This is a genomic window from Streptomyces sp. NPDC008092 (assembly GCF_042957285.1).
Lineage (GTDB): Bacteria > Actinomycetota > Actinomycetes > Streptomycetales > Streptomycetaceae > Streptomyces.
Genome location: NZ_JBIBHY010000002.1, coordinates 572136 through 629806, shown reverse-complemented (window position 1 = coordinate 629806; position 57671 = coordinate 572136). Strand labels below are relative to the sequence as shown.

Sequence of the window (57671 nt, the reverse complement as noted above, 5' to 3'; positions counted from 1 at the left end):
GTCCCCACCGGGTGCGGGCCGCCGGGCTCGGGCAGGGTCAGCCGGACCGGCCCTGCCGGGTGCGGCGCGGCCGACGCGGTGCGCGCGGACACGGCGGACAGGGTGGTGGCGGCGACGGCCGACAGCAGGGCGGTACGGCGGGTGAGCAAGACGGGCCTCCTCGGCTCCGCAGGCTGCGCGGTCCGCGCGGACTGCGCGGACTGCGCGTGTTCTGCGGCTCCCGCCAGCTTCGCGGAGGGGCCGGGCCGTCACCATCCGGCAGGCCTGCTCTCACCCCGGGGGGTTAGCCCTACGCCCGGCCCTGCCACCGGTAGGTGGCGTAGGAGCCCGCCGGTACGGTCGTCACGAAGCTCTGGCCGCCGACGGTGACCCGGACCTTGCTGTCGGTGCCGTTGCCGTTGCCGTTGCCGAGGACGGTGACGTAGCCGCCGTCGCGGGTGCGGTAGACCACGTTGCTGATGCCGTGTTCGGTGGCGCTGGACTCCAGGCGGACGTCGCCGGGCGAGAGGTACTTCGCGAACTGGCCGAGCCCGTACAGCTCGTCGCGGACCGAGAACTTCCGCGTCTCCGTGTCGACGGTCACCAGCCGGTCCTTCCACTTGGTGGTGGCCGCGACCTGGTCCCAGTCGATGTTGTTGTCCCGGGCCGGCGTCCAGTGCAGGGTGCCGCCGTCCTGGTCGGTGGTCTGGGCCCACAGGATGTAGGAACCGGCGTCCAGGCGGAAGTCGTCGAGGACGGTCGAGGGCGAGAGGTCGCTGGTCTCCGTGAGCTGGACGGGCTTGCCGAACTCCTCGAACGCGTCGCGCATGACGGTCGGGTCGCCCCAGTAGGGGTGGAAGGCGATGGCGTCGGCCGCCTTGCGGACCTGGGCGCCGGTCACCGAGCCGTCGGGGGCGTCCTGGAAGATGCGGTAGTAGTTCTTGGTCGCCGTGCTGTTGGGGTCGTGCCAGTCCCAGAAGTTGAAGTCGTGCACGTAGAGCTGGGTGTCCAGGCGGGCGGCGCGCATCTCGCGCTTGATGGCGAGGGCCAGCTTCTGCTGCTGGGCGACGCTGATGTCCATGGCCGGGTAGACGACGTCCATGCCGGGCTCGTTGAGCAGGGTGAGCGCGTCGACCCGGATGCCGTGCCTGGCGTACGCCTGGACGAACTTGACGTAGTACCGGGCGAACACCTCGATGCAGTCGTCCCGCAACTTGCCGACCTGGTAGTAGTCCGTGCTGCTCCCGGGCTTGAGGGCGACCTCGCCGAGGAAGCGGTTGTTCGTCTTCATCCAGGCCGGTGCGCTCCATGCCGACGCGAAGAACGTGGCGTGCGGGTTGTAGTGCTGGATGAGCTTGACGGTGTCGATGATGTGCAGGTCGATGTCCCGCTGCACGGAGAAGTGCTTCAGACCGAAGTCCTCGGTGACGCCCGCCGGCAGGTCGTCCTCGGACCAGAACGGCAGGTGCTCGATGAGGTCGGGGCTGCCGATGGTCAGCCGGAACCGGTCGAGTCCCGCGCCGTGCTCCGGGTCGACGAGGAGCCGGACGGCCCTGGCGCGTTCGGCGGGGGTGAGCTTCCACAGGTTCGAGACGCTGGTCTCGTCCAGGGAGAAGCCGATGCCCGTGTACCGTTGCCGCAGCGCGCTCGGGTCGGCGACCACCGTGGCGTCGACGGAGCCGCCGGGGTCCGCGCCCGTCCTGACGACCGGGAGGGGCTGCCAGGCCCGGGTGCCGCCGGTGGAATAGGTGCCGGTGACGGCCTGGCCGTGCCCGGCGCTCCCGCCGGCGGGCCCGGACTGGGCGGCCGGGCCCGCCCCCATGAGCGGCAGGGTCATGACAGTGACGGCCGCGACGGCGGTGATCGTACGTCTCACAGCAACTCCTGGACTCTGTGGGGGTGTCGGGGGTGGTGCCGTGCCGAACCGAGATCCAAGCAATATCCGTGATGTTAAGTCAAGGTGTGAAGAAAGGGTTTCGCGAGGAGCGGTGCCGGCGCCCGGCAGGCTGCCGGGCGCCGACGGGCCGTCAGCTCAGGACCGGCGCCGGCACGGGCCGGGTGAGGTGCCGGGCGAAGAACCGGGCCGCGCTGTCGGCCTCGAACCTGGGGTGTTCCTTGTGCCTGCCCGCGTTGGCGTGCAGGGTCTTCTCCGTGGAGGCGAAGGCGTCGAACAGGGCGAGACCGGCCTCGCGCGGGATGTGCTCGTCGTCCCACTGGAGATGGAACTGGACGGGGACGGTGATCCGCCGTGCCGGCGCGGCCAGGGCGTCGGGCCAGTGCATGCCGAGGACCGCGGCGGTGATCCTCGGATCGGCGGCCGTCAGCGGCACCCCGATCGCGGTGCCCATGTTGAGGCCGTAGTAGCCCACCGGTCCGCCGGCGCCGATCTCGGGAAGCTCCTGGAGGGCGTCCAGGGTCGCCTGCCACTCGGGCACGGCGCGCTCGGCGAGGTGGGCGTTGTAGCGGACGACGATCGGGCCTTCCGGCTCGCCCGCCTCCCGTGCCCGGTAGAGCGCGGCGATCTCCTGCTCGTCGTAGGCCGTGCGCGGGCGGTCGCCGTGACCGGGCGCGTCGATGCAGGCGACGTGGAACCCGCAGCCGTACACGATCCGGTGCGCGCGGCCCGGCATCGCCGGCCACTTCTTGTGGGTGCCGCCGCCGTGGCCCATCAGGACCAGGGGCGCGGGCCCGGAGGCGGCAGCGGAGGCGGAGCCGGGCGCGGGGGACCAGAGCACGCCGGGGATCCCGCCCATGGTGAAGTCGCGTTCGACGACGCCGTCCGACGACGTCTCGGCGGTGAACTGCACAGAATGCATGGGGTGTTGCCTTTCGGGAGTGCCTTGTTGTCGAGGCGCTCCCGGCGACACCTACGTCGATCGCCCGACCGTGACGGAGCGAGGGAGCACCCACGCGGAAACAGCGTTCACGGGTCTCACCTCCTCGTCCGACGTCACGGTGCGACGGACGCTACGCACCGAGGGCGCACGCGTCCAGCGCTTTTCCCGCACCGCCCTTCTGTTCCTCCGCTCACCGGTTCGTCCAAGGGCCGCCGATCTTTGTCCATGGACGGAGCGTCCGTCGGCGGCGAGGGTCGGCGCATGGGTGAATCCGCGGTCGGGGAACGGCACTTGCCGGTGCGGGGACGGATGCCGGGCGGGCTTGTCGCGCTGGCGCTGGGCGGGTTCGGCATCGGGCTGACCGAGTTCCTGATCGCCGGGCTGCTGCCCCAGGTGGCGGCGGGCTTCTCGGTGTCGGAGGCGGCCGCGGGCCGGCTGGTCTCCGGGTACGCGCTGAGTGTCGCCGTCGGCGCGATCGCGCTCACCGCGGCGACGGCACGGCTGCCTCGCAAGCGGGTCCTGGTCGGCCTGGTGGTGCTGTTCGTCGTCGGCAACCTGCTGTCCGCGGTCGCGCCCACGTACGGCGTGCTGCTGCTCGGGCGGATCGTCGCCGCGCTCTGCCACGGCTCGTTCTTCGGCGTCGGCTCCCTCGTCGCCCGGAGCCTGGTCGCGCCGGAGCGGAAGTCCCGCGCGGTGGCCGTCATGTTCGCCGGGCTGACGTTCGCGAACGTGCTGGGTGTGCCGTTCGGCGCGCTGGTCGGCGAACGCTGGGGATGGCGGGCGGCGTTCTGGGCCGTCACCGCGATCGGAGTGCTCGCGCTGGCCGGGATCGCCGCCCTCGTGCCGGCCGTGGCGGGTGCGGTGCCGGGGGACGCGACGGGCGGCGGGCTGCGGGCGCAGCTGCGCGCGTTCCGCTCCGGGCAGGTGTGGCTCACGCTCGCCGCCACCGCACTCGGCTACGGCGGGATGTTCGGGGCGTTCAGCTACATCGCCTACACCTTCACCGAGGTCGGCGGGTTCTCCCCGGCCGCCGTCGCCTGGCTGCTGATGGTGTACGGCGTCGGCCTGGTCGTCGGGAACGTGGTCGGCGGGCGCGCGGCGGACCGGGACCGGGACCGCGCGCTGGTGCTCGCGCTGCTCGGGCTGACCTGCACCCTGGCCGTGTTCGGCCTGCTGGCCGGCAGTGCCCCCGCGTCGGTGCTGCTGGTGTTCCTGATGGGGGTGACCGGGTTCGCCGCCGTACCCGGCATGATCACCCGGGTGACCGATGCGGCCGGGGGCGCCGCGCTGGCCGCGAGTGCCAACGTGTCCGCGTCCAACGTCGGCAACGCCCTCGGCGCCTGGCTCGGCGGCCTGGCCATCAGCGCGGGCCTCGGCTACACGGCGCCGCTGTACACCGGCGCCGCGCTCACCCTGGCGGCGCTGGTCGTCATGGTCGTCGCCGCGCGCCGGGCGGCGTCGTCGGCCGCCGGACGGAGCGGTTGAGGGACCGGTCAGGCGCCCAGGCGGTTGATGTCCTTGCTGTACAGCACCCGGCTCTCGGTCACGCCCGGGCGGGTCACCGCCAGCATGGCGCGGCCCAGGTGTTCGGTGGTCGTGGTGTGGGCGGGGACGAGGCGGTGCAGGAGGGGGTAGAGCCACGAGGTGAGGGCGTACATGACGCGGTAGGAGCGGGTCCGGGAGACCGCTCCGTGCCGGGGCTGGATGTAGCCCGGGCGGAACATGTACGCGTTCATCGGCAGGGCGAGCAGGGCGTTCTCGGTGCGGCCCTTGACGCGTGCCCACATGGTGCGGCCCTGTTCGGTGCTGTCGGTGCCCTCGCCGGAGACGTAGGTGAAGGTCGGGCCGGGACTGGCGGCGAGCACCGCGTGGGCGGCGGCGAGCGTGAAGTCGTGGGTCACGCGGGTGTATTCGGCCTCGCTCAGGCCCGCGGCGGAGACGCCGAGGCAGTAGAAGCAGGCGTCCAGGCCGGTCAGCCGGTCGGCGACGGCGGACAGGTCGGTGAAGTCGTCGTGGGCGACCTCGGTCAGCTTGGGGTGGGTGATGCCGAGCGGGCGGCGGCCCACCACCAGGACGCTGCCGACCGTGGGGTCCAGGAGGCAGGCGCGCAGGACGCCCTGTCCGACCATGCCGGACGCACCGAACACGACGACGTTCACGAGGATCTCCGTTGCTGGGAGGCGGCGTCCGGCGCGGGGCCGGACGTCCACCAGGCGGGGGCGCAGGCCACGGCCGCGTCGACCAGGTCGTCCTTGGTGACGGACGGGTCGTCGAGCCAGGTCCTGATGGCGCCGGCGAACCCGTGGGCCATGAACTGGGCGATGACCTTGCGGTCGGCGCCGGGCAGGCCGGGCTGCTCGCGGCGGGCCAGGAAGGCCAGGGTGTACTCGCCGAAGTGCCGTACGAGTGCCTCGTAGACACCGCTGTCCGCGGGGTCGGCGAGGGAGTTGCGGTAGACGTCCAGGAACCGTTCGACGTGGTCGGCGACCTCCGCCGTGGCGAGGCGGAGCAGTTCCCGGTCGGAGTGTCCGCCCTGGGCCCGCAGCTCCTCCTCCCGGCGGTGGCCGCGTTCCAGGTCGTCGTGGAGTACCTGGATGAGCGGGTCCAGCGGGGTGCTGTAGCGGTTGTAGAAGGTCGCCCGGGTGACGCCGGCCCGGTCCGCGAGCTCGGCGACGGTGATCCGGGAGACGGGACGCGCCGAGGCCAGCTCCACGACGGCCTGCTCGAAGGCGCGGACCGTGCGGGTGACGCGCGGATCGATCCGGTCGTTCAAGCGCTGCCCTCCTGGTTCCGCCCTCATGCGCGCGGCCGTTGCGCGGCCCCTCCGGCACTGCTTCTGTACAACTGGGCCATAACTTTTATTCATCTGTCAAATAGGTGGGTGCAACAGGGACTGGCGGAACCAGGGCGTCAGTCCGGCAGATGGCGGGTGAACCAGTCGCGGGCCAGGTGTGCGACGCGTTCCAGGGTGCCGGGCTCCTCGAACAGGTGGGTCGCGCCGGGGACGACTTCGAGCCGGGTCTCGCCGGGGATCCGCCGTGCCGCCGCCCGGTTGAGCCGCAGGACCTCCCGGTCGCGGCCGCCGACGATCAGGAGCGTCGGCGGGCGGACGGACGCCAGCGCGGCCGCGGCCAGATCCGGCCGGCCGCCCCGGCTGACGACCGCGCGGACCGTCTCCGGACGCGCGGACGCGGCGACGAGCGCGGCCGCCGCGCCCGTGCTGGCGCCGAACAGCCCGCACCCCAGGCCCGCGACGGGCTCGTACTCCAGGAGCCGGTCGGCGAGGTCGGTCAGGCGCGCGGCGAGCAGGCCGATGTCGAAGCGCAGCGCCCCTGTGACCGCGTCGGTCCGCTCCTCCTCCTGGGTGAGCAGGTCGGCGAGCACGGTGCCGATCCCGGCCGCCTGGAGTTCGCCGGCGACGAAGCGGTTCCGGGGACTGTGCCGGCTGCTGCCACTGCCGTGCGCGAACAGCACGAACCCCCTGGCCGCCTCGGGGACGGCCACGTCGGCGTCGAGCCGCACCCCCGCGGCGGGCAGCCGCACGCTCTCCATGACCGCGTTCACGATGCCTCCTCACCGTCGGCGTTTCACGTCGCCGCGGATCCGAAACCTGCCCGGGTGACTCGCCCGGACCGGGGCCGGCACCCCGCCGGAGGGAAGCGCCGGCCGGGGCCGGTACCCCGCGGCGACGGCCGCGGCCAGGAGCGCACCGGCGGCGCGGCGGCGGGCGCTCTCCACGGCGGCGGCCGGAAGCCGGGAGCGGGTCGCGCCGGGTCCTGGCGTTTCCTGGAGATTTCCGGCCGCTGTGAGTGCCGGAAACGATGGTCACGACTTGGGTCCGAGCGCTTGTGTGCTTGTGCGGTGCAGTGGACCATGGCCGGATCGCGCCCCTCCTCCGAGCACGCTGGAGCTCCCGGTGACCGCTGCCCCACTCGCACCCGAGCCGGTCGACGCGCCGGCCGCCGCCCAGGCGGAACGGCAGAAGCTGCGCAAGCACTTCGGCCGCTTCGACATCCTGTTCTTCCTGCTGTGCACGATCGTCGGGGTGGACACGATCGGTGCCGTGGCCTCGTCCGGTGCCGAGGCGTTCACCTGGCTGATCGTGCTGGCCGTGGTGTTCTTCGTGCCCTCCGCGCTGCTGATCGCCGAACTCGGGGCCGCCTTCCCCGACGAGGGCGGGCCCTACATCTGGACCAGCCGGGCCTTCGGCCGGCTCGCCGGTGCCGTCAACAACTTCCTGTACTGGATCACCAACCCGGTGTGGCTGGGCGGGACCCTCGCCGTCTCCGCCGTCACGGCGTACACGACCTTCTTCAACGACGGGAAGGACCTGAGCACCGCCGCCTTCTACGTCTTCACCCTCGTCTTCGTCTGGGTGGGCGTGCTCGCCGCGATCCTCTCCTTCGACGTCGGCAAGTGGATCCCGACCATCGGCGCCTGGAGCCGGTTCGTGCTGCTCGGCCTGTTCACGGTCACGGTCGTGGTGTACGGGATCCAGCATGGTCTGCACGGTTTCGGCATCGGCGATTTCTCGCCGACCTACGCGGGGTTCGTCGGCCTGGTGCCCGTCCTGATGTTCAACTACGTCGGCTTCGAGCTGCCCAACACGGCCGGCGACGAGATGACGAACGCGCAGAAGGACGTCCCCTACGGCATCTTCCGCAGCGCCGTCATCTCGGTCCTGCTGTACGCACTGCCGATCCTCGGCATCCTGCTCGTCCTGCCGGTCAAGGCGATCACCGGCCTCGGCGGCTTCGTCGACGCGATCCGCCAGGTCTTCACGGTGTACGGCGGCCATGTCGCCGCCGACGGCACGCCCACGCTCAGCGGGTTCGGCACCGTGCTCGGCGACCTGGCCGCGATCATGTTCATCCTCACGGTGCTGTCATCCGGCGTCACGTGGATCATGGGCTCGGACCGCGCCCTGGCCGTCTCCGGCTACGACGGCGCCGCGCCCCGCTTCCTCGGCGTGATCTCCAGCCGGTTCGGCACCCCGGTCCGGGTGAACATCCTCAGCGGCCTGGTCTCCACCGGCGTCCTGATCCTGGCCCACCAGCTGACCAACGGCAGCGCGGCGAAGCTCTTCGGGGCGGTCCTCGGCCTGGCCGTGTCGACCACCCTCGTCAGCTACCTGGGCATCTTCCCGGCGCTGCCGTTCCTGCGCCGCAAGTACCCGGACACGCCCCGCCCGTACCGGGCTCCCCTCCCCTGGGTCATCAGCGGGGTCCTCACCCTGCTGATCCTCTTCGCCAGCGTGCAGCTGGTCGCGCCCGGGGCCGGCGACCACTGGTTCGGCGCCGACTACGCGCCGGACGGCTGGACCCACGCCGAGCGCGGGAAGTACCTGCTGACGGAGCTGATCCCGCTCGTCGGGTTCATGCTCCTCGGTGTCCTGTTCTGGGCCCTGGGCCGGCCGACCCGGACGGCCGCCCGAGACAAGCACGGCACAAATGCTTGAACTCTAAACATGTTGCTCCTACGGTTGCGCCCATGCCCCTCTTTCGCGAACTTCTGATCGGCGGCAAGGACGTCCCCGCCCTGTCCGGCCGTACCACCGAGGACATCGCCCCCTACACGGGCGAGGTCTACGCCACGGTCGCCGCGGCCGGGCCCGAGGACGTGACCCGGGCCGTGGACGCCGCCGACGCGGCCTTCGAGGCCTGGGCCGCGCTCGCCCCCTTCGCCCGGCGCGCGATCTTCCTCAAGGCCGCCGACCTGCTGGAATCCCGTGCGGAGCACGTCGCCGACCTCATGGCCCAGGAGGTCGGCGGCACCCGGCCGTGGGCCGGCTTCAACGTGGGTCTCGCCGCGAACATCCTGCGCGAGGCCGGGGCCGCGATCACCGCCCCGCGGGGTGAGGTGCTGAGCGCCCAGGAGGAGGGGACGCTCGGGCTCGCGGTACGGGAGCCGCTCGGGGTGGTGGCGGCGTTCGCGCCGTGGAACGCCCCGGTCATCCTGGGCGTCCGGGCGGTCGCGGCGCCGCTGGCCGCCGGCAACACGGTCGTCGTCAAGCCCAGCGAGGACGCGCCGATCGCCTGCGGGCTGCTGGTGGCGGACGTGCTCCGCGAGGCCGGCCTGCCCGACGGGGTGCTGAACGTGGTCACCAACGCCCGCGAGGACGCGGCCCTGATCGCGGAGGCGCTGATCGCCGACCCGCGGGTGCGGGCGGTGAACTTCACCGGCTCCACCGGCGTCGGCCGGATCATCGGCACCCACGCGGCACGGCATCTCAAGCCGGCGGTGCTGGAACTGGGCGGCAAGAACGCGGTCCTCGTCCTCGCGGACGCCGACGTGGACTACGCCGTGGACGCCGTCACCTTCAGCATGTTCATGAACTCCGGGCAGATCTGCATGTCCGGCGACCGCATCCTCGTCCACGAGTCCCTCGCCGAGGAGTTCACCCGCAAGCTCGGCGCCAAGGTCGCCGCCCTCCCGGCCGGCGACCCGGGCGACCCGCACACGGTGGTGGGCCCGCTGGTCACCGCCTCCGCGGCGGAGCGCGTGGCCGGGCTGGTGGCGGACGCCGTCGGCAAGGGCGCCACCGTGCTCACCGGAGGCGGCCGGCCGGAGGGCGCGGTGCACCCGGCGACCGTACTCGCCGACGTCCCCAAGGACGCCGAGCTGTACTACGCGGAGGCCTTCGGACCGCTCGGCGTCGTCGAGACGTTCGCTGACGACGCCGCCGCGATCGCCCTCGCCAACGACACGGACAACGGCCTGACCTGCGGCATCATCACCGAGAACGCGACGCACGGGCTGGCGGTCGCGCGCCGGATCCGGACCGGGATCGTGCACATCAACGACCAGTCCGTGGCCGACGAGCCGCATGCCCCCTTCGGCGGGGTCAAGGCGTCCGGGTACGGCCGGTTCGGCGGCCGGTGGGGCATCGAGGCGTTCTCCAACACCCGCTGGGTGACCCTCGCGACCCAGCAGGCGCACTACCCGTTCTGAGCGCGGCACCCGCCGTCGGCCCCCGCACCGACCGACGGGGGCCGACGGCGGACCGAGGTCACAGCGGGGCGGTCCAGCTCGCGTCCGAGCGGGTCAGGCCGAAGGCGTGCAGCGTGCAGCCGACGAGGAGCACGGTGGCGAGCAGCAGCGGCAGGGCCGGGTCGCCGTAGCGGACGGCGAAGGCGCCGACGAGGGCTCCGGCGAACATCGCCAGCACCGACAGGGCGCGGCGGCCCGTCCTGCCTCCGTGGCCGCCGGCGGCCCTGCTGTCGGCGGCGATGCCGGTGACGGTCATGGTCAGGACGGTCGTGGTCAGGTCCGGCACGGCGAGTGCGCGGGCCGTCGCGTTCTGGATGCCCATGGCGAGGCCGAGCAGTGCGATCAGCGGGTAGCGGGCCCCGGCCGCCTGCAGCGGGGCGTGGAACCGGGCGACGGCGTAGGCCGCCAGGATCAGCACCGTCTCCAGGACGAGGGCCAGGTGCAGGACGCGGCCGCGGTGGGCCCGGCAGCGGTGGGCGATCCGGCCGCCCAGCAGCGCGCCCGCCGCGAAGGCTGCCAGCGCGGCCAGCGAGGCGGCCAGGGAGAAGCCGGCGGCGCCCGCGATCGCGAAGCCGGAGAAGACGATGTTGCCGGTCATGTTGGCGACGAAGACACGGCCGAGCACCAGGTAGCTGAAGGAGTCCACGAGGCCGGTGACCACGGTGAGGGCGAGCAGCGCCGGGGGCAGGGGGCCGTGGCGGTCGGCCGGATCGGGCAGCACGGTGGCGCGTGCGTCTCGTACCACGGGCCGGACCGCGTCCATGATCGACATGGTGGTCCCTTCGGGTCGGGAGCGGGGACACACCTGGTGGGGTGCGTCCCCTTCAGCGTCCGGCCGCTCCGGTCATGCTGTCCAACATATGGATCCGGACGCAGCGATCGCTCATGCCGATCGTCCGCTCACGTGCCGGTCGAGCACGTCGAGAAAGGCCGTGCCGGCCGGCGACAGGCGGGTGCCGTCGTAGACCACGCAGATGTGGTGCACGGCCTCCTCGTCCACGAGGCGCAGCATCCGGGCGCCGCGGGGCAGTTCGCCGTCGGTGTCGAATCCCAGCAGGGAGCCGGGGCCCACGACGGAGGAGCGGGGGACGACGGTGACGCCCACCCCGCGTACGGCGAGCCGGATCATGTCGTGGACCTGGCCGACCTCGAAGTCGTGGCCCGCCTCGACGCCGGCCCGGGCGAACGCCGCCTCGACCTGCCGGCGCAGGCCGCTGCCGCGGGAGAACTGGATCAGCGGGTGGCTGTCCGGCAGGTCGGCGAGGTCGATGGCCTCCCGGTCGGCGAGGGCGTGCTCGCGGGGTACGACGGCGACCAGCGGGGCGCTGCCGAGCGCCCGGTGGTCCAGGCCCTCCGGCACCTCCCGGGCCCCGAGCCCGACCACCGCGAGGTCGAGGGTGCCGGCGAGGACCTCGGCGGCCATCCGGGAGCTGGGCGCGTTGGACACCCGCAGGTCGATGCCGGGGTGGCGGGCCCGGTACTCGGCCGCCACCTCGACCATGTCGACGGAGACCGCCATCGTCTGTACGAGGCCCAGCCGGAGCCGGCCCCGGCGCAGCCCGGCCAGCGCATCGAGGGCCGCCCGGGCGTTGTCGACGTCCGCCAGGATCCGCCGGGCCTGCGGTTCCAGCAGCTCGCCGGCGGCGGTCAGCCGTACCGACCGGCTCGTGCGGTGGAACAGCGGGGTACCGACGTCCTTCTCCAGCCGGGCGATCTGCTGGCTCAGCGCGGACTGCGCCACGTAGCAGCGGGCGGCGGCCCGGGTGAAGTTGCGGGTCTCCGCGACCGCCAGGAAGTACTTCAGATGCCGCAGCTCCATGGCATCAATCTCTCCTGCCGATGGATCGCCGTCAATCAAGGTTCCTGACAGATCCGCGGTCGGGGAGCGAACCACCGCGACCGGGGCCCGGGGGCTGCCCGTTCGGGCAGGGGGCGAGCCGGGAGGGCGTCCCTGCTTGCGGGGGCGCGGCCCCGGCGCGCAAGAAAGCCGCGTAGGAAAGCCAGGCAGGCGGGGACCGGGGCGGCCGGCCCGGCAACCACCTCTCGCGGAGCGGCGACATGGCAGGCACCACGAAGCACGACGGCGGCGACAGTGGCGTCAGCGTCGGCAGTGGCGGTGGCGGTCGCTTCCCAGCTCCCGGTTCGGCCTGGGCGCCGCTGGCACTGCCGGTGTTCCGGGCGCTGTGGATCGCGCAGTTCGTGTCGAACATCGGCACCTGGATGCAGACGGTCGGCGCGCAGTGGCTGCTGCTCGGCCACGGGGCGACCCTGGTCACGCTCGTGCAGACCGCGTCCAGCCTGCCCGTCGTCCTGCTGGCGCTGCCGTCGGGGGTGCTCGCCGACCGGTTCGACCGGCGCGGGCTGCTCGTCGTCGCCCAGGTCGCCATGTGCGCGGTGGCCGCGGTCCTCGCCGTACTGGCCTTCGCCGGCGCGCTCGCCCCGGGCGCGCTGCTCGCGCTGACGTTCCTGCTGGGCTGCGGCACCGCCCTGATGAGCCCGGCCTGGCAGGCGATCCAGCCCGAACTCGTCGGCCGCGCCCAGCTCGGCCAGGCCTCCGCGCTGGGCGCGGTCAACATGAACCTGGCCCGTGCCATCGGACCGGCCGTCGGCGGTGTGCTGGTCGCGGCCGCCGGCGCGGGGTGGACGTTCGCCTTCAACGCGGTGTCCTACCCTGGGCGGAGCACCTGGCCCAGCACCACACCCGCCAGACGGTGACCGACCGGCGCTTCGAGGAGCAGGCCCGGTCCTTCCTGCTGCCGGGCACCGCGCCCGAGGCCACGCACGCCTTCGACGCCGCCGCCGTCGCGGGCGGGGGCCCCAGACCGCCCGCGCCGCCTCCGCCGGCTGCGGACGCCTCCCCCGTGTCCGGAGCCGGGCAGGACGGGTAGCCGAAGATCGTTGCGCGTACGCTCGTGCACATGGTCCAGCATCGAATGGTCGACGTGAACGGGATCCGGCTGCACATCGCCGAGGAGGGTTCCGGCCCCCTGGTCGTACTGCTGCACGGCTTCCCGGAGTCCTGGCACTCCTGGCAGCACCAGTTCGGACCGCTGGCCGCGGCCGGCTTCCACGTGGTCGCTCCCGACCAGCGCGGGTACGGCAGCAGTGATCATCCCGCGGACGTCGACGCGTACAGCATCTTCCACCTGGTCGGCGATGTCGTCGGGCTGATCCGGGAGTTGGGCGAGGAGCGGGCGTTCGTGGTCGGGCACGACTGGGGCGCGCCGGTCGCCTGGCACACCGCGCTGTTCCGCCCCGACGTGGTGCGCGGGGTGGCCGGGCTGAGCGTGCCGCCGCCGTTCCGCGGGGCGCAGCCGCCGCTCGGGACGATGGACCGGAGGTTCGGCGGCCGCTTCTACTGGAACTACTTCAACCGCCCGGGTGTCGCCGACGCCGAGTTCGCCCGCGACCCGCGCACCACCCTGCGGAAGTTCTTCACCATGGCGTCCGGGGAGGGCGCCGGCACCGGCGAGATCCGGCAGCCGCTGGTCGACCCCGAGCGCGGCTGGCTCGCGGACATGCCGGATCCGGAGGTCCTGCCGCCGTGGTTCACCGAGGCGGACCTGGACGCCCTCACCGAGAGCTTCTCCCACGGCTTCACCGGCGCCCTCAACTGGTACCGCAACCTCGACCGCAACTGGGAACTGACCGCCCCCTGGCAGGGCGCCGTCGTCACCCCGCCCGCGCTGTACGTCTACGGCGACCGTGACCTGGTCCCGGCGTTCCCCGGCACACCCGAACTCATCGAGCGCCTCCCCACCCTGATGCCCGGCCTGGTGCGCGAGCCGGTCAGGCTGGCGGGCTGCGGGCACTGGACCCAGCAGGAGCGGCCGGACGAGGTGAACGCGGCCCTGCTGGAGTTCCTGAAGTCCCTTTCCTGAGCCTGTCCTTTCACGGCTTCCTGGGCCCAAGTGGCCCGGGCGGCCTCACATCCGGGATCTCAGCACGTCGACCTCGCAGCCCGGCGCGAAGGGGTCGAAGCCGTGCTCGCTCAGCCAGCGAACCACCAGCAGGCTGCGCAACGACCACCACGCGCGGATCACGCCGAGGTCGACGTCGCCGCCATAGCCGGCGATGACGTCGTCGAGGTGCTCCTCGTGTCCGAGCGTGAAGGTGGCAAGGTCGTACAGGGCATCGCCCCGGCCCGCCTCGGACCAGTCGATGATGCCGGTGACCTCGTCGCCGTCGACGAAGACGTGCGCGATCTGCAGGTCGCCGTGCGTGAACGCCGCAGTCCACGGCCGCAGCGCGGCCTCGGCGACCTGGCGGTTGCGGGTGACCAGGTCGGCGGGCAGGACACCGTTCGTCACGAGCACCTCGCACTCGCCGTCGAGTTCCGCCGTCAGCGCGTCGATGCTCCGCCCGGCCCGGCCCGGCCGGGCCGGCAGCGGCGCGTCGTGCAGTTTCCGGATGGCGGCACCCGCCGCGGCCCACGCCGTCGGTGACCCGGTCGACGGCCCGCCGAGGCGCCCGAGCGTCGTCCCCGGGAGTGCGGCGAGCGCGAGCACGGGCGCCCTGCGCCACAGGATCTCCGGGGTCGGGACGGGTGCGAGGGACATCGCCTCGACCTCGGCGTCCATGCGCGCCTGATCGACGTCCACCTTCAGGAACACGTCACCGACGCGCAGGGTCGCCCGCTCGGAATGGGCGACGACGACTTCGACCTCATCCATGGGCGACCAGTATTCCGGGGAGGACCGACGACGTCGCCGGGATTATCCCGAGCGCGGCGGCGCCTGGGTGACGGACCTTCGTGTCCTCACCGTCGGGAGGCGGTGCCGAGCACTGCGCGTGCGACGTCCTCCAGTGGTCCGAGCAGCGGGTTGGGGTCGTCGGCGCGCGTGACGAGTACGACCTCGCAGGGATCGATGTCGGTGACCGGCACCAGGGTGATGTCCTCGCGCACGGCGGCACGTCGGTCGCCGGCGGGGAAGATCGCGACGCAGTGGCCGGTGGCGACGAGTTCCAGCTTGTCCTCGTAGCTGTCGTCGGCCGCGGGCGGGGCCGGTGCCGGGCGGTCGCCGACCGGCTTGGGCGTGCTCCAGAGGACCGGAGTGCTGACGCAGGCCACCAGTTCCTCGGTCGACAGGGCCCGCAGGCTGACGGCTTTCTCCTTCGCCAGACGATGTCCGGCCGACGTGACGAGAACCCGCGGTTCCTCATGGAGTTCGGTCACCCGGAGGCCGTCCGTGGGGAAGGACAGCGGCCGGTACGCGACGAGGGCGTCCACCCGCCCCTCGGCGAGGGCGCGTGTGTCCCGCCAGTCGAGGTGCCGGGTGCGGACCTGGCCGTCCGGGTGCCGGCGGCGCAGTTCCTGCACGCAGGCGGTGATGACCAGGCCTTCGGCGTAGCCGATGGTGAGGGTGCGGGGCTGGGCGGCTGCCCTGGCCGTGCGAGCGGCTTGCTCGGCCTCCTGGAGCAGTGTCCGGGCCCTGGGCAGGAATGCCCGACCGGCGTCGGTGAGGCTGCTGCCCTGCGGCGAACGGTCGAGGAGCCGGACACCGAGCTGAGCCTCCAGCCGCTGGATCTGACGGCTCAGCGACGGTTGCGCCAGGTGCAGCCTGGTGGCGGCCCGGCCGAAGTTGCCGTACTCCGCCACGACCGTGAAATAGCGCACGAGCCGAAGATCGACGTCCATTCGCCCAGGGTACGTCGCGTGTCGGCATACGCCTGGCGCATGACGGCATACGGAACAGGTCTTGGACAGGGAGTGCGGCTGGATATTTGGGTTGGGGGCATGACCACTTACGAAGGCAAGAAGATCGTGATCACGGGTGGAAGCAGCGGTATCGGCCTGGCTGCGGCCCGGCTGTTCGCGGACGGCGGGGCGCGCGTCCTGATCACCGGCCGCAGCCGGTCCACCCTGGACGCCGCGCTGGAGCAGTTGGGAGACCAGGCGGTCGCCGTCCGCAGCGACGCCGCGGACCTGAAGGACGTCGAGGCGCTGGCCGGCACGGTCAGGGAGCGCTTCGGCGCGGTGGACGCGCTGTTCGTCAACGCCGGTGTCACCGCGTCCGCGCCGTTCGACTCGACGACGGAGGAGATGTACGACGCGGTGTTCGGCATCAACACCAAGGGCCCGTACTTCACGGTGCAGGCGTTGGCGCCGCTGCTGCGCGAGGGAAGCGGCGTCGTCCTCACCACCTCGGTGGTGAACGTCCTGGGCCTCGACGCGCTCAGTGTCTACTCGGCGAGCAAGGCGGCCCTGCGGTCGATGACGCGCACCCTGGCCCGCGAGCTGCTGCCACGCAAGGTGCGCGTCAACGCCGTGAGCCCCGGCCCGATCGACTCCGGCATCCTGGACCGCTCCCTGCCCGCCGACGTCGTCGAGACGATGAAGGACACCTACCGCAGCACCATCCCCATGCAGCGGCTGGGGAGGTCCGAGGAAGTGGCTGCCGCGGTGGCGTACTTGGCGTTCGGCGCGACCTTCTCGACGGGGACGGAGTTCCCTGTCGACGGCGGAGCTTCGCAACTCTAGGTGCTCTGCGACGGCCCGTTCGCACCGTAGAGGCACGCGAAGCCCGGCCGGCCCCGTTCGAGCAGTACGGCCGACCGGGCGGTCCGGCTCCGGACCGGGTTCCTCTACGATCACCGGGTGAGCGCGTGGAGCAAGACCCTGACCGCGGCAGGCATCACGGACCCGGAACTGCGCCGGGACTACAGCGTCCAGCGCCGGCTGGTGCGGCGGTACCGGCGCAGTGCCTATCTGGCCTGCCGGGTGCTGCTGCCGGCCGCCGTGCTGCCCCATGTGGTGGCGGCGACGGCCGTGATGCATCACGGGGACACCCTCCTGGACTCCGGCCCGAAGCCGGAGCGGGCGGCAGCCTGGGCCGCCTGGGAGGAGCGGGTGCGCAACGCGCTGGAGACCGGGACCAGTGACGATCCGCTGATCCGCACCCTGCTGCACACCATCGCCTCGTTCCCGCGGCACCGGGAGGTCGTGGAGTCGTATCTGCCCACCGCCGCGGCCGAGTTGGCGTTCGACGGCTTCACGACGGAGGCCGACTACCAGGCCTACGTGGACGCCTACTCCCTGCCCGCCTTCCTGCCGATCGCCGCACTGCTGGGGCCCGAGAACGACCCGGAAGGGCGGTTCCGGGCCGGTTGCCGCACGCTGATCGACGGCAGCCAGCGGCTGGACTTCGTCAACGACCTGGCCGAGGACCTGCGGGAGGGCCATCCGGGGATCCCGGCGGAGACGCTGAAGCACTTCTCGGTCACGGTGGCGGACCTCGAAGCGGGCCGGGCCTCCGACGGGCTGCGCTCCCTGGTGGAGCACGAGGTCGAGCGGGCCCGGACCGATCTGCGGTCGGGGCGGGCGGTGCTGGACCTGATGCCGCCCGCCCACCGGCCGATGGTGAGTGCCCTCGTCGAGATCGAGCTGATGACCGCCGAGGCGGTACTGGCCCGGGGTACCGGGGTGCTGCGGGGTTCGGCGTCGCCGTCCACGGCGGGCACCCTCAAGCTGTTGCTCGGTGCCCGCCGGGCGGCGGTGCGCGCTCAGCGGTAGCAGGTGGTGACGGCTCAGCGGTAGCAGGTGGTGACGCCCGGGCGCCAGGGGCAGGCGATCCCGGCGAAGCCGCCGTTGGCCACGACGTCGACGCTCAACTCGTCACCGCCGCTCACCACTTGACGATCCTGGACGAGACCGTCGGCCCCGTCCCGGATGGTCTCGACCAGCCAGCGGCCCCGGCCGATGGCCAGCGGCACGGTGGCGGTGCGGGCGGCACCGGCGTACACCCCGCCGAGGAACCAGCGGTTCCCGCTGCGCCGGGCGAGCACGGCCTCCTGTCCGGGGCTGCCGGCCAGCAGCCGGGTGTCGTCCCAGGCGGCGGGCTCCTGGTCCATGAAGTCCCGGGCGAGGGGCCGTTGGTCGTACGACTCGGGGGTGCCCGCGAACATCTGGAGCCCCGACTCGTAGACGACGGTGAGCCCGGCCTCGGCCGCGTCGGAGTTGGGGCGCAGACCGACGCGCTGGAAGCCGCCGGGGGTGAAGTCCATGGAGCCGATGACGTTGCGGGTGAAGGGCAGGGTGGTGAGGTGGGCGGCGGTGTTGGTGCGCTTCTCCTCGCCGCCGACGGCCTCCATGCTCATCACCTGGGGCCAGGTGCGCTGGATGCCCTTGGGGAGGGTGGCGCCGTGGAAGTCGACCATGAGGTGGTGGGCGGCGGTCTCCGCGAGGATGGTGTCGTACCACTGGAACATGGACTGCGCCTCGGAGTTCATGAAGTCGATCTTGACTCCCTTGACGCCCCAGCGCTCCAGCGTCGGTAGCCACTGGGCGCGTTCCTCGGGGGTGTCGAGGTCGCGCTGGTGGATCCAGACGATGATCCCGACGCCCTTGGCCTTTGCGTAGTCGACGAGTTCGGGCATCCAGCTGTCGGTCTGCCAGTCGGGGTCGGTGACGTCCCACTCGTCCTTCTTGAAGTACCAGCCGGAGTCGACGGCCTCGTAGGGCCAGTGGTGGGCGGCCGCGTAGTCGACGTACGCCTTCTGCGCGTCGAGGCTCTGCCCTGCCGTGCGGCCGCCGGCCAGCCAGGTCCACAGCACGGTGCCGGGGCGGATCCAGGAGGTGTCGGCGACCTTGGAGGCCGGGGCGAGGTCGTCGGTGAAGGTGGACCCGGTGACGGTGGCGAGGTCGCCGGTGATCATGGCCCGCCAGGGGGTGGTCAGGGACCCGTCGGTGTGGACCTGGCTGTCGGCGAGCTTCACGCGGTAGGTGCCGGTGCCCTGGGTGTGGGCGAGCCGGGCACCGGAGTAGCTGCCGGTGAGGTCGGACTCGGCGAGCAGGGTGTAGCCGCCGTCGGTGGCGAACAGGGCCTGGTCCGAGTACTCGCCGGTGGGGGCGGTCGCGGCGGTGTACTGGTTGAACTGGCCCTCGTTGTCGACCCGGTAGGTGCTGAGCCAGGCGCCCGCGTCCGCCGGCAGGTCGAACGCGGAGGTCTCGCCGAGGACGTCGCCGTACCCGGCGGGCAGCACGTACCGGTAGGCGATGCCGTCCGCGGCGGCGCGGACGACGAGGTCGAGGCGGGCACCGGCGGCGGTGGCGAAGGACAGCCGGGTCTCGTTCATCCGCACCCGGCGGTCCAGGCGTTTGCCGGACTTCGCCCGGTAACGCTCCTCGATCGTACGGTCCTTGCGGTGCAGGAAGCGCAACCCCTGGGAGAGGTCCGCCTGTTGGGTGACGATGCCGACGGGTGACGGCTCGATGACCGTACGGCCGTCGCGGGAGACCGTGAGGCTGAGGGTGCCGGTGGTGTCGTCGAGGGCTATCCGGGCGCGGGGCGCGTGCGCCGCCTCGGACACGGTCCAGGTGTGCGGCGGCTGCCACTGCTGCCCGACCCGTGCGGATGCGGATGCGGCCGCGGTCGCGGTCGTGAGGAGGGTGGCCGCCAGCCCGGTACAGAGCGCGGCGGCCATGGTTCTGGTGAGGGGAACGGCCATGAGGAGCCTGCCTTCCGGTCGGTGGTTACGGCAGTCCCCACGCCGCGCCCGGTTCGCTGACGGCGACGGGGGCGACGACGAGGTCGGGGCGGGGGCCGGAGTGGACGAGGACCTCGCGGCCGCGGGGCAGGTCGATGGCGAGGGTGCCGTCGCCGAGGTCGCGGGTGCGGGCCGGGGCGCCGTCGTCGAGCAGGACGGTGAGGGGGCCGGTCAGGCCGTGCCGCAGTTTGAGCGGCTCGCCGGCCAGGCTGCGGATCCGGATGAAGCGGGTACTGCCCGCCTTGCGTACCGCGCTGACCAGGAAGGCGCCCTGGGTGCGGAAGTCGTGCAGGGTGAGGTCCGCCCAGGCGGTCGGGACGGCCGGGAAGACCCGGATGATCCCGCCCCAGCTCTGGCAGAACATGTCGTGCAGGGACTGCGAGGCGGACAGCGGGGTCTCGATGACCGGACCGGCCTCGGTGTAGTGGGTGTTGGCCCGGCAGGGGTAGCGGGTCGTGGGGTCGAAGAACTTCCGCAGGTAACCGATGGCGGTGTCGCCGTCACCGGTCATCGCGTACATCGAGGCGGCCCCGGTGTAGCTGTAGCCGCGATGGGCTCCGGTCAGCGCGTGCCAGCGCACGACGGACTTCGTGATCAGGTCGCGGTTCTCCGGCTGGTCCCAGTTGACAAGGTACAGCGGGTAGACCATCAGCAGGTGCGAGTAGTGGCGGTGGGACTGCGCGTACGGGGTGTCGGCGCCGATCATGAAGCCGTTGTCGTCGACCGGGTACGGGGTGAGCCGGGCCAGGATCTCCTGCCAGCGGGGCTTCAACTCGTCGTCGATGCCCAGCAGTTCGGCGGAGTCGAGGAGGGTCTGGCAGCCCCATCGGATCAGGGCCAGGTCGTAGTTGGTGTCCTGCGGCGGGACGACCGGGTACTCGGGCGAGAGCGTGCTCGGAAGGTGCAGCCTGCCGTCGCTGCCCGGGGTGAGGAAGTGCCAGTAGTAGGTGATCGTGCGGCGCAGCAGCGGGTAGATCGTGTCGCGGAGCAGGGACTTGTCCATGGAGTGGCGGTAGGAGAGCCAGACGTTGTGCAGGGCCCAGGTGAGGTCGCCGGTCTCGGCGCCGGTGCCCGGCCGGCCCACCTCGCGGTTGCCGAACATGTCGGAGCTGCGGCCGATGCCGGAGCTGTCCGCGCGGTAGGCGGCGGGCACGTTGGCGGTGAGCTGTTCCTGGCTCTGGCGCAGGGTGGTGGCGAGGGAGTCCAGTTCCGGGTGGTTGAAGGCGTGGATCAGCCAGTATTCGAGCTGGACGTTGAGGTTCCACCAGACGGCGGGCCAGGGGGTGGGTTCCAGCCAGGGGCCGGGGGTGGCCATGACCGGGCCGTCGGCGCGGCTGGCGGAGGCGACCTTGTAGAGCTGGATCCAGTGGAAGCTCTGGAGGCGCTGGTCGGGGAAGGAGACGAAGCTCTTGCGGTAGAAGGCGTGCCACCAGCGGGTGTGGCGTCGCCTGAGTGTGCTGTATGACATAGCACTGCGCAGGTTCCGCCGGGAGTCGGCCTCCGCGGCACTGTCCGAGGGGAAGCTGTGCCCGACGCTCAGCAGAAGTTCGTCGCCGGTACGGCGGTAGGAGGTGGCCGTCTGGCCGCCGCCGGTGAGGGGTTGGAGGACCTGTTCGGTGCCGTCGGCCGTGGTCCGGGTGGTCCAGGGCGGGTTGGCGGTGTAGCCGGCGGGCGGTGCCTCCTGGATCTTGCGGGGGCTGATCGCCTCCTCGGGGTGGAAGGTCCAGGTGACGCGCTCGCCGCCGGCGGCCGTGGCCCGGACGGCGAGGACCTCGTCGTGGATGAGGGCGGCGAGGGTGAGGGTGCCGGCGGTGGTGGTGACGGTGCCGGTGAGCTCGGCGTTCCACAGGCTGAGGCGCCAGTCGACGGCGGTGACGGTGCCGGCCGGTTCGAGGGTGAGGTGGCCGACGGGCAGGCGGGCGGTGCCCCAGCCGCTGCCGAACTCGGGGCGGTGGTCCTGGACCCGGCCGTGCTGGACGGTGAACCGGATCTGGTTGGCGCCCGGTTCCTGGTAGATCATGCTGCCGAGCAGGCCGTCGCCGAGGAACGGCCCCTCGTACCAGAGGGTCGGCAGCCTGCTCCAGAGCAGGTCCTGGCCGCGCAGGAAGCGGTCCCAGGCGCCGTCGGCGGTCATGGTGTTGCGGAGTTTCCAGGGGCGTCGGGCCCCCGCGGCGGCCGGTGCCGCCGCCTCCGCGTGGGCGGTTCCGGGCAGGGTCACGGCGGCCGCCGCTCCGCCGAGGGCGGTGCCGAGTACGGCTCTGCGGGGCACCGGCGAACGTTGCTCCGGGTGCGAGGTCATCATCGTCCTCCAGACCTGACGGATCATCGATACATCGGGTGTATCGGGGAACCTAGGGACCCGGCTTACGCCTGTCAACAACCCCAACACGGCTACGATCACGCCGACTTGAGTCAATCAACCGCCTTGAGCTTCACGTTCATATCGATAACCATGACCCAAGTCCTTGACTCCTCCGATGTATTGGAGTTGCCTGCGAGCGCACCATCTCTCGACTCCCCCACCGGAAAGGACCGTCGATGAACCGGAGATCCCTCTTACGGGCCGGCACCGGAGCGCTTTTCGCCCTCCCCCTGGCCGGCCTGACCGACGGCGTCGCCGTCGCGGCCGCCGCCCCGACCGACGGATGGACGCAGACCTCGTTCGCCTACAGCTGGCAGAAGCCCTGGAACCTCGATCTGAGCGACCGGCACAGCTCCAGCGGGGGCGTCGAGCGGATGTGGGTGTACGCCACCGACGAGCCGTTCGAGGAGGGCAGCGACACGGACCCGCGCACGGAGATGCGCTGGAAGGTCGACTACAGCACGGGCGGCCACATGTGGGACGCCGACGTCTATCTGCCGTCCGGCACCGACGGCGCGACCTTCGTGCAGATCCTGCGGAGCGTCCATCCCTCGGGCACCCCGGCGACGGACATCATGCTCGACGTGTACGACACGGGCGGCGGTACCGTGCGGCGCTACGACGGCACGGTGCTCAGGACGGACGCGTACGACACCTGGTTCAACGTCAAGATCGCCCACGAGGCGAGCACCGGGACCGGGACCGTCAAGGTCTACCTGGACAACTCCCTCGTCCTGACCGTCGACGACCGGGGCCCGGCCACCCGCTACTTCAAGAACGGCGTCTACAACCACGGTTCCGGCCGTGCGGAGGCCCGGTTCCGCAACCTCCGCTACTGGACCAGATGACCGGCCGTGGTCAGCCCTTGTGCCACTTCTGGTTGGAGGTGCCGGAGCACGTCCACAGCTGGAGCTTGGTGCCGTTGGCCGTGGCGTTGTCGGTGACGTCGACGCACTTGTCGGCGAGGGCGCTGACCAGGTCGCCCTGCGCGCTGAGGTAGAACAGCTGGGCGCGGTTGCCGCTGCACCTGGCGACCTGGATCGCCGTGCCGTTCGCGGTGTTGCCCCAGGCCAGGTCCATGCACAGGCCGAGCGAGCGGATGGTGCCGTCCGACTGGAAGACCCACTTCTGCCTGGCGGCGCCCGAGCAGTCCAGGATCTGCAGCCGGGTGCCGTCCCCGCCGGAGTTGGTGACGTCGATGCACCGGCCGGACCCGGTGCCGATGAGCTTCACGCCGGGGACGGTGGGGGTCTTCGTGCCGCTGCTGCCGGACGAGGTACTGCCGGACGAGGTACTGCCCGACGACGTGCTGCCGGTCGAGGTCTTCCCGGAGGACGAGGAGGACTTGGAGCCGCTCGACTTCGAACCGGAGGACGTGGAGCCCGAGTCCGAACCGGAACCGGAGCCGGAGCCGGAGCCGACGGTGCCGCCTCCCGGCTGCTGCCCGGTCGAGCCGGTGCCCGTGCCGCCTGCCGACCCGGAACCGCCGGAGGCGGTCTTCCCGGGCCGGTGGGAGGGGGTCCGCGCGGGCGTCGGGGACGAGGACGGCGACGGGGACACGGATCCGGTGGTGCCGGACAGCGTCGTCGGCTCCCCCGCCGCCACCACCGCGGCCGGTGCGGTGTCCGGGCCGGGGAAGAGGTCCACCCGGCTCAGCAGCGGCACGGCCAGGGCCACGACGACGGTGAGCCCGGCCGCCGCGCCGACGGTCGCCCACACCCGCACGCCCGGCACAAGGCCGCGGCGGGGTACGGCGGGACGGCGGGCGAAGGTGTCGCTGAAACGTCCCGCCGGGGTGCCTGACCGGTCCGCCGGGGGCCGGGGTCTGCGAAGGGGCGGCACGTCGTCTCCTGAAGGTCTCATGAGGGGTCCTGGAACACCCGGAACATGCGGGGCACAGGAACAGTAACCAAGCCACGGCACCGATCCCCCCACCCGACCACGAACATCCGACCGAACGTCACCTTCCGTACACCTTGCAGGGTTACCTGTGACAGATCTGTTGCGGGCCGGGCGGCGACGACTTCGTGAACTGGCCTTATTCGCGCTAGCGTTCGCGGCGGATGCCATTCACAGTGACGCAGAGCGACACCGCACGACAGCGCAACAGCACCACCGACACCGGGAGGCGGAGGCCGTGAGCCTCATCGACCATGACCACGCCGACGGCGCGGACCGGACGCTCGGCCTCCTTCTCGCGGAGCGCGACAGTCTGCGCCGCTTCGTGACCGGCATGATGGGGCGCGACCCCCACGGCGCGGAGGACGTCGTCCAGGAAACCCTGTTGCGGGCCTGGCAGTCGGCCGGCCGGCTGGACTGGAGGGACCGGCCCATCCGGATGTGGCTGTTCCGGGTGGCCCGCAACCTCGTGGTCGACGGCCGGCGCCGGGACCGGAGCATCCCGGTGGGGATCACGGCGGCGGACTTCGGCAGTGCCGCCCCCGCGCCGGTGCCCGACCACGCCGAACAGGTCGGTGACCGGCGGGTGCTGGTCTCCGCCCTGCGCACCCTCGCGCCCGCGCACCGGGAGGCCGTCGCCCGCGTCCATCTGCTGGGCCAGCCGGGCCACGACGTGGCCCGCCAGCTCGGACTGCCCCCGGGCACGGTCAAGTCCCGTACCCATCACGGCATCCGCGCGCTGCGCACCACCCTCGAATCCCACGGCTGCCGCCCGGCCGGGACCGAGCATCTCCGGGGAGAGACGACCTCATGACCTCCGACACCGTCACCACCCTGCTCGGCCTCGTCGGCGTCCTGGTGCTGGTCCTCGCCGTCACGCACTGGCTGGTCCGGCGCGGCGGCGGCTGGAAGGCCCTGTGGCGCCGGCTCGGGCGGGAGGCCGGCCTGACCGTGAAGGCGTTCACGGGTCCGGTCCGCACGGAACTGCGTTACCGGCGCGGTCTGCGCCTGCTGGTGCGGCTGCTGCGCGACCCGGCCGTCTGGGCCGACGCCGAGCGGGCCACGGCGCTGGCCGCGGCCGTCCGGCCCGGAGTCCGGCCCTACGGTGTGCTGGCCGGCCCGGAGTGGATGGCCGTACTGGTCGCGGCGGACGGCGACGCGCTGCGCGAGCCGCCGGAGCCCTGGGCGGCGGACGAGAGCGATCCTCGGCTGTGGTGGATCGACCGTGCCGACCTGACGGACGACGGCACGGAGTCCGCCGTGCCGCTGCTGGTGTGCGTGGGGCACGACATGGGCCACGCCGTCCTGCTCGACGTGCGTTCCGGACCGCCGGCGCTGTCCGTGTACGGCCCGTCGCGCGCCGCCCGTTCGACCCGTGCCGTGCTCCAGGCGCTGGCCGCACAGCTGGACGCCCGGCTGCCGGAGGGCCGGGTCGCCATCGCCGCCGGGGTGCACCCGCGGCATCCGGGGATGCCGGCCACCGCGGCGGTCGGGCAGCCCGGCATCGAGGTCGCGGTCTGCGCCGACCCGTTGGAGCGGCCGCTGCCGTCCGGGGTCCGGCTGCTGAGCCTGGGCGTGGCCCGGGGCCGGACCCGGCTGCTGGAGATCGCCCCGGACGCGGTGCTCACGGTGCACGGCGCGCCCGCCGCCGCCCGGGTCGACGTGCTGCCGCTGTCGCGGGCCGTGGCCCGGACGCTGGCCGCGCTGCCGCCGTGCCCGGACCTCCCGTCCGAGGAAGCCGTTCACCCGGTGGACGCCGTGGCCGTGACCGACCCCGACCTGCTGCCGGACGAGCCGGACCTCGACGCCGGCGCGGCTCCCGTCGCCGGGCCGACCGGGGTCTCCGCGACCCGGCCGGCCCCCGCGTCCGAGCGGACCGCCGCGCCGGTGCCCGCTCCGGCTGCCGCGCCGGTGCCCGCTCCGGCCGCCGCCGTCGAGAGCGACGACGACTTCGCGGAACCGAGCACCGCCGAGGCGGCCGGGGTCTCCGCGACCTCGCCGCAGGCTCCGTGACGGCCCGACCGCCGTACCGGTCCCCTGATCCCGTTGATCCTGTACGAACGAATGCCCGGCTGGGAGCCGTGAACCTCACCATCACCACCGTGGACGCCACGGACGGACAGCGCCGCGACCACCAGGTCCGGCTGCCCTCGAACGCCACCGTCGGCGATCTCGCCGCCGCCCTGACCGAGGACGAGGGCGCCGCCACCGGCGGCGCGGACTGGGCGGCGGCCGGTGCGCCGCGGGCCCGGAACCTCTACGCCGGTGACCACCGGCTCGATCCCGGCGCGCCGGTGTCCGGCAGCGGCATCCGCGACGGCGGACTGGTCGGGCTCGGCGGCCCGGCCCGCCCGGCCGACCTGGTCCGGGTCCAGGACGACGCCGACCCGGCCGGAGTGCTCGCCGAGGTGCACCTGGTCTCCGGGCCGGGTGCCGGGCGCACCTGGCGGCTCGGCCCCGGCAGCCACGAGATCGGCACCGACCCGCTGTGCGCCCTGCGGCTCGACGCCGCCGACGGGGTGCCGGAGAGCGGGCTGTGGGTGACGGTCGGCGCGGACGGCACCGCGGCCTGGCAACGCATCGACGCCGACCCCGAGGCCGCCGTGCGGGCCCGGCTCGCCTCGCCGCCGCCCGACGACGCCATCACCCAGCTGCGCCGCCCCCGCCCGCAGCCGCCCCGCGAGCGCCCGGCTGGCCCTGGCCCGGTGCCGTGGCCGGCCGGTGAGGACCTGACGGTGGGTCCGGTGCTGCTGCGGATGAGCGGCCCGGTCGAGGCGGACGCGGCCGTGACGCCGTCCGCCGACGGCTACGGCGTGGACTACAACCGGCCGCCGCGGATCGCCCCGCACCTGGACGCCGAGCGGGTCCGGCTGCCGCAGCCGCCGTCGCCGCCGCAGAAGCGGCCGTTCCCGACCGTGATGATGATCTCCCCGATCGTCCTCGGCCTGTTCATGGTCAGCATCTTCAAGTCGTACTACTTCCTGGTGTTCCTGTTCCTCAGCCCGATGATGATGCTGTCGAACTGGGCGACCGGCCGCCGTGCGGCCCGCAAGCAGTTCCTGGAGTCGGAGGCGGCCTACGAGCGGCGCCGTGACGTCCTGGAGGAGCAGGTCCGGGACGCGGTCGTGGGCGAGCGCCGGGTGCGGGACAAGACCGGCCCGGACCCGGCGGCGGTCGCCCTGATCGCGACCGGTCCCGGCGGCCGGCTCTGGGAGCGGCGCCGCCGCGACCCGGACCATCTGGTGCTGCGCCTGGGCACGGTGGACCAGCCGTCGGTGCGGGAGCTGGAGGACCCGGCGCGGGACGAGAACCACCGCTCGATCCGCTGGAACATCCCCGACACGCCGATCGGTGTCGACATCACCGCGCATGGGGTGGTGGGCATCGCCGGTCCGGCGGCCGAGGTGCAGCCGCTGGCCCGCTGGCTGGTGGCGCAGGCCGCGGTGCTGCACAGCCCGCGCGACCTGCGGGTCGTCGTCCTGACCGAGCCGGACCGGGTGGCGGACTGGGCGTGGACCCGCTGGCTGCCGCATCTCAGGCCCGGTACGGCCGCGGGTCCCGTGGTCCTGGTCGGCAACGACCCGGAGTCCACCGCCGCCCGGATCAGCGAACTCGTCTCCCAGGTGCAGTCGCGGCGCCGGCAGGCCGGCAACGAGCGTGACGTGGTCTTCACCGAGCCCGACGTGCTGGTGATCGCGGACGGTGCGCGGCGGCTGCGTGACGTGCCCGGCATGGTGCAGGTGCTGACCGAAGGACCGCGGGTGCGGATCTTCAGCGTCTGCCTGGACGAGCAGGAGCGGCTGCTGCCGGAGGAGAGCACGGGCGTCGTGCTCGCCGCCGACGGACGGCTGACCCTGCGGCGGCCCGGCGCGCCCGACCTGCCCGCGGTGCGCGCCGACCGGGTCTCCCCCGAGTGGTGCGAGCAACTGGCCCGCGCGCTGGCCCCGCTCCGGGACGTCAGCCCCGAGCACGACGCCGGACTGCCGCAGCGGGTCCGGCTCCTGGACCTCCTCGACCAGGAGCCGCCCAACGCGCAGGCCCTGCTGGACCGCTGGCAGACCGACCCCGCCTCCACGTCCTTCCTCATCGGCACCGGCTTCGACGGCCCGCTCTCCCTGGACCTGGTGCAGGACGGACCGCACGGCCTGGTCGCCGGTACGACGGGTTCCGGCAAGTCGGAGCTGCTGCAGACGTTCGTGGCCTCGCTGGCCGCCGCCAACCGGCCCGACGAACTCACCTTCGTGCTGGTCGACTACAAGGGCGGCAGCGCCTTCAAGGAGTGCGCGAACCTGCCGCACACCCTCGGCATGGTCACCGACCTCGACGCCCACCTGGTGGAGCGGGCCCTGGAGTCGCTCGGCGCCGAACTCCGGCGCCGGGAGCAGGTGCTGGCCGCCGCCGACGCCAAGGACCACCCCGAGTACCGGGCCAAGCGGGCCGCCGACCCCTCGCTGGCCCCGCTGCCTCGACTGCTGCTGGTCATCGACGAGTTCGCCACCCTGGTCCGCGAAGTCCCCGACTTCGTGCCCGGGTTGATCAGCATCGCGCAGCGCGGCCGTTCGCTCGGCATCCACCTGATCCTGGCCACGCAGCGCCCGGCGGGTGTGGTGACGGGTGACATCCGCGCCAACACCAACCTGCGGATCGCGCTGCGGGTCACCGACATGACCGAGAGCCAGGACATCATCGACGTCAAGGACGCCGTCGACATCTCCTCCGGCACCCCCGGGCGGGCCCTGGTGCGGCGCGGGCCGAAGCAGGCCGACCCGTTCCAGACCGCCTGGGTGGGCGCGGAGCGGCCCCGGGAGACACCGGCCGCCGCGGCCGAGCCGGAGGCCGGTCCCCGCAAGCCGGTGCGCGCGGTGGACGTGGGCTGGGACGCGCTCGGCCGCCCCGCCGAACTGCCCGCCGAGACGCGGACGGTGACGGTCGCCTCCGCGCAGGGCCCGGCCCCGACCGACCTGCAGGCGCTGGTCGAGGAGATCCGCACCGCGGCCGACCTGCTCGACGACTTCACCGCGCAGCCCAGCCCCTGGCTGCCCCCGCTCCAGCGCGAACTGACCCTGGCGGACCTGGACGAGCTGGGTGCCACCCGCGAGGGCCGGCTGGTGATCCCGTACGCCCTGGAGGACGTGCCGCAGTTCCAGCAGCGCCGGGTGGCGGTGGCCGACCTGGCCACCTTCGGGCACCTGTACGTCATCGGGGCGCCGCGCTCGGGCCGTACCCAGGTGCTGCGGACCATCGCCGGGTCCGCGGCGCGCGCGGCGAGCACCGCCGACGTGCACATCTACGGCATCGACGCGGGCGGCGGCGGACTCACCGCGCTCGGTGCGCTGCCGCACTGCGGTGGCGTGGTCTCCCGGCACGACCTGGAGCGGCTGGGCCGGCTGCTGCAGCGCCTGAACCGGGAACTGACCGAGCGGCAGGACCTGGCGCAGACGCACAGCGCGACCGGCATCGCCGAGCTGCGCAAGCTGCTGCCGAAGGCCGAACGGCCCGCGCACATCCTGCTGTTCATCGACGGCTGGGACTCGCTCTCGGTCATCATCGACGAGCACGACCACGGCCAGCTGGTGCAGGAGGTGACCCGGCTCATCCGTGAGGGTGCCGCCGCGGGCATCCATGTCGTCGCGACGTCCGAACGCTCCCTGCTGGGCGGGCGGATGGCCGCGCACAACGACCACAAGCTGCTGCTGCGGCAGGGCGACCGCAGCGACTACCAGGCGGTCGGCATGATGCCGAACAAGATCCCGGCCGACATCCCGCCGGGCCGTGGCTGGCACGTCCTCAGCGGCACCGAGACCCAGGTGGCGCAGCTGGCGGCCGGCGGCGGCACCGAGCAGGCCGAGGCGCTGCGCTCGATCGGCGAGGCCGCCCGCAAGCGGGACGCCCAGGTGCCCGAGGCCCGGCGGCCGTTCCAGGTCGCGGTGCTGCCGCGCTCGGTGGAGTTCGCCGAGGCCTACGAGAAGGTCGCGCAGACCGACCGGCGGCCGATGTGGGGTCTGCTCGGCGTCGGCGGCGACGAGGGCGGCCCGGTCGGCACCGACCTGGCGGGCTCCGCCTCGGCGTTCGGGGTGTTCGGCCCGGCCGGGTCGGGCCGCAGCAACACCCTCGCCTCGATCGCGGTTTCCCTGCTGGCCGGCGGTACCTCGCTGGTCGTGCTCACCCCGCGCGAGTCGCCGCTGCGCGCCCTGGAGCGGCACGCCACGGCCACCGTGCTCACCGAGAACGACCCGTCGGCGGATACCGTGCAGGCGGCGCTGGACGCGCTGCCGGGGCCGAAGGTGGTGGTGATCGACGACGCCGACCTGCTCACCAGCTCGGCGGCGGACAAGCTGCTCAAGGAGATCGCCGTCTCGGGCCGCGACCGGGGCCTGGGGCTGGTCTACGCGGCTTCGGCGGAGGGGTTCCAGAGCGGGATGAGCGGCTGGACGCTCGCGGCCCGCCGGGCGCGGCGCGGTCTGCTGCTCGCGCCGAAGAACCTCACCGAGGGCGACCTGGTCGGCGTACGGCTGATGCCGAGCGTGGTCCGGGCGACGACGCACCCGGGCCGGGCGTGGACGGCCGGTCCGAGCGGCGCGCTGCTCGCCCTCCAGGTCCCGCTCACCCCGCTGCGGTCCTGACCACCCCCGCCGCACCGCACGAGAGGGGCCCTTCCCGGGAAGTCCGGGAAGGGCCCCTCTCGCGTACGGGTGTTACGAGTTGTTCTGCAGGCTGCTGCTGATGCCCTGGTCGAACTGGATCGCGTTCTCCTTGATGCCGTTGAACATCTCCGAGAAGTCGTTGATGCCCTTCACGGCGGCCAGCAGGCTGGTGTCGAAGTTGTTGTAGGTCGTGCGGATGACCTCGCTGGACTGCTGGAAGACCATGCCGTCGTCGACGAGGGTGTTGACCCGGTTGCGCAGGTTGCTGAGCACCGGCAGCAGGTTCTCGTGGGCGTCGTGCAGCAGGCTCACGACCTCCTCGATCTTGTGGTAGTCGAGGTTGATGCCGTTGTAGCTGGCCATGGGGTTCCTGTCCGTTCCTGTGGGTCGTCAGTCGTCAGTCGTCATCGGTGGTGCCACCCACCTGCTGCCAGTCCGGCTGGTTGCCGTTGGCGTCCTTGGGACCACGGGTGTACTGGGTGGTGTCGCCGTCGCTGCCGGTGGTCACCATCGTGCCGCTGCCGTCGGAGTTGAGGTTGGTCTCCGAGTGCACGGTGCTGCCGTCCGGGTACGAGGTGTCCGTGGTGTAGTGGTTGCCGTCGCTGGAGTAGTTGGTGACCGAGGTGTAGGTCTTGCCGTCGTAGGTGACGGTGGACTCCTCCTTGATCACATGGCGCTGGTCGTCGAGCGTGAGATGCGTGTGGACGGTGCCGCGGTCGGTGGTGATCGTCTGGTCCAGCGGCGGGTTGCCGGGGTCGGTGGCCGAGCAGAAGTCCGGCATCGTGCCGTCCGGGCCGGGCACGCACTGGTCGAGGTGGGACTGCTTGTAGTCCCACAGGTCCTTGTCCCGGAAGTAGTTCTGCAGTCCCAGGTTGCTGCCGGTGATGCCCATGCCCTGGGCCAGTTCGGAGTCGAACGACAGGAACGCCTCGCCCACCGAGCCGAAGGCGCCCGCCAGTTCCTTGAGTCCCTTGTCCGCGTGGGACATGGTGCTGCTGGCGTTGGAGTAGAAGCCCGAGAGCGCGTCGGCCAGGGTCTGGTCGCCGAGGACCGTCAGGGCCTCGGTGGAGGTGTAGCCGTCGTAGTCCGTCTGGCCGAGCCGGGAGAACGTGCTGTTGTCGAGGAGCGGACCGATGTCGCCGGCCAGGTTCTCCAGGTCCCGTTTGGCGTCGTTGAGCACGTTGTATTCGATTTTCAGGCCATCGGCCATGCGTGGGCCTCCCAGTCGTGACTCCGGTCAGTTGGACCACGCCGCACGCACCACACCGGTTCACCCGGGGCGGCTGCTGTAACCCAGATCACGTGAACCGCACCGGGGGCTGTGGCGTGGTCAGGTGGGGAGTGACCGCCCCGAGCCCCGCAGCTTCCGGGAGGAACCCGTATGCCACGCCCGACCGACTGGAACGCGATCGGGCTGGACAGCGATCCCACGCCGGGCGAGCCCGACCAGATCCGGACGCTGTCCACCGAGCTCAACCACCTGGGTTCCGAGGCTCGCCGCATCAGCACGGCGATCGACGCGGTCATGAACACCGCCGGCGACAGCGTCTTCGTCGGCGAGGCCGCCGACGCGCTGCGCGGCAAGGTCAACGACCGGCTGCGCGGGCACATCGAGGACGTGGCGCAGTCCTTCGAGAGCGCGGCGACCGCGCTGAACACCTGGGCGGACAAGCTGGTCGACCTGCAGTCCCGGGCCGACGGCGCGCTCAACTCGGGCCGCGGGCTGTCCGAGGACGACCCGGACCGGGAGACCTACGCGTCCACGGCCCGGCAGGCGGGCACCGAGCACGGCGAGGGCGCCTCCGCCGCGGCGAGCAGCATCTCGGGGGTCTCCGACATCCAGCTGCCGATCTCCGAGTGCGAGATCTTCTGGGAGGCGTTCCAGTGGCTGGCGATCATCCTGATCATTCCGGCGCTGATCTTCGGCGGCCCGATCGCGCTGCTCGCCCTCGGCGTCAACCTGACCCTCTTCATCAAGACGATCGTCGACTTCGCCAACGGCAACGCCAGTTTCCTCGACCTGTTCCTCGCCGGGCTGGGCATCCTGGCGCCCACCACCAAGGCGCTGCCGATCTTCCAGATCATCAAGGGCGTCGCGACGAGCGCGTTCGCCAAGGGGTTCGCCAACATCGCCCGCGGCACCTTCCAGGCGCTGCGCAACCTGTTCACCAACGGCTTCCGCCCCACCACCCTGCTGCTGGGGCTCAAGGACCTGGTCCGGCTCGGCAGCACCTGGGTCTACAAGGGCGGCCTGTGGGTGCTGGACGGCATCCACAACCTGCCCAACGTCATCGGCCGCGGCGTCAACTCCCTGAGCCTGACGGTCGTACAGGGCTTCAAGGCGATCCCCGGGTTCGTGCGCGGGCTCCCGGAGACGCTCTCCCGGGGCTGGCAGGCCACCAAGCAGTGGGTGGGCCAGGAGTTCGGCGGCACCAAGTGGCTGCGGATCCTCCTGCCGGTGGACGCGGCGGAGATCGGCGAGTTCGGCTTCGCTCGCGCCCTGCGGATCGGCCTCTTCGACCGCGGCCTGCTCGGCCGGCACGTCTTCGGCGCCCCGATCACCAGCGGCATCGGCCGTACGATCAGCTCGGTCCCGGTCGACCCGCGCACCGTCGACGCCCTGGTCGACATGCCCCGCATCCAGTTGAACGAGGTGCGGTTCGGGGCGGGTTCGGGACAGAGCAGCATCCGCAACCTCGACCTCCACATCCCGAGCACACATCTGGACGTCACCTCCACCCTGCGGCCGCCGTCCCTGAACCTCGGTGACGTCGGCGCGATCGCCCACCGCGGCAACTTCGGCGTCCACGCGGCGCGCACGGTGGACGCGCTGGTCGACATGCCGCATGTGCAGCTCGGCAACGTGCGCGTGGAGAACTTCGGCGCGCTGGGCGGGCATGCGGAGCTCGGGGTGAGCGCCGGCGCCACACCGACGCTCACCACCGCGTCCGGCCTGCACGTGCCCGCCTCGGCCGGGGTCCCCGGCGCCACCCACGGCATCACCAACACGCCGGTCACCGCCGTCTCCGGGGGCGCCCACACCACGCTCACCGGGCTGCCGCCGACGCCGGCGAACCTCACCTCCCACGCGGAGGTGCTGCTGCCGGGCGGCGCGCACAACACCACCCACACGCCGGGCAGCACGGTCCTCACCGGCACCCACGGCACCCCGCCGCCGGCCGCTTCCACGCTCGGCGACCTGTCGACCGCGAACCCGACCGCGGGCACCCTGCACTCGGCGTTCACCGGCACGCCGGGCGTAGGCACCGTGCACGCGCCCGGCACCCCCGGTATCGGCGCCGCCCACACCACGCTGACCGGCACCCCGGGCACGAACATCGCGCACACCGCGCTCGACTCGGCCCCGGCGCCCGGCGCCCCGCACGACGTGACGGCGCCGCACAGCCTGCTCACCGGCCCCACGACCGTCGCGCACCCCTCACCGACCGGCCTCGGGCACGGCGGGCCGGGCAACGTCGACGCCGGGGTCTCGGCCTTCGACCTGCTGGCCGGCACCCGTCACAACACCCCGCACTCCCCCGTGTCCCCCGGCACCGGCGGCGCCCTCGCCGACCGCACCACCAGCGCCCTCAACGCCAACCAGACCCGCCTCCACCTCGACGAACTCGTCCACCAGCCGGGCTCCCCTCGTCCCGGCACCCCGGCGGAACGGCTCCCGCACGGCTCACCGTCCCCGACGCCCGGGACGCCGGACCGCCTGACGATCACCCCGGCCACCCCGGACCGGCTGTCGACGAGCCCGGCCACCCCCGACCGGCTGACGGCGAGCCCGGCGAACCCCATCACCTCCGACCGGCTCCCCCTCAACGGCGGCACTCACGAGCCGGCACCCGCGCCCTTCGGCGGCTCCGGGCACCTGGGCCCCGGCGCCGACCACAACCGCTCAGCCCTCGACCTCGTCGACACCGGCCGCAGCGCCCGCACCACCGACGGCCCCGCCTTCGCCGGCACGCCCGCCCACACCGACGCGGACAAGGGCCTGGCCGGCTCGGCCACCGGCACCCCGGCGCACGCCCCCGTGGAGCTGCCGGCCCACGCCGCCCCCGACATCACACCCACGCCGCGCCCGGACACCGCCCACTCCGGTGGTCAGGAGCTGCCCGGGCGCGGGCCCCGGCTCACCCCGGCCGAGATCGAGCAGGCGTGGTTCCGGGACGGCGAACGCGTCGACGCGCTCTTCGGCCACCTGGACGACCCGTTGCGCGGGGCCCGCCGCGAGGCCTGGCGGGACCATGTGCAGGCACGGTACGACCTGGGCCGGGCCGAGGATCTGGTGCCGCACAACGGGCACGCGGGCAGCTCCCGCGGCCCCACACCCGACGAGATCCGCGCCCGCGAGAACGTCGAGGCCGCCCAGCAGCGGTACGACGCCACGCACCACCGGCTGACCGAACTCGGCGTCGACCCGGTGCGGATGGAGGCCGACCTCGGCGCCCTGCGGCAGCTCAGCCTGACGGAACGGCCCCGGCTGCTCGGCGGCACGGTCACCACGGCCAACGACGCGACTCCCCCGCCCGCGGCCGCCGACCACGGGGCCCACGGCGCGCACGGCGAGAGCGGCGCGGCCTCCGTGACACCGCCCAGGCGGCTGAACGACATCCTGGCCGACCAGACCAAGGCCCATCAGGAGCTCCAGCAGGCGGAGATCAAGCAGACGCAGACCGGCAAGGACGCCGACAAGATCGCGGAGGCCAGGGCGAACCTGACCGAGGCGGACACGAAGTTCAAGGACACGACCCGCGAACTCGACGAGGCGCTCCAGCACGAACTCGACAACCGTCGGCTCTCCCAGCGTGAACTGAACCTGCTCGTCGACCAGTTCGCGGGCGCCGGCGACATCGACCGGGCCCTGAAGCTCCAGACCCACGCCCGGAATCTGGACGCCGCGTCCCGCGGCGCGGGCGACGGCCCCGTCCGCGCGGACCAGTTCATCCGGACCGGCGAGGAGATCCGGTCCCAGTCGGTCACCGTCCGGCGGCTCGCCGACGAACTCGAATCCCTGGTGCGCGCGGGCACGACTCCGCACAGCGAGCTGAAGGGCCTGGCGGAGGGGCTGGAGCAGGCCGCCAAGGACCTGGACGCGGCCCTCCAGGGCCATGTCACGGACGCCGCCCGCTTCGGGGGCACCTACACCCTGCGCAACGAGCACACACCCGTCGCGGCCGTGGCCCACCACCTCGCCGAGCTGGTCGACGACGCGGTCAAGGCGGCGAAGCCGGGCGACAAGCTCGTGCTCAAGGGCTTCCTCGGCACCGACGCCTCCGTGGAACGGATCCAGCGCGGCATCCCGGACCTCCTGCGGCGCTACCGCGAGAACCAGGCGTTCGGAGAGGTGCACAGCGGAGAGCAGTGGAAGGCGGTACTGCCCGGGACCGAGGCCCAGTGGCGGAAGGTGTTCGAGGACTTCGACGGCTTCGACAAGCTGTCCAGGTCCCAGCAGCACGACTTCGTGCGCAAGCTGTCCGAGAAGAACATCGCGGACCTGCGTGCCGACTTCGACAACCTGCTGAAGGACCTGCCGGAGGCGGACCGCCTGAGGTTCCAGCAGCTGCGGGACAGGCTCCAGGGCCTGCCGTACCGGATCAAGCACGCCACTCCGGCCTACCACGCCATCGCCAACAGCGGTGTGATGTCCTCCCAGGGCGACCTGGCCCGACGGGGCGTCAGGTTCCTCGCGTCCGGCAAGAGTTCGGCGAAGAACACCTCCAACCTCGGCAACGACGACTTCGTGTTCTTCCGCATGGAGGTCGGCGACAAGCCGATGGCGACCCGGTACGGGCCGACCACCCTCGTCTTCGACGCCAAGGTCCTGGAGGAGAAGGGCGGCTGGGTCTCGCTCCACGACCAGCTGCACCCGCTGGACCGCGACACCATGAACCAGCTGAAGTTCGGCGACGACGTCGTCCGCAGCGCCAAGTACGACGACGGCTTCGACGAGGTGGGCAAGCGCGGCCGCTGGACGTACGAGTACCCCGACCACAGCATTCGCCAGGTCTCCTTCGAACAGGAGGTCTTCCACGGCGAGCACGTGCAGGAGGCGCTGGCCCTGTCGGTGGTGCGCGAGGTCCATCTCATCGGGGGTGCCTTCAAGGACGACGTCTTCCGGCTGCTGGCCGACACCGCGCACCCGGAGGAGCTGGGCTCGGTCATCTCCAAGCTGTACCGCCCCGAGGCGAAGTTCGGCTCGGGGCTGCCCGTCAACCCGCTCGGGAGCCATGCCACGAGCGAATGGCCGTCGCCGCTCGCGGTGCACGACGCGGAGGGCGACGGACGCTATCTCGCCGACGGCACGGTCGACCCGGCCGCACGGGCCGCCGGCAAGGCCTTCGACGAGGCCTCGGACCGGATGCGGCAGGCGGACAACGCCCTCAGGAGCGGCAACAACAAGGCGCTGCGCTACAACCTCAACAAGGCGCAACCGCACGCCGAGCAGTCGGTCAAGCTGACCCAGGACTTCCACGGGGCCGCCGTCGGCGCACGCAAGGACATGGCGAAGACCCTGCTCGACCAGCGCGAGCAGCTCCTCAAGGACATCAACACCCGCCTCGACGACCTGAAGCCGCAGAACAGGCCGGCCAAGAACCAGGGTGCCGGGACCTCCTCGTCGACCGCCGGGGCGAACGGCCCCGACCTCAGCGCGCTTCCGCAGTCGGCCGAGGACGCGCTCAAGGCCGTCCCCGGCATCACCGACCAGATGAAGAAGATGATCCGGGCGCTGGGCAACTCGGACGGCTTCCGGTCCCTGCCCGACTCCAAGGTCGGCACGCAGACCACGGCCGCCGTCGACCTGGGCAGGACGGCCTTCGACAAGGCGTTCAAGCACCTCTCCAGGGCGGGACTGGTCGAGGGTGACACCGCGGGCCTCCACTTCACGGACGAGGGCCGCCGGCTGTTCCTGCCGCCGGGCGGCGAGGCCAGGACGACGGCACCGTCCGTGTCCGGCGCAACGGACGTCCACACGGCCCCGGCCGACGTCCAACCTCAGCTCCCCCACACCCCGTTGGGCCCGGACACCAAAGCCCCCGCCGTCACCGGCGACAGCCTCCCGTCCCACGGCCTGGACACGAACTCGCCTGCGCCGCACGACCTCGGCGGCGACTCCCCGGCACCGCACCCGGCCGACACCGACACCCTGCCCCCGGCACCCCACGACCTCGACACCACGTCCCCTGCGCCGCACGGCACCGAAGCGCAGTCGCCGGTGCCGCCCCACCCCACCGAAACCGACAAGGCCGCACCGCCCCTCGACGACGTCCACCCGGCAACGCCCCACCACGGCGACGACGGCGACCTCGCCCCGATGCCCCCGAGGGACGACACACGGCTCGGCGGCGGGTCCACACGGCCGCTCGGTGACGCCGTCCTCGACGACGTGCTGAGGCCTCCCCATCGGACCGGCGACACCACCGCGGCACCGGCACCCGGCACCGCTCACCCGCCCACGCCCGACCTCCTCGACCGGGCCGCGTTCCGCCGCAACACGTACCGGGAGAACGGCATCCGGGCCCGCTCGCAGATCCGGTACGTCGACCGTGCTCTCGACGCCTTCCACCACGTGCCCGCCGACCAGTTGGCGGGGCGGGCCCAGGCCCTCGACGACCTGGCCGGCGCCGCCCAGGACTTCCTGCAGGCCCGCCCGGTATCGGTTCGCCGCGCCGGAGTGGAGCAACTGCTGCACCAGGTGCGGGCCGAGGCGGACGCCTACCGGCTGCTCGACGACTTCCGGCGGCTCGGCGGCGACGGGGACGGGCTGGCCGGCCGCGTCCGTACCGCGCTCGCCGACGGCGGCACGACCCCGCACACGCAGACCAGGCTCCAGACGATCCTCGACGGCATGGACAGGTCCGCGCAGGCCCGGCGGCAGAACGACGCGCTGAGTCTGCTGGACGGCACCCCGCCGCTCCGGAACACCGGTGACACCACCCTCGCTGTGCCCTCCCGGCAGCCCGGGGAGACGCCGTGGGCGGCGGAGTCGGCGCGGATCGACCAACTCCTGGGCGGCGACGGCAGGCCGTTCCGGGAGGCCTGGGTCGAACTGTCGTCCGCCCGGGTCGAACTGAACCGGGTCGAGGATCTGCGCGCCGCGCCGGGCGGAGCCGGCACGTCACGGGGTGTCAGTGAATACGACGTGCAGCTCAACCACGAACTGGTCTCCGCCCAGGAGCGGTTCCGAACCGCGTACACGAACCTGGAGGACCTCGGGATCCATCCGACGGAGATCGAGGCCCGGATCCACGAGATCCAGCTGGGCGCCACCCACCGCGGCGCCACCCTCGGCGCGGGCAAGCTCGACACCCTGCCCGACACCGCCCCACCCGGGGTCAACCACGTCGTTCTCAACAACTCGGGCGTGAGCGGGCCGAACGGCCTGCACATCGAGCGGACCGTGGGCCAGGACAACGCGGTGACGCTCCGGGTGGTCGACCCGCAGCTGCACCCGGACCCGGCACGCACGGTCGTCGCCCGGCCGGACGGCGGTTTCGACGTCCGGCACACCGCGTCGGACACCGTCGACACCTACACCGCCAACGGTGACCGGATCGCCTACGACATCCCGCTGCACGGGGCCGACGGCAGGCCGACCGGGCTGCGTCTGCACACGGACATCAACGGCCACGGGACGCCCCAGGCCCTGACGGTGCACGGCCCCGGAGCGGACCGGCTGACCGCCGTCCCGCTGCCCGGCGACGCGGCGCGGATCACCCATCTCGACACCGGCGTCACCCGGCGCGTGGACGCCCTGGGCCACCAGCTCGACGAGGGCGTCCAGCTCACCGGGCGGGACGGCGCGCCCGGCGATGCCGACCGGGTGTGGGTCACCGACGGCGCCGACGTCCATGTCACCGATCTCGCGGGCAACCGTCTGGACCTGCGGGTGCAGGACCTGGGTGACGGCAACGGCGTCAGGGTCACCGACGGGACGACCGGGGTGTCCGTACGCCACGACGGCCGGGGCCGCCTCCAGGAGAACGGTGTCTCGCTGACCGATCCGCGGGGCACGCGCGGGGAGCGCTTCCTGGCCGACGACGGCCAGGGCCGCTTCACGCTGACCGACGCCTCCGGTGCCCGGCAGCCCCAGCCGGTCACCGTGCTGCCCGGCGGCTCCGGCTTCCGGGTGACCGACGAGGCGAGTGGCGCGACCAGCAGGTTCACGGCCGACGGCCGGTACCAGGACACCGGCCTCGCCCTGTTCGACCCGGCGGCGAACGCGCGCGGCGACCGGATCGTCGTACCGGACGGCCCGGGCGGTCACCGTCTCACCGACACCGCGGGGCAGCCGCTGCCCGAGCGGGTGGTAGCGGTCGGCGGCAACCGGCCGCGCACGATAGACGACGTCACCGGCGGGTCCGTGCTGTACGACGTCCAGGGCCGCCCGGTGAGCACCTCGACCGCGTTGGCCGATCCGGCGGGCGGACCGCGCGGTGCCCGGTTCGCCGAACCGGACGGGGCCGGCGGTCACCGTCTCACCGACGCCGACGGCAACCGGCTGCCCGACACCGTCACCGCGCTGCCGAACAACGGCGGTTTCCGCACCGTCCACGACACCGGTCACCGCACCTTCACGCCCACCGGCGACTTCACGGGCGACGGGCTGCGGCTGACCGGACGGGGCGGCGCGCCGGCCGGGCATCTCGACCGGCCGCTCGGCGCGGCTCCGCACTGGCTGGACGACGCGTTCGCGCCGGACCCGGCGCGGGCGGTCACCTTCGACCAGGCGGGCCGCATCGAGATCGCCCGTCCCGGCGGCGGCCGGCAGGTCTTCGACCAGAACACCGGACGGTTCGCCGAGGAGACGGTCCCGCTGCCCGGCGGCGGTCAGCAAACCACCCTGGCCGACGGGACGTTCACCCGGTACGACGGCCAGGGCGCCGTCACGGCCACCGGCACCCCGCTGCCCGTGGGCCACGGTGGACGCCACCTCGTCGTCGCTCCGCCGACCGCGCAGCATCCCGGCGCCTGGCTGGAGGACGCGGCGGGCGGCAGGCTCGCGCACTGGGACGCCACCCGGCGGGGCGACGGCACCACCCGGATCGTGTTCGACGACCGGACCAGCCCGCGGCACGGCGAGTTCGTGCACCTGGCCGCCGACGGCAGCGTGGCCCGGCAGGGCTTCAACGTGCTGGACAACGGGCGGCGCACGGACTACCGGTACGTCGTCGACCACACCGCGGGCACCTGGGAGCGGACCACCAGGTCCGGCGCTCCCGTGGCGGCCGGGTCCTTCCACCACGGCACCGCCGACCTGTCCGGCGCCGCGGGCGGCCACGTCAAGCTGCTCAGCCCGACCAAGAAGCAGGTGCCGGTCTTCGAGCGCCGGGTGCTGCCCGGTGCCTCCGGCGACGTCGTCGACTCCTTCCGGCGGACCGACACGATCGACTTCGCCCGCACCAACCCCCGTACCCACTGGGTGCGCTGGGACGACAGCGGCACGCCGCTCGGCACCGGCAGCCGGCACTACGACACGGCGGGCACCGGCTGGCGGGACACCGACGGCTGGGGCCGCACGGTCCGCGAGTACCGGGACGGGCTGCAGAAGTTCAACGGCAGGACCGGCCACACCCTGGGCGTCGGCGACGGCAACGGGGCCTGGACCTGGCACCGTTACGACGGCGACGGCAGGGTGATCGCCTCGGGCCCGCGGACCCGGGAGCACATCGGCAGCGGCTGGACCGACCGCACCGCGGACGGCCGGATCGCCCAGCAGCAGTGGGGCATGGCCGAATGGCCCGAGCGGGCCGGCCAGTACCAGGAACACGCCATGAACCCGGCGGACGGCTCGCTCCGCGCCACCTGGGAGCGGCACTCCCCGCACGGCAAGGAGGTCGGCAAGCACGAGGCCTTCGGCGACGGCTTCCTGACCACCGACCGCTGGCGCGAGCAGCGCCCGCCCACCTGGGTCCGGACCCGCTGGCTGGCCGGCGCCGAGCACACCCGGCCGCCGTACGCCCATGTCCGGGGCGACGACACCTACCAGCTGTTCACCTGGACGAAGGAGGCGGGGGACGGCGCCACCACCTCCGGGGTGCGGTACGTCGGGATGGACGGCAGCGCGCTGGACCTGGCGGCCGACGGCAGCTTCGCACGCTTCAGCGGCAAGCTGCACGACGGCACCTCCCTGAAGGTCGGCGACCACGCGGCGCGCCCCGGCCACGCTCCGGCCAACCCGGCCGACCACCCCTGGCAGGCCGGTGACCTCAGGGGCTACCGCCGGCAGCTCGCGGACGACCCGCAGGGCAGGCTCTGGCAGGACGTCTACCAGGACGCCGGCGTCACCCGGACCGCCCGCGAGGGCCGCCCGGACGGGGTGGTGCGGGAGTTCACCGGTGACCGCACCTGGGTGGACCGCGACCCGCACGGCAACCTCGTCGGGCAGAGCCACGCCAACCCGGACGGCACCGCCGGGCGCTTCATCGAGGGCTCCGGCCGCGCCGACTCGGGCCGCTGGACCTGGCGTGAGCTGGACGCCCGGGGCACCGAACTCGGCCACGGCCGACGGGAGTTCTTCCGCGGCTCGAACGACTCGCGGCTGCCCTGGGACGACTCCTACCGGGACTACGACGGCAACGGGAACCTGGTCCGCGAGCGCCGGATGCTGGACTCCGGCCGGTACGTCGACGCCTGGCGGGACAACCAGGGCGACTGGCGCGTCAGTACCCACGAGCGCAACGGCACGCCCGTCGCCGTGGGCAACGGCGAGCAGGTCCGCCGCTGGTGGAACGGCCGTGCCTGGCAGGACCGGTGGACGGACGGCGCCCGGCACTTCCGTGACGAGCTGCGCGTGCCCGGCCAGGGCGCGCCCACCGTCCTGCGCGAGACCCCGGTGCACAACGGCGGACCCCTGCGGGTACGGGCGTACAGCACGACCGTCACGCAGAACACCCCGGCCGGTTCCGTCTGGAAGGAGTTCGACCACGGCAGTGTGGTGCGGGAGCGCAAGGCGGACGGCGGCGGGTTCCTGGAGACCGACGCCTGGCGCGGCCAGTGGAACCGTTACAGCAGGAACGGCGAGCTGATCGGCCAACGCACCGACAGCGGGCTGGTGTTCGAGCGGGACACGTTCAACACCTGGCGGCTGGTGGGCAACGAGTACGACTTCCGCGGCGCGCTCACCGAGATCCGCGGCTGGGGCCGTACCACCCGTGAGGCCCAGCGCATGCCGTGGTCCGGCACGGTCGTGCCCGGCGGCGACGCGGCGCTGCGCGAGGCGCGTTACGAGCCGTACTGGCAGTCCGTGGCCAAGAAGGCGGCGCTGGAGTTCGGCCAGGAGTTCATCCTGGAGTTCGGCGCGAACCTCGCCGTCAACGGGATCGTCGCCGCCGTCCAGAACAAGCCGTTCACCGGCAAAGACGCGCTGAAGTCGTTCGCCAACGCGGCGGTCGGCGCGACCATCAAGACCGGTCTGAGCACGGCGGTGCACGAAAACCGGGCCCTCGGGTTCGAGAAGCTCGGCCAGTTCAAGGCGGGCATCGCCAACGTCGACGGCGGCAAGCCGTGGACCCGCCGTCCGCTCAACCACGACAAGACGTGGGTCAACGAGTGGGCGGGCAACGAGACGCCGACCCGCTGGCGGGGCGGCATGTACGACTTCTCGTTCGGTGTCCTGAGCAGCGCGCTGTCCGGCTGGGTCAACGGCAGCATGAACGCGGCCGTGTGGGGCGTCACCAACACGGACGGGCAGACCGTGAAGCTGCACGGCGGGGACGCGGTCTGGGAGGGCGGGATCAACGCGGCCGCCTCGGTCACCACGGCGGCCACCACCGGCCTGGTCAAGAACGTGTTCGTGATGAGTACCGGCAGCCGGCTCTTCCACCGCCAGGGCTTCGCCGACTTCTGGATCCAGCTACCCTTCAAGATCTTCGAGAAGACGATCCAGTCGCTGTACCTGACCAGTACGTATCGTGCGAGCATCAACCCGACGTACTACCAGGCTCCGTGACCGGGCACCGTGACCGGGCAGCGGCGAGCACCGAGGACTGAGGAACGCAGATGACCACCCGTCACACCGTGGCGCCCAAGGGGCAGGGCGGCCGGGGCGCGTACCGGACCATCGGCGAGGCGATACGCGCCGCCTCGCCCGGCGACCTGGTGGTGATCGCCCCCGGCACCTGGACCGAGAACCTGGTCCTGGACCGCGCGGTGGTGCTCACGGCGGAGCACGGCCGGGGCAGCGTGGTGATCGCGGCGCCGCCCGGTGAGGCGCCCGCGGTGACCGTGGACGGGCCGGACTGCGCCCTGCACAACATCACGGTGTGGGGCGCGGACGCGGGCCTGCCCGCCGTGAGCGTGTCGCCGGGCGCCGGGCTGGTCCTGGAGGAGTGCTCGGTGGAAGGCGGCCGGGTCCAGGTGAAGGGCCCGGAGGACGAGGAGGGCGGTACGACGGCCGTCGTACTGCGCCGCTGCCGCCTGGAGGGGGCCAGGCTGGCCGGTCTGCATCTGGCGGGCGGGGTCCGCGCCCTTCTGGAGGACACGGCGGTGACGGGTGTCGACGGTACCGGCGTGGTGCTGTCCGGCACGGCGAGCCTGGACGCCGTACGGCTGCGGCTGGAGCGTACGACCGGGTCCGGGATGCGGCTGCGCGGCCGGTCCCGGCTGCGGCTGACCGACTCGGTGCTGATGGGCAGCGGCCGGGCGGGGCTGCTCCTGGAGGACTCGACGGAGGCGACGGCCGGGGAGTCGCGGATCGAGACGCCCGGGGCGGCGGGGGTGCATCTGACCGGTTCGGCGCGGGCCGAGCTGACCGACTGCCGGATCCGGGGGGCCGCCGCCAGCGGGCTGGTCGTGCAGGAGACCGCGCGGCTCAGCGCGTCCGGCTGTTCCGTGGCCGACGCGGGCGCCAACGGGCTCCTGGTCACGGGGTCGGCCGAGGCGGACCTGGCCGACTGCCGGATCGACCGGAGCACCTTCAGCGCGGTGCACCTGGCCGGTACGGCCGTCGGGCGGCTCGCCGACTGCCGGGTGCGGGGCGGCTCCGAGCACGGGGTGCACGCGACGGGCGAGGCCCGGATCGAGCTGACCGACTGCGGGATCACCGACGTCGCCATGACCGGGGTGAGCGTCCTGGAGCGGGCGGTGGCCATGCTCACCGGCTGCCGGGTCGCCGGGACCGTCGCCGGGATCGGCATCGGCTCGCCCGCGGGCAGCACGGTCGCGGACACCACGGTGACCGGGACGAAGGAGATCGGCGTGCAGGTCGCCAAGGGGGCGGCCGTCTCCCTCGCCGGGATCCGGATCAGCGGCGCGGGGGCGGCCGGTCTGGTGGTCGACGAGGGTGCCGAGGCGACGGTGACCGGCGGCCGGGTCGAGGACTGCGCGGGCTCCGGCGCGGTGGTGTGGACCGGCGCCCGGCCGGAGGTGACCGGCCTGCACATCGACCGGCCGGGCAAGAACGGGGTGTTCCTGGCCGAGGGCGCGGGCGGCACGTTCACCTCGGTCGACGTCACCCGGGCGGGTTTCCCGGCCCTGCACGTCGCCAAGGGCGCCGACCCGGTCTTCCGGCACTGCCGGATCCGGGACTGCGCGGAGGCGCTGGGCACCGACGAGGGTGCCAAGCCGGTCCTGGAGGACTGCACGGCCGACGGCACCCCGCTGACCTTCGGCACCCCGGCCGCAGCCCCCGCCAACGGCCGACCTGGTGCGGCCCCCTCCCCCTCTTCCGCCGCCAAGACCGCAGACGGCTCCGACGAGCCGGAGGAGGAGAACCTGGAGGACCTGCTCGGCGAACTCCACGAGCTGGTCGGCCTGGACCGCGTGAAGCAGGACGTCGGTTCGCTGGTCAAGCTCATGCAGACGGTCCGGCGCCGCGAGGAGGCCGGGCTGCCGGCCCCGCCGCTCAGCCGCCACCTGGTGTTCGCCGGCAACCCCGGCACCGGCAAGACCACGGTCGCCCGCCTCTACGGCCGCCTCCTCAAGGCCCTCGGCCTGCTCCGCCGGGGCCACCTGATCGAGGTCGACCGGACCGCGCTGGTCGGCGAGTACGTCGGCCACACCGGCCCGAAGACCACCGCCGCCTTCAACCGGGCGCTCGGCGGCGTCCTCTTCATCGACGAGGCCTACTCCCTGGCCCCGGCCTTCGCGGGCAACGACTTCGGCACCGAGGCCGTGGCGACCCTGGTCAAGCTGATGGAGGACCATCGCGACGACGTGGTGGTCATCGCCGCCGGCTACCCCGGTGACATGCACCGCTTCATCGGCTCCAACCCCGGCCTCGCCTCCCGTTTCGGCCGCACTCTCCTCTTCGAGGACTACGAGCCGGGCGAGCTGGTGTCGATCGTCGAGTTCCAGGCGGGTCGCCACCGCTACGAGCTGACGCCGACGGCCCGTACCGAACTGTTCTCCCTCTTCGAGGCCATGCCCCGGGGCGAGGGCTTCGGCAACGGCCGTTCGGCTCGCCAGATCTTCCAGGAGATGACCGAACGCCAGGCCCAGCGCGTCGCGGAGCTCACCGCCCCGACGGCCGAGGAGCTGATCAGTCTGGAGGCCCACGACCTGCCCCACCCGGCCGCCCGCTGACGGCACACCTGTGCCGTACAACCGTATAATTTGAGGCCGAACGAACGTCGCGAAGGAGCCACCCGTGCCCGGTCACCGGTCCATCACCGAAGCGGAGAAGCTCGCCTCGGCGAAGCTCGGCGGGATCCCGGTGCGCCGGGACCAGATGGCGGCCGTGGCCAACGTCCACCGGGCCGCCTCCGCCGTCCGCCAGCACCTGGAGAACTCCGTGCTGCGCGGCTCGGACCTCACCTGGACCGCGTTCGTGGTGCTGTGGGTCGTCTGGGTGTGGGGCGAGTCGGAGACCCGGCACGTGGCGGAGGAGGCCGGGATCTCCAAGGGCACGCTCACCGGCGTGGCCCGCACCCTGGAGTCGCGCGGACTGCTCGGCCGCGCCGGGCATCCGGACGACGGGCGCCTGGTGCTGCTCAGCCTCACCGACAAGGGCGAGGAGCTGATGCAGCGGGTGTTCCCGGCGTTCAACGAGGAGGAGGCCTTCGTGACCTCCGGGCTCAGCGACGCCGAGTGCCGCACCCTCGCGGAGCTGCTGCGGCGGGTCGTGCTCCAGGTCGAGGACCACGGCGAGGAGCGGCGGCGCGAACTGCTCGACGGCGCCGAGCCCGCGCCGCGCCGCAGCGGACGGCGCCCGAAGGCCTGAGCCTCAGCGCGCGGCCCGCACGAACGCGTCGAACAGGCGCTGCTGCACCGGGTCTTCGTGCGCGGTGTCCTCGGGATGCCACTGCACGGCGGTGAACCAGCCCGGCGCGTCGGCCAGTTCCAGTCCCTCGACCGTGCCGTCCGCCGCGGACGCGGTGACGGCGAGTCCGGTGCCGAGGCGGTCCACGCGCTGGTGGTGGTAGCAGGAGGCGTCCGTCTTCTCCTCCCCCAGCGCCCGTTCGACGAGCGACCCGGGACGGACGGTCACCGGGTGGCGCAGGTACCGGTGGGTGCGGTCCGGGCCGCCCATGTCCTGCTCCAGGGTGCCGCCCAGCGCCACGTTCACGGCCTGCAGCCCCCGGCAGATCGCCAGCAGCGGCAGGCCCGACTCCAGCGCGTGGCGGGCGACCTGCAGGTCGAAGGTGTCCTGGAGGTCGTCGACGTCGTAGACCGTGTCGTGGGTCTCCGTCGCCCCGTAGCGGTGCGGGGCGAGGTCGCCGCCGCCGGGCAGCAGCACGCCGTCGAAGCGGGCGAGCCGGCCGGGCACGTCGGTGTCGGCGGGGTGGATGCTCGCGGGTTCGCCGCCGGCCCGCCAGACGGCCTCGATCAGGGCCCGGGCGTTGACCTCGGCGGCGAAGCGCAGCGCCGAGGTGGTGGCGGAGAACCGGGCGGGCACGGCGATGAGGGGGCGGAGCGGACGGTGCGGACGGGTCACAGCTGGATCCAGGTCGTCTTGAGTTCGGTGTACTTGTCGATGGCGTGCGCGGACTTGTCCCGCCCGTTGCCGGACTGCTTCATCCCGCCGAAGGGAACGGTCAGGTCGCCCTCCTCGTAGCAGTTCACCCAGACCGTGCCGGCCTTCAGGGCGCGGGAGACCCGGTGCGCGGTGGACAGGTCGGAGGTCCACAGGCCGGCCGCGAGGCCGTACTCGGTGGCGTTGGCGAGCCGGACCGCCTCGTCCAGGTCGTCGAAGGCGAGGACGGACAGCACCGGCCCGAAGATCTCCTCCCGGGCCAGCCGCATACCGGCGTCGACGCGGTCGAAGACCGTCGGTTGCAGATAGCTGCCGCCGGTGTCCGGCAGGGTGCGCTCGCCACCCGTGCGCAGCCGGGCCCCCTGCGCACGCCCGGCAGCGACATGCCCCTGCACGCGCTCCAGGTGGGCCTCTCCGACCAGTGCGCCCATCTCGGTCGCGGGGTCGAGCGGGTCGCCGATCCGCAGTTCCTCGGCCCGCCGCACGACGGCGTCCGTGACGCGCTCGGCGATCGAGGAGTGGACCAGGAGCCGGGAGGGCGCGGTGCACATCTCGCCCTGGTTGAAGAAGATCCCCCAGGCGGCGGTGGCTGCGGCCCGGTCCAGGTCGGGGGCGTCCGGGAGGATGATGTTGGGCGACTTGCCGCCCAGCTCCAGCCAGACCCGCTTGAGGTTGGAGTCGGCGGAGTAGCGCAGGAAGTGTCGGCCGACGGCGGTGGAGCCGGTGAAGGCCAGCACGTCGACGTCGGGGTGGAGGCCGATCGCCCGTCCGGCCGTGGGGCCGTCGCCGGTGACGACGTTGAGGACGCCGGGCGGCAGTCCGGCCTCGGTGCCGATCCGGCCGAGGTGCAGGGCGGAGAGCGGGGAGGACTCGGAGGGCTTCAGGACGACCGTGCAGCCGGCCGCGAGTGCCGGGGCCACCTTCCAGCTCGCCAGGGTGAGGGGGAAGTTCCAGGGGACGACCGCGCCGACGACGCCGGTCGGCTCGCGGGTGACCAGGGCGAGGGCGTCGGAGGCGGTGTGCGGGGACTCGTCGGTGAGCTTGTCGGCCAGCTGCCCGTACCAGCGGAACGTGGTGATCGCGGCGCGCAGTTCGATGGCGTACGCCTCGGTGATCGGCTTGCCCATCTCCAGGGTGATGGTGAGGGCGAGCTCCTCCCGGTGTTCTTCGAGGAGTTCGGCCATGCGCAGCAGGATCCGGCCGCGCTCGGCGGGCGCCAGGCGCGGCCAGGGCCCGGCGTCGAAGGCGCGGCGGGCGGCGGCCACGGCGTGGTCGACCTCGGCCTGCCCGGCGTCGGCGACCCGGGTGAGGAGCTGTCCGTCCCGGGGTGAGACGACGGCGAAGGCCGCTCCGTCGCCGGGTTCGTCGGTGCCGTCGATGTGGTGCTGTGCGGGCAGGTCGAGGGTCTTGGCCCGGTCGGTCAGTTCGTCGGGGGTGAGGTCCAGCATGGGATTCCCAATCGGAGGGTGGGGGCCCGGCCGTGCGGGGGCCGGGCCCGGCGGGGTGCGTCAGCGGCGGTGGACGAGCCGTGCGGTGCCCGCCCCGAGACCCAGGACGGCGGGGACGGTGACGACGAGCCAGACGGCCGTGCTGGTGGCGCCGCCGATGAGGGTCGTGAAGTTGGCCAGGATGACCCAGATCATGGCGGCGATGCCGAGGGCGCCGAGGGCCGGGGCGATCGCCGTGTTCCAGGGCCGGGTGTCGAGGCGTTCGCGGCGGAAGAAGACGATCACCGAGACCGAGGTCAGGAAGTACAGCAGCATGCAGGCGAGGACCCCGACGCCGCTGAACCAGGAGAAGAGGGTGAGGACCGGGTCCTTGCCGGCGAGGGCGAAGGGCATCACGAGGAGCACCGCGATCGCCGTCTGGACCAGGCCCGCGGCCCACGGCGAGTGCCGGTGGTTGAGGGTGCGCAGCCGGGCGGGCAGCAGGCCCTCGCGGCTGAGGGAGAACAGGTAGCGGTTGGCGGAGTTGTGGAAGGCGAGGATGCCGGCGAAGAGGGAGGTGGCGAGCAGGATCGGCAGGACGTCGTTGACCCAGCCGCCGAACTGGTCGGCGATGGGTGCGAAGACGAAGACGGTGGAGTCGCCGCCCGACAGTGCCTTGCCCGCGGCCGCGGTGACCTTGGAGGGGCCGTACGAGGAGACCAGCATCCAGGACACGAAGGCGAAGAAGCCGGTGACCACGGCGACCGAGAGGTAGGTGGCCCGGGGGACGGTCCTGTGGGGCTCGCGGGCCTCCTCGCCGTAGATGGCGGTGGCCTCGAAGCCGAACATCGAGGCGACGGCGAACATCAGGGCCACGCCGGGCGCGCCCTGGAGCACGGCGCTCGGCGAGAACGTACCGCCGAAGTCGAGGCCCTCCGGCCCGCCGCCCTTGAAGAACGTGACCAGGGCGAAGGCCAGCAGGATGCTGAACTCGGCCAGCACGAACACGGCGAGGACCTTGGCGCCCAGCTCGATCCCGGCGGCGCCCAGCACCTGGACCACGACCATGGTCACCAGGGTCCACACCCACCAGGCGATGTGCGCGCCGGAGTAGTGCTCGACGAGTCCGCTGACGGTGTACCCGTACAGCCCGTACATCGCGGCCTGGACCGTGCAGTAGGCGAACAGGGCCACGGCGGCGCTGCCACTGCCGGTGGTCCGGCCGAGGCCCTTGCCGATGTAGGTGTAGAAGGCGCCGGCGTTGACCACATGCCGGCCCATGGCCACGAAGCCCACCGAGAACAGCAGGATCACCGCTCCGGCGAGGGCGTAGGCGGCCGGGGCACCGGCTCCGTTGCCGATGGCGACCGCGATCGGCACGGCGCCGGCGATACCGGTGAGCGGTGCCTGGGCGGACAGGACGAAGAAGAGGATGCCCAGGACACCCAGGGCGTTGCGTTTGAGGGTGGTGGCGGGCTGGGCGCCCGTTCCGGCCTGCGAGGCGGCGTCGACCGTCTGACTGTCCACTCGGATCACCTGCTGAGGGGAAGGGAGAGTTTTCGTTTTGAGCCAAACGAGTTGCCTCATGGTGGGCCGGAACTATCCATCTGACAAGGGGGTGGGAAGGGGAATTTACGTCAGGGAAACCGCTGTGCCCAGGGCATGGCAAACCCCCCGCCGCGACCGCGACGGGGGGTTCCGGGACGGGCACGCTCAGTCGCGGTTCTCCGGCGGCCGCTCACCCAGGGTGCGCAGGAGGGCACGCAGTTCGGACAGGGCCGCCTCGGTGTCCGTACGGTCGCCGATGCCGGTGAGCTGGTGCAGCACCAGGCCGTCCAGCGCGGCGAAGACCAGCCGGTTGAAGGCGGGGCTCGCGTCGCCGGGCAGGATGCGGTCCAGCTCGCGCTGGGAGGCACCGAAGTACTCGTCGTAGAGCGCGCGGACCTGCGGGAGCAGCTCGGGCCTGCGGCGGGCCTCCAGGAGCAGCTCGTACTGGTACGCCTGGCCGTCCGAGTCGTCCTCGACCATGTCCGTCAGGCCGGCCACGAAGTCCTCGGGCTTCCCGGTGCCGGGCTCCAGCAGGCTGCTGCTGAGGCTGAGGCGCACGGCGTAGGCGAGGGACTCCTCGATCAGCGCGTCCCGGGAGCCGAAGTGGTGGACGACGAGGCCGTGGGTGACCCCGGCCTCCTCGGCGACGGCACGGTAGGTGAGGTGCCGCAGCCCGCGTGCGCCGACGACCCGGACCGCGGCCTTGAGCAGCGCCTCGCGCCCCTCGCCGTAGCCGAGCCGCTTGCGCGACCGGTCGTCGGGCCGGTCGCCGCGCTGGTCGGCGGGCCGGTCGTCGGGCCGGTGGGGGGTCTCGGCGGGTTCGGTCATGGTCGCGACCCTACCCGCCGGTTCCGGGCGCCTGCCGTGGCGTCTACCTGCGGGGCGCGCGGATGCCACGGAACTCCCAGTCCCCGCCGAGCGCGGTGGACAGCACTTCCTCGGACTCGGTGGGCTGGGCGCCGACATCGGTGCGGATCGGGGTGGGCCCGGTGACGATGTGGTTGGTGAGCCGCCCGAGGCCCTCCACCTCGACCTCGACGACATCACCGGGCTGCACGGGCCGCGAGTTGGCCGGGGTGCCGGACAGCAGCACGTCGCCCGGGTAGAGGGTGATCGTGCGGGCGATGTCGGCGACGAGATAGTGCATGTCCCACTTCATCTCGTCGGTCGAACCGTCCTGCACCACCTCGCCGTTGACGTACGTGCGCAGCCGCTTGCCGTGGAAGTCCCAGTCGGTGACCAGACCCGGGCCCAGCGGGCACAGCGTGTCCGAGCCCTTCACGCGCAGCATGGAGCCGGCGTCGGTGTCCCGGAAGTCGTGCAGTCCGTAGTCGTTGGCGACCGTGTACCCGGCGATGTACTCCCCCGCCTCCGCGGGGGAGACGTTCCGCGCGGTCCTCCCGATGACGATGGCGACCTCGCCCTCGTAGTTGAGCCACTTGCAGCCCTCGGGCCGGACGACGGCGCCCCGGTGGGAGTTGAGGGCGGAGGTGGGCTTGTGGAAGTAGGTCGGGGTGTCGGGCAGCCCGATCCGGAACTCCTCGACCCGGCTGCGGTGGTTGAGATGGACGGCGATCACCTTGGACGGTACGACCGGCGGCAGGTGCTGCGCCTCCTCGATCTTGACGCGGCGCCCGTCCCCGGCGACGAGTTCGTCCCCGTCGACGGTGACCTGGACGGCGGCGCCGTCCAGGAGGATGCGGCGGTACTCGGAAAAAACAGCCATGGCGGCCTTCCTAGGGACGACGGTGCGGATGGTGGGGCGCGGCGGTCGCGGGCGTACCGGTGCCGGTCCAGCCGTCGGCGGGCCGGTCGAACCAGAGGTGCACCTGGCCGGTGCCGATGGAGTTCTCGTACGCGCCGTACTGCCGGGCTGGGGCGGCACAGGCCTGCTCGCCGAGGGCGCCGGCCATCATCAGGTAGTGGGAGAACCTCGCCTCGGGCTTGAACTTCCAGAACGCGTCCATGGTGTCGAGGACCTTGTCGTGCCGGCCCTCCCTGAACCACTCGATGCGCTCGTGGTCGGCCTCCCGGGCCTCCGGTGTGCGGATGTGCACCGGGTCGCTGGCCTCGTGGTCGCGCAGCTCGCGCAGCGGCCAGAAGGTGTGCGAGAGGGCACCGGAGGCGATGAGCAGCACCCGCCGTCCAGGAGTCGCGGCGATACCGTCGGCGAGCGCCCGCCCGAGCCGCAGATGGTCCTCCATGTCCCCGGTCTGGCAGACCCCGATGGTCACCCACCGCTTGTCGGGCAGGCCCTCGCCCAGGAACTTCCAGAGGTTGACGGTCGCGTAGTAGATCGGCAGGTACTCGTCGTCGATCGCGGTGATCCAGGTGCCGTGCTTGTCGGCGAACTTCTCGACGTTGCGGGCGAGTTCGGGGTCGCCGGGAAAGTCGTACGGCATCCGGCACATCCCGCGCGGCAGTTCCTCGGAGGTGAACAGTCCCGCCCTGCGCTGCTGTGCCGTGACGACGAACTCGACGGTCGTCGCCCAGTGGGAGTCGAGGACGACGACGGTGTCGTAGTCGTCCCGCTCGAAGACGTCCCTGCGGAGTTGCCGGAGGCCGGTGACGAGGGTGATCTCCTTGCCCTCGTTGAGCTCCAGCCGGTCGGCCTCCGGCAGCACGATGGTGGGGACATGGGCGAGCAGCCCCGCCCCGACGATCTCACCCATGGTCCTTCCAGCCCTTCGGTGCGGTGACGGTGTTCTTCAGGTCGCAGTAGAAGTCGAAGCTCCAGGTGCCGCCCTCGCGCCCGACCCCGGAGAGCCGGGAGCCGCCGAACGGCGCCTGGAGGTCACGCACGAAGAAGCAGTTGACCCAGACGGTGCCGGCGACCAGTCGCGCGGTGACCCGCTCGGCCCGTTCGGGGTCGCCGGTGGCGAGGGTGGCGGCGAGCCCGAACCGCGTGTCGTTCGCGAGCCGGACCGCCTCCTCCTCGTCGGCGAAGGTCTGGAGTGTGAGCACGGGCCCGAAGACCTCCTCCTGCACGACCTCGCTGTCCTGCGCGACATCGGTGAGGAGCGTCGGCGCGTAGAACTGCCCGTCCCGGCGCTCCCCGCCGATCACGGCCCGCGCCCCCTCGCCGATGGCCCGCCGCACGAACCCGTCGATCTTCTCCAGCTGACGGGGGTGGATGTTCGGCCCGATGTCGGTGGCCTCGTCACGGGGGTCACCCTGCCGCAGCGCGTCGGCCTTCGCCACGAACCGCCGGGTGAACTCCTCGGCGACCGGCTCCTCGACGAGCAGGCGGGTCCCGGCGAGGCAGACCTGCCCGGCGTTGTCGTACTGCTCCACGGCGAGGTCGACGGCAAGGTCGAGATCGGCGTCGGCGAACACCAACAGGGGTGATTTGCCGCCGAGTTCGAGACTCAGGGGTGTCAGGTTGGCGGCGGCCGAGGCGGCGATGCGCCTGGCGGTCGGCACGGAGCCGGTGAAGCTGATCCGGCGCACGTCCGGGTGCGAGGTGAGCGCATCACCGATCTCGGCACCGTACCCCTGCACGACGTTGAGCACCCCGGCCGGCAGCCCGGCCTCGGCCGCGATGTCGGCGAGCAGGGAGGCGGTGAGCGGCGACCACTCGGCGGGCTTGAGGACCACGGTGTTCCCGGCGGCGAGGGCCGGGGCGACCTTCCAGGTGGCCAGCATGAGCGGGGCGTTCCACGGAGTGATCAGCACGCAGGGGCCGGCGGGGTCCCAGCTGACGTGGTTGCGGTGGCCCCGGGTCTCGAAGTCCTCGTGGTCGAGCTGGAGCAACCAGTCCGCGAAGAAACGGAAGTTGTGCGCGACACGGGGGATGACTCCGCGCCTGTGCGAGCGCAGGAGAGCCCCGTTGTCGGTGGTCTCGACGATCGCGAGCTCCTCGATGCGCTTCTCGACCCCGTCGGCGATGGCGTGGAGAAGGCGAGCGCGTTCGGCACGGGGGGTGGCGGCCCAGGAGGGGAAGGCGTCCCGGGCGGCGGCCACGGCGGCCTCGGCCTCGGGGGGACCGCCGCGGGCGATCTCGCCGAGGGCGCTGCCGTCGATGGGAGAGGTATCGGTGAAAGTGTCGCCGGAGGCGACACGCTGGCCACCGATCCAGTGCCGGGTATCGACGGAGACTCCGGCAACGATGATCTTGTCAGCCATGAGAAGGGTTTCCATTCATCCGAAGGGGTCGACCACGTACCTCAGGGGCGCGGGGAACTGCGCGATCAACCCCCACGCACCCGCACCCGACCACGCACCTCACTCGGCAACCGCTCCCGACGTTCCGGACTCGAGAAGCCGCCCGCCGTCCCACACCACCCCCACCTGCCGGAAATAGGCAGCGATCGGCTCCCGGACCTCCAGCCGAGCCAGCTCCTCCGTAGGCGCCTCGAACAGCTCCAACTCGGCCTCCCCCACCCACGGCTGGCCCCCTTCGAAGTCCGCCGCCCCCGACTCGATCAGCTCGTCGAGAGCCAGCCCCTTGCCCTTCTCGACGGAAGGCAGCCACCGGTGATGAGCCATGGGATGCCCGTTGACGAACCCGTTCGTCCCGGAGGGTTCCCGCAGCGTCACCACCGCCTGGGCCAGCCGCCGGTCGGCCGCCGCCAGCGTCGCCCCGAACCTCGCCCCGGCCTCGATCCGCGGAGCGGGCCCGTACGGGTGCGGCCGCGTCTGGTGGATCGACCCGAGCTTCTTGGGATACCCCTGGTGCAGCCCACGGGCGATCGCGAAGTCCTTGTCGACCCAGATGTAGACGCACCGCGAGTACGTCCGCCCTTGGTACTTGCAGCGCACGACCGCGAAGGCCTCCTTGTACTGCGCGCGCACCGGGTCGAGCAGTTCGTCCCCGGACGCCGAGCAGGACTGCCAGTCGGCCCAGATCAGGGCGACCGCGCCGGGGTCCTCGTCGGCCAGCTCCAGCGGCTCGGGGAGCAGTTCCCGCACCCGTGCGGGGTCGGTGCGGTACTCGACGGTGAGCAGGTCACCGGAGTACCGCCACGGCGGCGCCGGGATCAGCGACGAGGCGCCGCTCGCCGTCCTGGGGTGGAAAAAGCCACGTACACCGGTCACTTGGGGCTCCTCAGACGGTCGCGGTGGGCGCGGGCTGCTTGAGCAGCTCGGCGCGGTAACGGGCGGCGGACGCGGCCATGGCCTGGCCGCCGAGCGCGACGACGCCGACGATCCGGCCGTCGCGGTGGTAGCCGACGAGCACGTCGCCCGCCGGGTCTCCGTCGAGGACGCGGACGTCGTCCTTGCCGAGCGCCGGCGCCCCGAAGGACTGGAGCCGGAAGTCGTGCTGGTCGCTCCAGAAGGTGGGCAACGGCGCGAAAGGCGCCGGCGCAGTGTCCGCGACCAGCGTCTTCGCCGCGTGCTTGGCGGTGTCGGTCGGGATGCACCAGTGCTCGACCCGGCGCGGGACACCGTCGTAGCGGGCGTTGGGGAACCGGGCCACGTCGCCCACCGCGACCACGTCCGGCCGGCCGCCGGCCCGCAGGCAGGCGTCGGTGAGCACGCCGTCGGTCAGGTCGAGTCCGTTGCCGTCGAGCCACTCGGTGTTGGCGACCGAGCCGACCGACTCGACCACCACGTCGGCGGGCAGCACGGAACCGTCGCTCAACTCCACACCGGTCACCCGCTCGTCCCCGAGGAACCCGGCCACCCCGACGCCCAGCGCGAACCGCACCCCGCGCGCCTCGTGCCGCCCGAGCAGCGCCCGGCCGAGCAGTTCTCCGAGCGGCCCGACCATCGGCAGCGGCAGCGGATCGACGACGGTCACCTCGGCGACGCCGAGCCCCACCGCGGTCGCGGCGACCTCGCAGCCGATGAACCCGGCGCCGACCACGACGACCCGGGCGCCGGGCCGGGTCAGCGCCGCGCGCAGCCCCTGGGCGTCGTCGAGGGTGCGGACCGTGTGCCGGCCGGTACGCGGTCCCGGGCAGGTCAGGCGCCGGGGGCGCATCCCGGTGGCGACGACCAGTCCGTCGTACGACAGCTCGGTGCCGTCGTCGAGCCGTACCGTCCGCTCGTCCAGTGCCGCGGCGACCACCGTCCTGCCCAGTCGCCATTCGGCGTCGGCCACGCTGGCGCGCGGCCGGAAGGCGAGGGACTCGAAGGGTGCCTTGCCGGCCAGGACCTCCTTGGACAGGGGCGGCCGGTTGTAGGGCATGTGCGGTTCGTCGCCGACGAGGGTGATCGCGCCGCTCCAGCCGGCCGCGCGGAGCTGCTCGGCGGCGCGCAGGCCGGCCATGGAGGCGCCGGCCACGACGATGCGCGGATCCACGGTCAGGCCTCGATGCGGATGGCCTGGAGCGGGCAGACGTCGGCCGCTTCCTCGACCTCGTCGCGCAGCGCGTCGTCCGGGTCGGTGACGTGGACGAGGTGGCCGGCGTCGTCCAGGGAGAAGACGTCGGGGGCCGCGAAGACGCACTGGCCGTGGTCCTGGCACTTGTTCATGTCGACGACGACCTTCATGGCCGGTCCTCCTGAGGGAGCGGGAGCGAAGGGAGAGGGGGAGGAAGTGGGCCCGGCCGGTCCTGCCGGCCGGGCCCTGCCAACGGGTTGCGGCGGACCGCGTCCCGGACTCGTTTGGCTTCAAACAAGGTAGGCAGCCGCCACCCCCTGGTCAATACCTATCCGTATGGATAAATTCTTTGCGTCGCCCCCTTGCGGCAAGGTGCACCCCTGCCTACCGTTTGGCTTCAAACAGCAGGCCGTAGTGCTGCCCAGGCCCTCTGCCGTCGCACCCCGGCCCCGCCCTCACCTTCCACACCACCTGCCTCTTCGTGGTGTCCCGACGTCCGTCCGCGCAAGGAGACAACGGTGAGCGATCAAGACCATGCAGAAGTCCGCCGGCACCTGGACCGGCTCACCGCCGACGGCATCGACGTCGTCCGGGTGACGTATCCCGACCTCGTCGGCACCGAGCGGGCGCGTGACGTGCTGGTGGAGGAGCTGCCCCGGGCTCTGGAGCACGGGCTCGCCTTCTGCCGGGCGGTCTACCACACCAGTCCGCAGGGGGACGTGGTGCCGGTCAGCGGCGGTCTGGACGCCGGACTGCCGGACGTCTGCGTACGGCCGGACCTCGCCACCCTGGTCGCGCTGCCCTGGGAGCCGGGCGTGGCGGCCTGCCTCGCCGACGTCACCGATCCGGCCACCGGGGCGCCGGCTCCCGAGTCACCGCGCGACCTGCTGCGGTCGGTCCTGGAGCGGTGCCGCGAACACGGGCTGAGCCCGGTCGTCGGGCCCGAGCTGGAGTACTTCCTGTGCGAGCCGGACCCGGGCGGCGGCTGGCGGCGCTACGGCAGCGTCCCCGGTGTCGTCTACACCGCCGGGCTGCGCGCCGACCCCGACAACCATCTGCTGCGCACCCTGCGGCAGGTGCGCGACCTGCGCATCGGGGTGCTGAGCGGCAACCACGAGTTCGACGGCGGGCAGTTCGAGATCAACCTGCTGCACTCGCAGGCCCTGTCCGCGGCCGACCGGGCGTTCCGTTTCAAGGCGGCGGTGAAGGAGCTGGCCCGGCGCGAGGGGCGGCTCGCCACCTTCATGGCCAAGCCCTTCAACGACGCGGGCGGCTCCGGTTTCCACCTTCACCTGTCCTGCGAGGGCGAG

At 72.6% G+C, this 57671-nt stretch carries 41 protein-coding genes (2 of these 41 cut by a window edge); 16 read left to right on the top strand and 25 right to left on the bottom strand.

What is annotated here, in order from left to right; translation table 11 throughout:
• From ACFZB3_RS07715 to ACFZB3_RS07705, 3 genes are all read right to left on the bottom strand, one after another.
• Positions 1-149 carry the 5' portion of an alpha/beta hydrolase family protein gene (locus tag ACFZB3_RS07715; RefSeq protein ID WP_391371288.1) on the bottom strand. The gene continues 1081 nt to the left of window position 1, outside the view, so the window shows 149 of its 1230 coding nt (coding positions 1-149); it begins with the start codon at positions 147-149; its stop codon lies beyond the left edge, outside the window.
• Positions 150-289: 140 nt separating this feature from the next.
• Positions 290-1855, bottom strand: coding sequence for a glycoside hydrolase family 30 beta sandwich domain-containing protein (locus ACFZB3_RS07710; RefSeq protein ID WP_391371285.1), 1566 nt, complete (start codon positions 1853-1855; stop codon positions 290-292).
• A gap of 151 nt (positions 1856-2006) precedes the next feature.
• Positions 2007-2795, bottom strand: coding sequence for an alpha/beta hydrolase (locus tag ACFZB3_RS07705; RefSeq protein WP_391371282.1), 789 nt, complete (start codon positions 2793-2795; stop codon positions 2007-2009).
• A gap of 330 nt (positions 2796-3125) precedes the next feature.
• On the opposite strand from ACFZB3_RS07705, the gene ACFZB3_RS07700 reads away from it, so the two are divergent.
• On the top strand, positions 3126-4301 hold the full coding sequence (locus ACFZB3_RS07700) for an MFS transporter (protein ID WP_391372061.1): 1176 nt from the start codon (positions 3126-3128) through the stop codon (positions 4299-4301).
• Between the two features lie 8 nt (positions 4302-4309).
• Here ACFZB3_RS07700 and ACFZB3_RS07695 read toward each other — a convergent pair whose 3' ends face one another.
• The 3 genes from ACFZB3_RS07695 to ACFZB3_RS07685 all read right to left on the bottom strand — a co-directional run bounded on the left by ACFZB3_RS07695 (position 4310) and on the right by ACFZB3_RS07685 (position 6380).
• On the bottom strand, positions 4310-4975 hold the full coding sequence (locus tag ACFZB3_RS07695) for an epimerase (protein ID WP_391371279.1): 666 nt from the start codon (positions 4973-4975) through the stop codon (positions 4310-4312).
• Positions 4972-5589, bottom strand: a complete 618-nt coding sequence (locus tag ACFZB3_RS07690; RefSeq protein WP_391371275.1) for a TetR family transcriptional regulator — start codon at positions 5587-5589, stop codon at positions 4972-4974. The genes ACFZB3_RS07695 and ACFZB3_RS07690 overlap by 4 nt, the downstream gene beginning before the upstream one ends.
• Before the next feature lie 137 nt (positions 5590-5726).
• The gene (locus tag ACFZB3_RS07685; RefSeq protein ID WP_391371272.1) at positions 5727-6380 is read right to left on the bottom strand and encodes a dienelactone hydrolase family protein; all 654 of its coding nucleotides are present in this window, start codon (positions 6378-6380) and stop codon (positions 5727-5729) included.
• Positions 6381-6732: 352 nt separating this feature from the next.
• Here ACFZB3_RS07685 and ACFZB3_RS07680 point away from each other — a divergent pair, with 352 nt between their 5' ends.
• A complete protein-coding gene (locus ACFZB3_RS07680; RefSeq protein ID WP_391371270.1) occupies positions 6733-8274 on the top strand; it encodes an amino acid permease in 1542 nt (513 codons plus the stop codon).
• Positions 8275-8306: 32 nt separating this feature from the next.
• Positions 8307-9767, top strand: a complete 1461-nt coding sequence (locus tag ACFZB3_RS07675; RefSeq protein WP_391371267.1) for an aldehyde dehydrogenase family protein — start codon at positions 8307-8309, stop codon at positions 9765-9767.
• Positions 9768-9825: 58 nt separating this feature from the next.
• Here ACFZB3_RS07675 and ACFZB3_RS07670 read toward each other — a convergent pair whose 3' ends face one another.
• Both ACFZB3_RS07670 and ACFZB3_RS07665 read right to left on the bottom strand, forming a co-directional pair.
• Positions 9826-10578: a DUF1275 family protein gene (locus ACFZB3_RS07670; RefSeq protein ID WP_391371264.1), complete on the bottom strand. Its 753-nt coding sequence runs from the start codon at positions 10576-10578 to the stop codon at positions 9826-9828.
• Between the two features lie 111 nt (positions 10579-10689).
• Positions 10690-11625 (bottom strand): LysR substrate-binding domain-containing protein, encoded by a 936-nt coding sequence (locus ACFZB3_RS07665; protein WP_391371261.1) that lies wholly within the window; start codon positions 11623-11625, stop codon positions 10690-10692.
• Positions 11626-11864: 239 nt separating this feature from the next.
• Between ACFZB3_RS07665 and ACFZB3_RS07660 the strand changes: the two genes are divergently transcribed.
• The 3 genes from ACFZB3_RS07660 to ACFZB3_RS07650 are packed head-to-tail and all read left to right on the top strand — an operon-like array spanning position 11865 to position 13687.
• Complete coding sequence (locus ACFZB3_RS07660; RefSeq protein ID WP_391371259.1) at positions 11865-12521, top strand: MFS transporter; 657 nt, start codon at positions 11865-11867, stop codon at positions 12519-12521.
• Positions 12518-12694, top strand: coding sequence for a hypothetical protein (locus ACFZB3_RS07655; RefSeq protein WP_391371256.1), 177 nt, complete (start codon positions 12518-12520; stop codon positions 12692-12694). Before ACFZB3_RS07660 ends, ACFZB3_RS07655 begins: the two co-directional genes overlap by 4 nt.
• A 30-nt stretch (positions 12695-12724) precedes the next feature.
• Positions 12725-13687: an alpha/beta fold hydrolase gene (locus ACFZB3_RS07650; protein ID WP_391371254.1), complete on the top strand. Its 963-nt coding sequence runs from the start codon at positions 12725-12727 to the stop codon at positions 13685-13687.
• A gap of 45 nt (positions 13688-13732) precedes the next feature.
• On the opposite strand, the gene ACFZB3_RS07645 is transcribed toward ACFZB3_RS07650, so the two are convergent.
• Positions 13733-14479, bottom strand: a complete 747-nt coding sequence (locus tag ACFZB3_RS07645) for a phosphotransferase (protein ID WP_391371251.1) — start codon at positions 14477-14479, stop codon at positions 13733-13735.
• An 86-nt stretch (positions 14480-14565) separates the two neighbouring features.
• Positions 14566-15444 (bottom strand): LysR family transcriptional regulator, encoded by an 879-nt coding sequence (locus tag ACFZB3_RS07640; protein ID WP_391371248.1) that lies wholly within the window; start codon positions 15442-15444, stop codon positions 14566-14568.
• Between the two features lie 99 nt (positions 15445-15543).
• Between ACFZB3_RS07640 and ACFZB3_RS07635 the strand changes: the two genes are divergently transcribed.
• Together ACFZB3_RS07635 and ACFZB3_RS07630 are read left to right on the top strand one after the other, a co-directional pair.
• On the top strand, positions 15544-16287 hold the full coding sequence (locus ACFZB3_RS07635; protein ID WP_391371245.1) for an SDR family oxidoreductase: 744 nt from the start codon (positions 15544-15546) through the stop codon (positions 16285-16287).
• Positions 16288-16404: 117 nt separating this feature from the next.
• Positions 16405-17319: a squalene/phytoene synthase family protein gene (locus ACFZB3_RS07630; RefSeq protein WP_391371242.1), complete on the top strand. Its 915-nt coding sequence runs from the start codon at positions 16405-16407 to the stop codon at positions 17317-17319.
• A gap of 14 nt (positions 17320-17333) precedes the next feature.
• Here the strand turns inward: ACFZB3_RS07630 and ACFZB3_RS07625 are convergent, their stop codons facing one another.
• Both ACFZB3_RS07625 and ACFZB3_RS07620 read right to left on the bottom strand, forming a co-directional pair.
• Entirely contained in the window at positions 17334-19253 is a 1920-nt protein-coding gene (locus ACFZB3_RS07625) for a glycoside hydrolase family 97 catalytic domain-containing protein (protein ID WP_391371240.1), read from the bottom strand.
• 25 nt (positions 19254-19278) lie between these two features.
• Positions 19279-21591, bottom strand: coding sequence for a Tat pathway signal sequence domain protein (locus ACFZB3_RS07620; RefSeq protein WP_391372058.1), 2313 nt, complete (start codon positions 21589-21591; stop codon positions 19279-19281).
• Positions 21592-21830: 239 nt separating this feature from the next.
• Between ACFZB3_RS07620 and ACFZB3_RS07615 the strand changes: the two genes are divergently transcribed.
• A complete protein-coding gene (locus ACFZB3_RS07615) occupies positions 21831-22502 on the top strand; it encodes a polysaccharide lyase family 7 protein (RefSeq protein ID WP_391371238.1) in 672 nt (223 codons plus the stop codon).
• A gap of 10 nt (positions 22503-22512) precedes the next feature.
• Here the strand turns inward: ACFZB3_RS07615 and ACFZB3_RS07610 are convergent, their stop codons facing one another.
• Positions 22513-23517, bottom strand: coding sequence for a ricin-type beta-trefoil lectin domain protein (locus ACFZB3_RS07610; RefSeq protein WP_391371235.1), 1005 nt, complete (start codon positions 23515-23517; stop codon positions 22513-22515).
• Between the two features lie 274 nt (positions 23518-23791).
• On the opposite strand from ACFZB3_RS07610, the gene ACFZB3_RS07605 reads away from it, so the two are divergent.
• The 3 genes from ACFZB3_RS07605 to ACFZB3_RS07595 all read left to right on the top strand — a co-directional run bounded on the left by ACFZB3_RS07605 (position 23792) and on the right by ACFZB3_RS07595 (position 30176).
• Positions 23792-24367: a sigma-70 family RNA polymerase sigma factor gene (locus ACFZB3_RS07605; protein WP_391371232.1), complete on the top strand. Its 576-nt coding sequence runs from the start codon at positions 23792-23794 to the stop codon at positions 24365-24367.
• A complete protein-coding gene (locus ACFZB3_RS07600) occupies positions 24364-25566 on the top strand; it encodes a hypothetical protein (RefSeq protein ID WP_391371229.1) in 1203 nt (400 codons plus the stop codon). Before ACFZB3_RS07605 ends, ACFZB3_RS07600 begins: the two co-directional genes overlap by 4 nt.
• A gap of 68 nt (positions 25567-25634) precedes the next feature.
• Positions 25635-30176 (top strand): FtsK/SpoIIIE domain-containing protein, encoded by a 4542-nt coding sequence (locus tag ACFZB3_RS07595; protein ID WP_391371227.1) that lies wholly within the window; start codon positions 25635-25637, stop codon positions 30174-30176.
• 72 nt (positions 30177-30248) lie between these two features.
• Here the strand turns inward: ACFZB3_RS07595 and ACFZB3_RS07590 are convergent, their stop codons facing one another.
• Complete coding sequence (locus ACFZB3_RS07590) at positions 30249-30560, bottom strand: hypothetical protein (RefSeq protein ID WP_046730425.1); 312 nt, start codon at positions 30558-30560, stop codon at positions 30249-30251.
• 34 nt (positions 30561-30594) lie between these two features.
• Positions 30595-31407: a hypothetical protein gene (locus ACFZB3_RS07585; RefSeq protein ID WP_391371224.1), complete on the bottom strand. Its 813-nt coding sequence runs from the start codon at positions 31405-31407 to the stop codon at positions 30595-30597.
• A gap of 171 nt (positions 31408-31578) precedes the next feature.
• Between ACFZB3_RS07585 and ACFZB3_RS07580 the strand changes: the two genes are divergently transcribed.
• The 3 genes from ACFZB3_RS07580 (at position 31579) to ACFZB3_RS07570 (ending at position 46365) form a co-directional block, all read left to right on the top strand.
• The gene (locus tag ACFZB3_RS07580; RefSeq protein ID WP_391371221.1) at positions 31579-43155 is read left to right on the top strand and encodes a hypothetical protein; all 11577 of its coding nucleotides are present in this window, start codon (positions 31579-31581) and stop codon (positions 43153-43155) included.
• Positions 43156-43205: 50 nt separating this feature from the next.
• Positions 43206-45728, top strand: coding sequence for a right-handed parallel beta-helix repeat-containing protein (locus tag ACFZB3_RS07575; RefSeq protein WP_391371218.1), 2523 nt, complete (start codon positions 43206-43208; stop codon positions 45726-45728).
• Between the two features lie 64 nt (positions 45729-45792).
• A complete protein-coding gene (locus ACFZB3_RS07570; RefSeq protein WP_361300437.1) occupies positions 45793-46365 on the top strand; it encodes a MarR family winged helix-turn-helix transcriptional regulator in 573 nt (190 codons plus the stop codon).
• Positions 46366-46368: 3 nt separating this feature from the next.
• On the opposite strand, the gene ACFZB3_RS07565 is transcribed toward ACFZB3_RS07570, so the two are convergent.
• From ACFZB3_RS07565 to ACFZB3_RS07520, 10 genes are all read right to left on the bottom strand, one after another.
• Positions 46369-47079 carry a gamma-glutamyl-gamma-aminobutyrate hydrolase family protein gene (locus ACFZB3_RS07565; protein ID WP_391371214.1) on the bottom strand — a complete coding sequence of 237 codons (711 nt, stop codon included), beginning with the start codon at positions 47077-47079 and terminating at the stop codon, positions 46369-46371.
• Positions 47076-48566 carry an aldehyde dehydrogenase family protein gene (locus ACFZB3_RS07560; RefSeq protein WP_391371211.1) on the bottom strand — a complete coding sequence of 497 codons (1491 nt, stop codon included), beginning with the start codon at positions 48564-48566 and terminating at the stop codon, positions 47076-47078. The genes ACFZB3_RS07565 and ACFZB3_RS07560 overlap by 4 nt, the downstream gene beginning before the upstream one ends.
• A 60-nt stretch (positions 48567-48626) precedes the next feature.
• Positions 48627-50072: an amino acid permease gene (locus ACFZB3_RS07555; RefSeq protein WP_391371208.1), complete on the bottom strand. Its 1446-nt coding sequence runs from the start codon at positions 50070-50072 to the stop codon at positions 48627-48629.
• A gap of 186 nt (positions 50073-50258) precedes the next feature.
• Positions 50259-50921, bottom strand: coding sequence for a TetR family transcriptional regulator (locus ACFZB3_RS07550; protein WP_391371204.1), 663 nt, complete (start codon positions 50919-50921; stop codon positions 50259-50261).
• A gap of 43 nt (positions 50922-50964) precedes the next feature.
• On the bottom strand, positions 50965-51819 hold the full coding sequence (locus ACFZB3_RS07545; protein ID WP_391371201.1) for a fumarylacetoacetate hydrolase family protein: 855 nt from the start codon (positions 51817-51819) through the stop codon (positions 50965-50967).
• A gap of 10 nt (positions 51820-51829) precedes the next feature.
• Positions 51830-52765, bottom strand: coding sequence for a 3,4-dihydroxyphenylacetate 2,3-dioxygenase (locus tag ACFZB3_RS07540; RefSeq protein WP_391371198.1), 936 nt, complete (start codon positions 52763-52765; stop codon positions 51830-51832).
• Positions 52758-54218 carry an aldehyde dehydrogenase family protein gene (locus ACFZB3_RS07535; protein WP_391371195.1) on the bottom strand — a complete coding sequence of 487 codons (1461 nt, stop codon included), beginning with the start codon at positions 54216-54218 and terminating at the stop codon, positions 52758-52760. Before ACFZB3_RS07535 ends, ACFZB3_RS07540 begins: the two co-directional genes overlap by 8 nt.
• Positions 54219-54317: 99 nt before the next feature.
• Positions 54318-55130 (bottom strand): acetoacetate decarboxylase family protein, encoded by an 813-nt coding sequence (locus ACFZB3_RS07530; protein ID WP_391371192.1) that lies wholly within the window; start codon positions 55128-55130, stop codon positions 54318-54320.
• 10 nt (positions 55131-55140) lie between these two features.
• Positions 55141-56340 carry an FAD-dependent oxidoreductase gene (locus ACFZB3_RS07525; RefSeq protein WP_391371189.1) on the bottom strand — a complete coding sequence of 400 codons (1200 nt, stop codon included), beginning with the start codon at positions 56338-56340 and terminating at the stop codon, positions 55141-55143.
• 2 nt (positions 56341-56342) lie between these two features.
• The gene (locus tag ACFZB3_RS07520) at positions 56343-56531 is read right to left on the bottom strand and encodes a ferredoxin (protein ID WP_361300407.1); all 189 of its coding nucleotides are present in this window, start codon (positions 56529-56531) and stop codon (positions 56343-56345) included.
• A 348-nt stretch (positions 56532-56879) separates the two neighbouring features.
• Between ACFZB3_RS07520 and ACFZB3_RS07515 the strand changes: the two genes are divergently transcribed.
• A protein-coding gene (locus ACFZB3_RS07515; RefSeq protein ID WP_391371185.1) for a glutamine synthetase family protein crosses the window boundary here: on the top strand, positions 56880-57671 show its 5' portion. Its footprint extends 558 nt past the window's final position; 792 of the gene's 1350 nt are visible here — the first part of the coding sequence; its start codon is at positions 56880-56882; its stop codon lies beyond the right edge, outside the window.

Coding starts and splice junctions, on each gene's coding strand:
- ACFZB3_RS07705 (WP_391371282.1), bottom strand. CDS start 2,795: ATGCATTCTGTGCAGTTCACCGCCGAGACGTCGTCGGACGGCGTCGTC.
- ACFZB3_RS07700 (WP_391372061.1), top strand. CDS start 3,126: ATGCCGGGCGGGCTTGTCGCGCTGGCGCTGGGCGGGTTCGGCATCGGG.
- ACFZB3_RS07675 (WP_391371267.1), top strand. CDS start 8,307: ATGCCCCTCTTTCGCGAACTTCTGATCGGCGGCAAGGACGTCCCCGCC.
- ACFZB3_RS07670 (WP_391371264.1), bottom strand. CDS start 10,578: ATGTCGATCATGGACGCGGTCCGGCCCGTGGTACGAGACGCACGCGCC.
- ACFZB3_RS07665 (WP_391371261.1), bottom strand. CDS start 11,625: ATGGAGCTGCGGCATCTGAAGTACTTCCTGGCGGTCGCGGAGACCCGC.
- ACFZB3_RS07660 (WP_391371259.1), top strand. CDS start 11,865: ATGGCAGGCACCACGAAGCACGACGGCGGCGACAGTGGCGTCAGCGTC.
- ACFZB3_RS07650 (WP_391371254.1), top strand. CDS start 12,725: ATGGTCCAGCATCGAATGGTCGACGTGAACGGGATCCGGCTGCACATC.
- ACFZB3_RS07645 (WP_391371251.1), bottom strand. CDS start 14,479: ATGGATGAGGTCGAAGTCGTCGTCGCCCATTCCGAGCGGGCGACCCTG.
- ACFZB3_RS07640 (WP_391371248.1), bottom strand. CDS start 15,444: ATGGACGTCGATCTTCGGCTCGTGCGCTATTTCACGGTCGTGGCGGAG.
- ACFZB3_RS07635 (WP_391371245.1), top strand. CDS start 15,544: ATGACCACTTACGAAGGCAAGAAGATCGTGATCACGGGTGGAAGCAGC.
- ACFZB3_RS07625 (WP_391371240.1), bottom strand. CDS start 19,253: ATGGCCGTTCCCCTCACCAGAACCATGGCCGCCGCGCTCTGTACCGGG.
- ACFZB3_RS07620 (WP_391372058.1), bottom strand. CDS start 21,591: ATGACCTCGCACCCGGAGCAACGTTCGCCGGTGCCCCGCAGAGCCGTA.
- ACFZB3_RS07615 (WP_391371238.1), top strand. CDS start 21,831: ATGAACCGGAGATCCCTCTTACGGGCCGGCACCGGAGCGCTTTTCGCC.
- ACFZB3_RS07610 (WP_391371235.1), bottom strand. CDS start 23,517: ATGAGACCTTCAGGAGACGACGTGCCGCCCCTTCGCAGACCCCGGCCC.
- ACFZB3_RS07600 (WP_391371229.1), top strand. CDS start 24,364: ATGACCTCCGACACCGTCACCACCCTGCTCGGCCTCGTCGGCGTCCTG.
- ACFZB3_RS07590 (WP_046730425.1), bottom strand. CDS start 30,560: ATGGCCAGCTACAACGGCATCAACCTCGACTACCACAAGATCGAGGAG.
- ACFZB3_RS07585 (WP_391371224.1), bottom strand. CDS start 31,407: ATGGCCGATGGCCTGAAAATCGAATACAACGTGCTCAACGACGCCAAA.
- ACFZB3_RS07580 (WP_391371221.1), top strand. CDS start 31,579: ATGCCACGCCCGACCGACTGGAACGCGATCGGGCTGGACAGCGATCCC.
- ACFZB3_RS07575 (WP_391371218.1), top strand. CDS start 43,206: ATGACCACCCGTCACACCGTGGCGCCCAAGGGGCAGGGCGGCCGGGGC.
- ACFZB3_RS07560 (WP_391371211.1), bottom strand. CDS start 48,566: ATGCTGGACCTCACCCCCGACGAACTGACCGACCGGGCCAAGACCCTC.
- ACFZB3_RS07550 (WP_391371204.1), bottom strand. CDS start 50,921: ATGACCGAACCCGCCGAGACCCCCCACCGGCCCGACGACCGGCCCGCC.
- ACFZB3_RS07545 (WP_391371201.1), bottom strand. CDS start 51,819: ATGGCTGTTTTTTCCGAGTACCGCCGCATCCTCCTGGACGGCGCCGCC.
- ACFZB3_RS07540 (WP_391371198.1), bottom strand. CDS start 52,765: ATGGGTGAGATCGTCGGGGCGGGGCTGCTCGCCCATGTCCCCACCATC.
- ACFZB3_RS07535 (WP_391371195.1), bottom strand. CDS start 54,218: ATGGCTGACAAGATCATCGTTGCCGGAGTCTCCGTCGATACCCGGCAC.
- ACFZB3_RS07520 (WP_361300407.1), bottom strand. CDS start 56,531: ATGAAGGTCGTCGTCGACATGAACAAGTGCCAGGACCACGGCCAGTGC.